Raw genomic sequence first — 49,042 nt, 5'->3', positions numbered from 1 at the left:
TATCTGGTGATGCTTTTGCTAATTTCTCAGCTGACAACCCGAGAGCATTTAAGGCATCAACGGCTTCACCAGACTTATTTAATACAGCATCACCAATCTTATCACCAAGATCCTTGAAAATGTCAGACATGTTTTCGCCTGACAAACCAGCTTTCTCAGCTGCAAATTGCCATGCCAACAATTCCTGCGTTGACATATTTAAAGATTTTGCCCATTTATCAGTATTGGCGACTTGCTCTGAAGTAGATTTCAATAGCTGATATCCTGCTACACCTATTGCTGTTGCAGCAGCCATAGCAGCTGTAGCCATGCCAGCGAGAGCTTTACTACTATCGGCAACATCTTTTTGTACCTGCTTCCTCCATTTTTCAGATGCCCGCTCTGCCTTATCCATGCCTGATACAAATCCGCCCGTTTTTGCGATCAGGTCAATTGTAAGTGTTCCAAGTGATTTGCTAGCCATACACTCTCCGGGCATAAAAAAACCCCGCAATTGCGAGGCTTGTTTATATTAAAGTAGTTATTTTTTATTAAGTGCATCCATGTAGGCCTGCGTTGTTTTTTGTGATGATTCTAAAATATCATCAGATAATGTTTGCTTACCCCACTTGGCAACTTTTTCATTAATAAATGTCACCACTAATCTATCTTGAGATAATTGTTCATTATCCACAGGAGTAAAACCGACCATAACAGGATTCCAATAAATCCATCTTTCCCTATCAGAATTCACATCAGTTCTTCTTGGCTGCCCCATAACACCTTGAACTTGAGACTTGCTCATACCTATAGATAGGTTCAATGAGGCTTTATTATAGTCAATTTTGTTTGCACAACCAGAAAGCATAAGAATAAAAAAAGCTGTAAAAATAAATTTCATTTCATCATTCCCATCTTGTTTTGGTTGCAGCAGTGTATCAAGTTAATCCCATTCTTTCATAGCTTCTTCTAAGCTAATGGGTAAAACTGATTCTTCCATGTGTGGAGAAAAGTCCGTGATATGGAATGGTGGTGTATCCTTACCTCTATTGACGTTTGCGATCGTACTTGCCACCAGCGCGGCACCCCACTCAGTCCGCATCATAGGGTTTAGACTGCCAAACTTGTTACGATACTTCATCCACAGGCGAAACTCAGAAAGGCTGAGACGCTCCTGAGCCTCTGCCACTGTCCTGCCGCCAATACCATTCAGGACTAATTCGCACCAGGCTTCGTCGTCTGCGCTGATGGCTCCGTCTTTCCCAGGTTATTGACCTCTTGAATGGCCACCAGCAAAGCCACTGTTAAAGCACCATCAAGCGCACCACGATCCGGATCCGCCTCACCAGTGATATCTGCAGGGGTAAATACTGGCTGGCCATTCTCATCACAAATAGAAGCTGCGATGCGACCAGCAACGCCATCAACTTTTCCACCTACCGCGAGAATATCTGATCGCGCAGTGTAGTAACCCAAAGGCCGTACAAACACCGTTGCCGTCAGTTCTTTCTCGCCCTGCTTCCAGGTGATTTCTTTCTCTACCGGGCGACCGGTAAAGGCGCCATGTTCTTTCAACGATTCCAGAGTTAATTTCATGTCGTTACCATCAATGAGAAGTTAACGCGGGGCACTCGGCCCCGGCGGATAGATTGATTAGCTGCCGGCTTGAGCCTTTGGAACCCAAACGGAAGGACCAGAACGCTGAATAGTCGCGGTCGTGCTCACCACTGTGTTTGCCTGGAAATCGAATGGGAAATCGGTAACGTAGCCTTGGAAAACAAACCAGGTACGATCGTCAGGCAACAGCAAGCCATCTACAGCGTTTGGAGCACCAGGCGCTGCTGCAGTTGGTTCTGATTCACCATCTGCCCAGCCAACGGCAAAGGTCAGCAGTGATTCGTCGTCAGATTCTGCCAGGTTATGCAGCATCAGGTGGCTAGCGTTTTTTGGATCAGCATTCAGCGTGACGGTAGCTGATGCCGGTGTGCGCAGACCTTTTTTATAGGTGCGGCTGTTGCGCTCGCTTAAACAGGTATCTTCGATCTGATCGGCAGGGTTGCCACCAGGGGTGAATGATGTGATGCATTCAACTTCGCTTACAACGCCGTTGGCGAGGACATAAAACTGCGTGCCTTGTGTCAATACAGACATGGTGATCTCCGGTCATAAAAAAACCGGCGCAAGGCCGGTATGTTGAAAAGTTGGGAATGTTAACGAAGCACTATCCAATCAACGTCGAATGAATAGCGATAGCGCTTTGTTTCTGGGTCGCGGCTCTGCCCGCCCCATCTGGTAATGTAGGCGTGTGGCTCTATGGCATCACGCAGCGCTGTGGCCACGGATGTAGCAGACGCGACCGTATCGGCATACACATCTACCTGCATCGTGTAGCTGTCAGCGTCCGGACGTTTGTCCAGGTAGTTCTCTGGTGAACCGCTGATGTTCTGCCAAACGACATAGGGATAGACCACATTGTCATCCTGCAGGCCAAATGGATATAACCGCACAGGGCTTGAACCGATGAGATCTGTTACCGCCTGACTTGCAGCACAGACCTTAAAAATTGGTGCGATCATCATCTTGCCCCTTTCTTGGCTGCTCTTGCTATTGCCCTATCGATAGCTTTTCCATATTCAACAACGAACGTATTGGATGCCTCAGCGGCGCTGTTCTCAGCCGCCGGTCGCATGAAAGGTTGAGCCCGCATATTTTCGGTACCAAATTCCAATAGTCGCCAGTGCGGCGTTGGGGCATTCTTGGCTTTATCGGGATGATTTTTCAACACTGCGCCATGCAGTACACCGATCCTAAAGGCTAGGTTTCCGTTGCGTTTAAACTCACGACCATTCCAACGCACAGCGATATTATCGGCAATGCTGCGGCCTGTTTCCGGATCATCAAGTCGCTGTGCATTTGCCTTTGCTCTGTTGGCGATAACGTTGGCAGCCTTCCTTAAGGCCGCACGCCCTCCTTTGCGTTTCATGTCATCGCTGATCGATTCCAACTTTCCCATCAACTCATCGACGCCAGTAAGGGTGTATTCAACGCCATCAGCCATTATCAACCCCTTCCGAACATGGCAACGTCAGATATTCAAGACCACTTTTCGGATCGGACAAAATACCTTCAATATTTAATATCTTACCGCGAAACAATATCCGATATTTTGGCTCTATATCTTGACGATAGCGGATAGTAATCCTTGTAGTTACGGCATTTTGCATTGCCTGAGCGGCCACAAACTCTCGGGCGGAAAGTGGCACTACCTCAGCCCAGATAGTGGTTAGATCCAACCACGTATCTTCCATCTCACCACTATCAGGGTTCTGTACTTTCTCCGGCTTTTGAAGTGTGATGCGATGTCGCAATTTCCCGGCCTGCATAATTACCCCCTGGTACTCAGATACTGAGGGCGCTGATCATCAATGGATGTCGTTTCGATCAGATCAGCATCACTGCTAAATGCATCGGCAAGAACAGCGACCAACGATTCATTGGACTCCGCCAGGCGGGTTAGTGCTGCTGTCTGTTCCTTCTTTGCCTTCGTCTCTTCCTGCAGTGCTGCTATCAGTGCGTTTACCTGTTGCTCGTTCATAGGCGATTTTCGTCCATTTCTTGATCCAGTCTCGACGTGCCTGACATCCTTTACATGCCATAAATCCCCCGGCTGTCAGCATACAGTTGGTTTACGAAGTGAATAAATTAGGCTGGTTACAGAAAAAGGTAATTGACCCTGCTGATATTGCGGCTCTTCTTCACCACCGCGAGCGCGATCAAGAATACCAACAAGAATCAGCGTGGCTTGCTTCACCCTCTGCAATTCAGGAGTGTCTTTAATAACTTTTCCGTCACTGTCGATGACCTTGTCACGACTTCCCTGAATGTAGTCGTACACAGACGCGCTGGCGGAGTAGATTTTTAGTTGCAGGTCTTCATCACCGGCATCTGTATCAACTCTTAGATGGTCCTTAGCTTCTTTAAGCGTTACAAATTCAAGCATCACTTCGCCCTCGCATCACGTCCACGCTTAACAGCCAGCTTCCAGCCTTTTGAACCGTCTTCTCCAGGCTTATCTCCTGTTTCCTGATGGCAGTACCAGACCGAACCACCCCACGTCACGCTGTCACCGGGATAATATTTATTCCCTTCCTTGAAAATATCCCGGTAGATCATTACCGGAACAGAGAATGATTTTTCAGTTTTTTCACCGCTAGATTTCGTCGCCACCACAGTGAAATGGCGCTCATCGTCTTGGCGAATGTCGATTGAATCGATGCCATCTACCAGACATTCCCAGCCGTTCATGCCGGCCGTTTTCTGATAAGATCGCCATAGACCTCCAGAATGAATGGCGTAGCTGCCGCGCGGATACGACTTCTCAGTGACAATCTCAGGCATTATTTCCAACTGCAGCGCATCTTTACCGTCTTCACCATCCCTGGCCTTTGGAATCTGCGCCACGGCTTCCTTCACCATCTGCACGATATCCGGCAGCGGCTCAGGTTTTGGCAATTCAATATCAGCAACGGCATCGCTAACCATCTTGCCTATATCGGGGATCGCTGGCGGTTCTGGTGCATCAGGAACGGGCATCTGCGCCACGGCTTCCTTCACCATCTTGTCAATATCAGGCAACTCTGGTGCCGTCGGCACATCAATCTGCTCAAGTACAGATTTGATGATTGACCGTTCATCGACAGGATCAGCCTGTAATTCCCTCAGTTTTTCCTCCAGTTCGGCTATCTTATTCGACTGCGCCTGAAAAGCGGTTTCGTACTTTTTGTGTACTGCCGCCAGTTGCTCTTTTACAGCTTCACTGACCGCTTTAAGCAGTGACATGTCACGTTCATTCATCGGTTAGCAGTCCTTTCAGCATTGCCTTAACCATGAACTGTTCATGATCAGACAGCGCCTTGCTGTTGTCATCAAGGGGTTGTATTGGCTCGGGCGGGGGGGCCGTCTGAGATGAATTTCCAAACGGGTTTTCGCTACCATCCCTTTTAGCCAGGGCGGCAAGAGCAAAGTTTTGCTGCTGAAGGTAAGGAGTATCTCCACCTTCAACTGGTAGCATATTTTCATTCCTTCGCGCCTGATTCGGCGCAAGCCATCCAGCACCAATCGCCTCGCTATAGGTTTTATAGCGCCCCTCGGTATCCATGCGGATCAGAGTATTTAAGTCCATCTCAATGCCGGTTTTCTCATCGAGTTCAAAGGACTCATCAAGCAGCAATTCGATGGCTTCAATATGCGTCTGGAGGCACTGGGAGTAATATCCTTGATCCAGCGCTTCGATGTTGTTATAGGACGGGGTGGCAGCTGAGTTAACCTTGTAAATTGGCACATGGAATGTGGCACAGATAATCTCAGCGGTAAGCTTCAGTTGCTCTACCATCTGCGCATCCACAGCTGTCATCGCGATGGTTGTAAAATTTGCACCATCCGCAAGCAGGGCTGTTTTACCTGCATTAGCGCCAGAATAACCTTCATCCCAGCTCTGTTTTATTTCCCGCGCTTTATCCTGATCAACTGCTCCTGGAACGGTAATGACCCCTCCTGGTTTTCCACCATTTTTAAAATGGTTAGCAGAATTAGTAAGGATGGCGTCACCCTGCATTGCTGTAAGTCCACAAGCATATATCGGGGAAAGCCCGCACAAAGGATGGAAAAAACAGTTAAACCGGTCATGAATAATTTCACGCGCTGGAACCATGACCTGCTGTTCAAGGCCGTGAACATTATCAGGACGGACCTGATAGAAAATTTCACCATCTTCAGTAATGTATGGTGTCACTTTATTGTAATCCAGCACCCTAAGCTGCTTAACAGCCCCGTGCTCATCTCGCAGTTTCAGAACGTAGGTGTTCCCATCAGAAAGCTTTGAGTTCATCCAACTTTCGAAAAACTGCATGCGCGTCTGGAAACTGTTTGGCTTTCTCAGCAATGGAGAAATCTTTGCATCACTATGATCGGCCCATATTCCATTGTTCAGCTTCTTCTTTAGCTGCAGAGGCATCTTAGCGATATCGGCAGAGATAAGTGATATGCATGAAAATACGGCGTGATAAGCAAGAACGGTAGTGGCATCAACTTCGATATTTCTCTGCCACGCACCGGTAAACGACTCAAAAATTCTGTTCCACCAGCCGCTTTTAGCAGCCTGCAGCGCCTTTTCTTCCTTACGTTTTTTGCGGAAACCGAACATTGGCTGCTTCTCCCGGCGTTATTTCATTTTCTGGTTCTTAGTCTTCTTCTCGACGATATCGATAAATTCGACATAGCCGGTTAAACGGAGAACCTCAGCGTGATCGTCACGCAGAAAGCGTTTTTCACCAGCATGAGCATCATGGGTGCTTTTAAGATAACGAACCTGTTTCATAGCGAAAAAAGCGGGGATTTCTCCCCGCAACTCCTTAGCTGCCAGCAGAGGTGCCGTAATTGACGCCAGTAATTACCGCAACGGCTGCCGTGCGACGGCGCTTCCAGTTGATCCAGCGTTCGGCGCGGATAGCCACGCTGTTGGTCTGGAACATGGAAACCATTTCGGTTGGCGTTGGCGTCACACTGTCGCCCACTGGCTCGCTCTCCATCTCAAGCGAAGCCTCACGCGACATATCAACCGCAACGCCGCCGTCGTCCGCCAGGTAAATATCAGGCGCATTCACCAGAACAAGGAGATTGCCGACATACTGAGAAACGATGGCCGGCAGGCCTTCAAAAGTACCGCCGAACATGGTCATCTCAGGATACTCTTTCTGACCCAGTGCATTTTTACGCTTAGACAATGCCAGCGCAGTCGTGCTGGACATTAGCCATACGCCACCGGTTGGCTGAAGGCCAGCATCAATAAACACCTGGAATGCGTTAGAGCTGTCAGTGTCAGGGTTTCCAGTGCTTGGAATTTGCTGGGCGCCGTTGGTGATAGATGCCGGTGAGACGTTCGCTACTTCTGCTTTTGCAGGGTTCACGAAGTCAACATCAAGACGAGCGATCACCGCCTCAGCAAGACTGTTACGCACCAGTGCATCAGCAGCAGGATTCGAGAAGCGGATAAGCTCATCAGTCAGCACCGCAATCGCCGCCACTTTAGAGAATCCAAAGGTGATTGATTCAAAATCGAATCGGGTCAGTGGCTTCGCCTTACCCTGACCAACCCAGCTTGCTGAGCCGCCGGAGGTTTGCGCCGGAATGCGGATATTAAATGGAACCTGACGCAATGCAGGAATATTGCCCTGACCGAAGCGGCCAATAATCGTCTGAGGACGCAGGAATTCAACGAAGTCGTTCGCGTACTCCTGGTACTCAACCAGGCTGCCAGCCCACTGAGGATCAGTGGTGGTACCTGCACCAACTGCAGCCTTCAGCACGTGATGCAGCTTGGCATCTCGCGGATACTGACGCTTGGCAATTTCCAGCGCCTCAGTACGGCTGCCGTTAGCGGCTGCCAGAGATTTGGCGAAGCGGGCGAACGCGATACCTTTCTCCAGCGGTTTTTCGACATGGATTACCGCAGGAGCGCGGTTATCAGTGGTTTTAACGACAGTGCCGCCGGCCGCCTTCTGCACAGGCTGCGCCGTTGCAGCTTTTGCCGACTCCATATCACGCAGGCGCGCAAGATGCGAGTCAACGGATTTAATTTCCGAGGTCAGATCGTCATATTTTTCTTCTTCTTCCGCATCCAGCGTGCGGCCTTCATCGAAAGATTTTGACATGACCGCCTGACGCTCTGCATCCAGAGTGGCGCGCTTGGTTTCAAACGTTTTGATTTGTTCAGAAATGTTCATGTTAATTCCTTTAGTCTGCGATTTTGTTGGTGCTGTAGCGCCAGCGGTTTTATTGTTTTTCGAATCCTTCTGCTCATTGCCTGACGCGGCACGCAGCCTTTCATCGATTGATTTAACGGTCTGGATAGTGCCCTCGGCGTTGGCCGGCACGGTCACGACTGAGAGCTCATACCATTCCCACTTGGTGAACCTGACGCCGCCCTCGTCGATGTAGGCGTATTCGATAGGCCTGAAGCCAATAGACAGCCCTTTTACAAGCCCGAGCCGGATGCTTTGCCATGCCTCTTCAAGCCTTGCGGCAAGTTGGCTTGGTGCATCGGCCTGAGCCAGCGTGGCTTTGATTTCAATGCCGTCTGCAGTGACCTTTGCGCTGGTCACCTGACCTATTGGGGACTGATGGTCGTGCTGCCATAGCAGCGGGATAGGCAACTGAAACTTGGCCCCCTCGGGCATCACAATGTCGCCATAACGATCAGGTGATGGAGTTGTTGCAATGCCGGTAATTTCCCGAGTGTCTTCATTGACAGCCTTCACCTTCAAAAGGCTTACGGCGTGCTGATTCTTCATTTCCCTTCCTCCAGAAACGAAAAAACCCGCCTTGGCGGGTCGTTAAGAGCGGAATTTCTAAATGAAAAACACGCTGTATTCTTTTTTAGGTGACGCCGGATTTAGCGCCATAAGGTGGATGGCGTTAAAAAGCGCCATCAGCGGGTCGATCTTACCGATCCCGCTGGCTCCTTTTGTTACCAGAGGCGCATTGGCGCTGATCACCACCTTGGCATTACCAACGCACCAGTTCATCATAGGTTGATGGGCATGCTTAAGGGCACCTTCTGTGAGCTTTCGCTCTGCCGTTTTACACGCGCCACCAAGTCTCCAGCCCTGACTGACACCCACTACCAATTCCTGAGGTATTCCGGCATCAATCAGGCTATCCAACAAGGCACCAACGCTGGCTTGGTCCATTCCGACCTTATCCAGTAAGCCCGCTTCGTGGATCTGTGAGACATACATCGCCACTTCGTCAGCGTCTTCACCGAACGATTTAACGACTGTCATATCACCCTGTTTTACAAAGTCCATGATTTTGCTTTCTTCACTTTTTCGCCGCTCAATCGCCTTTTCATGGCACCAGGCGTGCGACCAGCTAAGCCATTCTCGGGTTTTCTTGTCTCTGCCAACGATGGAGAGGCCTAAAAGGTCATCAAGTCCGCCGCCGTCGATACCCACGGTAATGACTTCGCTGCGGCTCAGTATCTGCTTGAACGTTACGGATGGATCGGACTGCGCTTCCCAGTATTCGGCGCCTGCCCAGCGATCACCGCGAAGATTCATGCCGATTTCGACATTCAGGTGTTTCGCCAGAAACTTTCTCAGGCTTCCCTCATCTTCCTGAGAACGCTTGCGATACTCATCATCCAGCCACTCTTTGCTGACTGATCGCCCCATGTTCGGGTTGGTGATGTAAAAATTATCAGGATTACGGAAACCTTCGTTTTCAACCATTTCAGGCGGGAATTCGTAGAGAATACCGAGAGTCTTGCCATCCTTGATCACGCCATCACGAACGTTGCGCCAATAGTCCAGCTTTTTCTTAAATACGCCTGCAGGTGGTTCATCGCTCTGCGTGGTCAGGTAAATTACCCAACCTTCATTACGCGATACCTGACCACCCAGAGCCTCAATGAACATCGCATCGGCTTTGGCGTTTTTGCCGAACAGCCAGAGTTCTTCAACCAGGATGCGCCCGGCCTTTTTACCGGACACAGTATCGCTGTCTGCGGCCACTACTTTCAGGCTGTTACGGTTGACGCGGTGCGTGATGGTGCGAATGTGATCCTGAACATGAAATAACGCAGACAGTTCTTCATCTTCCCTCACCATGCTTGCGGCGGGCTTGAAGCAGTTGTCTGCAACCTCTTTAGTTGGTGCGAGGATCAGGTGTTCCTCGTCAGATCGCCAGCAAATGATCAGCGCCGTTAGCATGATTCCGGCAGCAATTGTGGATTTCGTGTTCTTTTTACTTATCAGAAGACCGTATTCACGGATCTTCTGATTGCCGGTTGCCTGGTCATAGCCACCAAATATCGCCAGCACAAAATCAAACACCCAATCTTCAGAGCATTCACCGAACGTTGGCTTACCGGGCAAGTCGGTAACCCTGAGTTCTTTAAAAATGGACAACGCGTGCTCGCCAGAATCCCTGTAAATGGGTGGCGGGATGATAGATTGACGGTTAACGAGCCTGCTGGCCCAGTCAACGCAAGCGGTAGACCATTCCGGCATTTACTATCTCCCGTTACTGACAACCAGTTGAGGTGGAGCCATTCCGATGAACTTGCTGGCGATTGCTTTGGCTGCGGCCTGCTTGGCGTCTTTCTTTCCACCCTCACCTTTTTTGCTGTGGATATAAGGAAGCATGGCTTTTGCGGCATCCTTACGGGTATCAATGTCTTCATTTCGGCTATTCATGACCGACTTCAGGAACTCAAGAGGGTCATCATATTCATCTGCAGCACGGTCGATTTCTGCCTGCGGTTCGGACTCTGGTTTTACCGCTGGGGTATTAACTTTTTTCCCAAAGGTCGGCACATCATCAACTTCGATTTTTTCTTTCTTTTTACGAGCAATAAAAGCGATGACTTCCGGGTCTTTAGCAAGCTGCGACCCCTTGGAGCGCGCGGATTTCTCCGAATACCCAGCCTTTATTGCCGCATCTTTTTTTGACATACCGGACATCAGCGCCAGCGCGTATTTTCGCTTCTGGGCTGTTAACATGTTTACACCCTCCAAAAGGGGATATTTTCTGCGCGTGAGAGGGGGCGAGGTTTCGTATCTAAATCGTCAAAATCCTTCGACCCTCCCCCCACCCAATGGGAATAGATATCATTCGAAATGAAATAGTTGCAAGTGCAGTCACTTACAAAGGCGCATGACATCCATTCTCATTTGCCTTTCATGTCGGCCTTTGTCTTCTTGAGGTGACAGCCTTCATCACCACAGCAGAGGATTTGGCAGTTCTCATCGGTATCAGCACCACCCTGATGGAGTGCCACCTTGTGATCAAGTTCGAAACCGTGAGGATATTCGGTCAGGCGTCCACACATAGCGCAGCAGGGATTGGCTAACCACAGACGTTTACGCCGTGACTGAAGCTTCCAACCTGTGATTCGTGTATCAGCCACCTTAACTGGCTGAACTCGCTGTGTTCGGTCTACTGTAATTCGGGGTTTCAGAGTTGCTAGCCTTACCATTAACACTCCTTACTATTTATCCGCCACGCCCGGCGTCTCTCAGTTCGTTGACAACCATCTGGATGCCTCTCAACTGGATCACCATCTGCATGGTCTACCAGCGACCAGCATGGATAGATAACCGGAGCGCCTAATGCATCACCTACGGCGTAATCGGCCGGCTTTCTGCTATCCCAGTGGGTCAGTACACGTTCAATCTGCTGTCGCGGTACGCTGTAGCACACGCCATGTATCAGGCGCGGTAGCGTGATGAAGTCAGCACGTGTCTTGTCAGCCACTATCAGCCGTTCAGCTATCTGTGTCTGATACTGTGGAGGGCGGCCTGTACCAAGATAAAAACTCACTAGCGAATCAGGGTAGCGCTGCAGCCACCCTTCAACCTGGGGAAGGAAGTTTGGTACTGGCTCAGCGTCATCCTCAACCACAACAACGCGGCAAAGCTGAGCAGCAGCCCATTCAAGCGCGCGGCGGTGGTTCCAGTTGGCGCCATTGTCGCCTTCATCAATCAGCAAATGAGCCTGAAGCGATGTGGCAAGCGCAGCTGCCTGGTTCCCTCTGGAATGATGGCCGACTACAACAAACTTTATTTGTGCTTCCACCATGCATACTCCCTTCCAATACCATCAGTGCGGAATACGGTATGCACGCGCGGGCCGGTAATGACACGGTCGCCAAATGTTTTGGCAACAATACCAAACGCAATCATGTCCCCTACCGCAGCAGATGCCTTCTCCATCTTCCAGAATCGATAGCTCTCTATCCGATAGAACAAGCGAACGATGGCATGTGCAAACGACATAACGTCTTCACGCTCGCCGCCTAACAGCCCGGCATTCAACATCACATCATTACGATGCATCGCGAGAAAATCTTGATAGATTCGCTCCGGGTGTTTATCGCTAGCCCAAACATCTGCATAGGTCTTTGGTTCGGAGCCCACATAAACCTTTCCAGGCTCCATTTCTGCCCACGGCGCCCTCAGCATTTCTACGTCTGTGCCATCTGTACACCAGACAAAACGGTATTCAGGATGATCGCGTAGGTGTTGCCAGATGTGCAGCCAGCGGCGGAAGTAGACGTTCATCTTCACATCAGGAACGCGATACAGCTCAACGTCCTGCGGGGCATCCTGAAGCTCATCCACTAAGGCAATGCGCCTACACTGCTGAAGTGAAGCCGCCCACCTGGCCAGCATGTCCGAAGATGCCGCCATCTTGGTACCGCGTTGCGGGTCTATTTGAGTGGTTAGTAGCGTTGTGATTACCACGTCACGACGCTGCCGATATTCAACATACCCGGTAAATCCAGCATCACGCCTATCGTTATGCACCTTCACATTTCGTTCAACAAGAGCCAGCCTGTCTGGCTTAGGAACGGATCGCTCTACTGCCTCATGCTCATCGAGTGAGTGAATCAGCGATGCCGAACCAACCACATCGGCATAGGCCCAAGTTGTCAATCCAGCATTGTGAATGCGAAGCGCCAGATCACTATGCTCGTACATACCACGGCCATAAACCGGGTCAAATCCCCCAACCTTTTCAATCGCGCTGCGATGATAGTACAGCATCACGCCACGCTGCCCGGTGTAGGCAACGTGTTCATCATCAGCATGCAGCACCGCAAGATCTTGAAGTTTTCTTGGTCCAGCAAGGTCAAGGAATTGGTAAGCCAGGTGCGGTTCTGGTGAGGCTATGTATGGAAGATGCCAGCCATCTGCAATCGGCCACGCGTCATCGTCCCATAAGAACAGGTGTTCGCAACCGGCGCTAATTAACGCCTCAAGGCTGGCATTTTTCGTTGCCACAATACCGCGAGATTCTTCATGTCTGAAAAGCTGAATCCCATCAGGAACAGCTGCCGCCGGGTTTGAACCATCGTCTACAACAACCACCAGCGCACCAGGTGGCAAATGCTTAAGGTGTTGCGAGATAGCCCTTGCTAGCACTTCTGGGCGCTGATGCGTTGATATCGCGATACCAATACGTGAAAAAGCCTGCTTGTTGGCAGGCTCATAGTGAACGCCGTCAATAATCACCTGCATGGAAATACCTTACTGCTCAGCAGGATTGGTGTAAGTTGCCACCGTGCGGTTATCGCGGTTTACCAGATATGCAGTGTCACCGGGAAGAAGAGATATCTTGTTTTGACCGCCTGTACTTGCATTTGCATAGATGGCTTTCTCTGCCCGCTTCCACTCGATAGCATCAACAGGGAAGATCACTTCGTTCAGGTTCGCAGTTACAATTTTCAGTGTGTACATGGTGGTTTCTCTTAGTGGTAGTAGTGATAATAAAAAAGCCACCAGCCCACTGATGCAGGATGATGGCCTTTGTGGTTGCATTATCGGTGGCACTCAGTGAATGCCACCTGTAATGCCTATCTTGGTTTTGGTGGAGTTGGAGGCGGTGCAGGCCGCTTCACTTTATCCCCTGGCTTGTAAGGCGGTGGTGTTGGGGCTTTCCTTCCCATGATTATCTCCCTAACGATGTGCGCCATTGGTTCAGCGTGACCACCTGGCCGGCGCAGATTAATAGGGCTGTTTGCAGCGCCAGCGTGTAGCTCACCGCATCACCCCAAGTGTTTCCCTGCAGCTCTGACCGCTCGCATGGCGTGAATACTGTTTCAGGGGGAAGGATTATTACCTGCTCTGGCGCCGGCGGTGGAGTTTTGCTGCAGGAGCTCAACGACAGCATCAGGCATACGCTCAGCAGCGCAGGGATTATCTTTAATCGCTTCACGGAATTTCCTCTGCAAGATGTCGTACTGCTGGCGTAGCTGCTGCTCATGCAGCTGTTGTGCAGCCACCAGTGTGCGGTTCTGAGCATCCTGAGCCTGCAGCGTAGCTATCAACCCCGCCTGCTTGCTGTTTTTCAACTGCTCCGTTGAAAGCCTCTGGCTGGTCAACTGCAGCTCTTTTCGATAACCCCAGTTGCTGACGGCCAGCCAGGCGACCAATCCGAGAGCTACTGCCACCAGCATTGCTTTCCAATTTGGCAATGGGAACCAATTCATAGCAGCACCTTACGCGCCATGTCATACCGCGCCTGGCGATCAGATAATCCGTTGATGCCACCATTGATACGTTGGGTTACCCATTCGATATCGTTGGCATTGCGGCCACAATCGCGAGATTTCCAGAACCAGCCGGCAGAACGCATCGCGTTACCGTCGCTCTCCAGCAGTTGAGGATTGCCAACCAGTTCGAGTTTCAGCGCAATACCGCACGCTCGGTAGTTGTCCTGGCCGGTAACCTGAATCAGCCCACGCCCACGATATTTCCAGCCATCACCGCGTGATTTATTGCCCAGGCGATCGGCGTATACCAGGTTTGCAATCGCCGGCTGGTTTGCCACGTGTGCCGTTGTACGTCCAAGCATGCCAGCCTGATAGGGAGTGATGCGCTTCCCAAAGGTTGAAAGCAATCCCTGTGGCGTGTAGTTCAGGCTCTCTACCGTGCGGGTAAAGCCAGCTGATTCATGCCCAACCTGAGCAATAAACATTGCCTGTGCCGCTGGCTTCTCGATTGAGAACTCAGCAAAGGTGGCGAGCAGATGAGGATACCAGCGCGCAGCTAACCCGGCGCTGATACCAGCCGCCCGTTGAAATTCGTTTTGTGTCATTGTGGCCTCAAGGGGTGTAGCAGTTTCGCGATGTTCCCCTTAACCCGGTACAGCGCGATGCAGATAATGAGATTCGCCGCGATTACGCCCCAGTGTGTTTCCTGGTACTGCTGAGCAATGAAGCGAAACGGGATCCATGAATAGGCGCAGATAACCAACCATGCCAGCCAGGCTATCCATGCCCGGTGCCGGTAACCTGTTTTTCTGAAGCATGCCAGGCGGCAGACAATCGCCGAGCACAGCAACACATTCAGCACAACAAGTGGATCACTAGTCGTTACTGTGTGAATGAGGTTTAACCACATCACAGAGATATCGTTACTTGCCATTCGCGCCTCCCCGGAATCTGGAAAACAGCGATGTCGGATCCTCCATCTTCTCACTGACGAAGGTAAGCAGCTTGACCGCGACGGCAGAGATGATCAGCGCACCTAACGGCTCTAGCGGGGTATCGTTGTAATTAAGCCATGCTGAAAGCTTGGCGCCGGCAACACTCGCACCGAGCACGCCAGTGCCAAATGAGACAACGAACGAGAAAGCCTGTCTGATTCGCGGAATGTCTTTGGCTTGGGTGACGTAGAACATCGCACCGATGAACGCGCCAAAGATAACCCCGTAGTCAATGCCAACTGCAGGAGCCGCAATCGTGGCCGACACCAGCGCAGTGGTGCCAGTCGCAGTTAATGGATCGGACATCGTTACTCCTCATTGCTGTAATTGTCCTCTCCATACCGAGGGCATAAAAAAGCCGCAGTCTACGCCACGGCTAATAGGGTTCAGCCACCAGCCGTAAACGATTTGGCGATACGGGGTGTGCCAGGTGTGTGTCGGATGTTGGCTGGGGCTGAAAACAAGAAAACCCCGCCGGAGCGAGGTTTTAATTTTGGTGCCGGTCATTACATTTATGGCACGATATCAAATTAACGCTAAATATGGACTATTTAATTAACTTTTGCAATACCCTGTTGTGAAAATGTCGCTTTTTGTTGTGATCGTGATCTCGACAAAGATACGAGCCCCTCCCGATCAAGCCTCTGGAATATTCCACACATCAACGACCAATACTGACCATAGTTTTTTGACCAGTTTGGCGCGGATACCTGAAGTAGCTCAGCCACTTCTTGGCACTGGTAAGCTTTACCGCCCATTATCCTGGCTTTCACATCTTGGGCGGCCAACCAAATTAACGCCCTCAGCTTTTCGATCGTCTTACCAGCTATGCGCTTGCCCATCACTTTTATGCGAGCACAGAATTCACTCCAAGCCCAGCGGGTGATCTCTTCTTGATGGCTGAATGAAATATCGCCTATGTAACACCATGCAAGCCAGCTACGCTGATTGCTCGCGATTGGGTAAATGGCACGGCGCCACGAAGTGGCTGAAAACGTGGCAGGATCGATAAGCGCAATTGCCCCTGAACTCGGTCTGGTTTCAGTGCCAGGAACAGGTGCGCTGTGTATTGTAATTCGCCTTCCGTCCGCTTCCACGATAGTGCGTCTCTTACGCTTCAACCGCGTAGTGCATACTTGCGTTGATTCAGTAAATGCCTGCAATTGCCCTTTTGTCTTACCACTGGTATCAGCAGTTGCCATCATGAAACATTCCCGGATGTACTGCAGGTATTGTTCGGACATAATCATGCATTTTCTCCAGGCGTCTGGCCCGCATGCCAGCTCGCCTATTACTCCACACTTATGAAATGGCGCCGATCGATAACGAGTGGTCGATGAATCTGAACCACAGTTCGATCTGAGTGCCGTGCTCTTCTTCCCACCGTGACATGTCACGATGCAATTCATCATGGTGTTTACGGCAAAGTGGGATGGTAAAAAAATCGTGCGCCTTGGTTCCCATGCCGCCCTGCCCGTGGCCAATGATGTGATGGGGGTAGTCCGAGGGTGCTCCGCAGCATGCGCATGGCTGAGACTTAACCCAACGGGTAAACTTCTCGCTGGTCCAGCGCTCACGCTTTGGAATCTTGAATAACGCCTTTGGCGGGGCCGGATCGATGACTAACGTTTTGGCCGCTTTTTTGGCTTTCTCGGCAACAATCTGACGTGCAGCCGGCGTATGCTCGATGTCTGATTCTTTCTTAACCCCAGCAGGCACGCTATGCGGCGCCACACGCAGTGATGCAGCGGCCACCTCTTCAGGGATCAGATCGATGACCTCTTTTACCCATGCCCACCAGCAAAGCTCCGGCAACGTCAGCTGGTGGGATTCGTCAAACATGAAGTGCGCGCGGGCGCGGTAAACGACAAAATCAGCCACGTTCTGTTCTGCCAGCTTATTCAGCATCGGGCTCGTCTGCTCACGGTACTTGTTCTGGTGGTGCCAGCACATCCTGATACTGTGGTCGCCGTATTCCATCACGCTGACGTTCTTGTCGTGATATCCGTCAGTGGTGGCGCATTGGCATTCAAAACCACGAGCTAACCAATCGCGCATAGCAGCAGACCCACCAGCGGCGCTTAGCACTCGCTCATGCGTGAAGAACGATCGGAAACGTGGGTCAGTTGCCAATTGCTGCTCTACTGTCGGCAACGCGCCAGATGGCATCTTGCGAAACTCAGGTGGAACTCTGGTCACCATGACCCGATCACCAAACAATGACATCAGATCAGCACCTGGTTTCAATATCACCTGGCCGAGCTCGCTGATGATGATAGGTTTCAACAGGCAACGCATGGCATCACCTCGCTGATTCTCAGTTCCACTTTCCCGCCCTTCGTGACCGGTCCCCACTCAGCCTCTATGCGCTTAATCTGGCTGTCATCCAGCCATACGCCTGCCTGCGTCATCGCATCGAACAATGCCTTGAAGTAGTTATCCAGATCCCGGCGTGCTTTATTCGGCGGCCAGAACACCACATGAACCGAGATATTGGCGCTGATCGGCTTAGGCCGGCGGCGCAGCTGCTCGATTACCTGTGCGATAGCCTCTGCCTGGAAAGCTCTACCTCGTTCACTGACCAAAGTGCGCCCACGTGACGATCCCTTGTTAGGGGAACGCCAATAGCCGTTAACGCTTGGTGGGAATGGCAACGTTAATTTCATGCAGCCACCTCGCGCAATGCCTCAGCGCCAATACTGATTAGCTCATCGCGGCTTACAGTGGTGAATTGGCAACGTGGTTTAATGAATGGGCGCCAGATCAGCAGCATGCTTCCCTTGTTATTGCCGTTCACTTGCTTACCCGTTCCGGCGTTAATGAACGATATGCGGCCATCGGTGATCAACCTGACTTCATCGACTGACTTCAACGCCAATGAGAACCAGCTCACGGAGGTATCCGCGGGTATTAGCATGACGACCGGCTGATTCTGCACCCGGCATTGTTGCGTGGCCTTTTCAACCCAAGGCTTAATCGCGCTATATGGCGGATTGCACCAGATGGCGCCGTAGCTCTCCCAATCGACTGCCAACGCATTATCCTGCTCAGTCAGGTAACGAGCGCACAGCGCGTTGTTCTTGTCTGCTGCAGCATCCAGGTAAAACCCAAACTCAACATCAAGCGCGCTGAATATCTCGAGCGGTGTTTGCCACCGGTCTTTATGCTCTGGTGGCGTATGGCTGACGCCAAGATAATCTGACTTCATGCAAAATTCCCCTCTGCCTTACGAACCAGATAGCGCACTACGCAGTAATCAGTGCTGAACCGCTGGCGTTGCCATTCAATCAACCAGCCTTGACGCTGGGCATACTTTCGAAAATCACCGCGTTCTTGCCATGTACGGCGTGCTTCTCTGAGCATCCACCAGCGCCACACGCGATGAGCAATTACCAGCAGCGGCATAACCTCAATTCCAGATACGCACTTCATGCTGAAGGCTCCTTCTCAACGGCAACCAGGCGGTAGAAATAAACCCACTTACCCGATTTGCTTTTTACCATCCGGCGCTCTTTCACCAGTCCCTGGAATGGCTTGCTGAACTCACGCAGACGAGCGCTGATGGCTGCTTGCGTGTCGTAAACCCCGTACATTTCCACCACCAGCCGTTCAAGGTCACGCAGTGTGCGCCATGTTGCCCCTGCAGCGGCATGTCGCACGCGGCAAATCTGACTATCTGGGTTGTCTTTCAGGAAACCTTCGCGAACCAATCGACGAATGCCCTTGTTGATGCGTTCGCTTTCTAATGCGTCTACCGGGATCGTTAATTTCTTCATGAATTCTTCCCCTTGCGGCCGCGCATGCTGGCCCATGTGAACGGCACCCAAATTCCGCCATCGGTCTGGCGATCCATCACTCGTTCGCCAACCATGCCAACCATTTCCTCAAAAGTTTTGTTGGTCAGCATCCCCGTAGGCTTCAACTGCAACTGGCGCCGATCAACGATATTGGTCAGCAGATTAGTTTCGTAGTCGGAGCCTTTCTGCAGGCCCACTTCATCCAGCACCAGAAGATCAAGCCGGCAGAGGTCGCGCAGCAGATCGGCCTCCTTGACTGGGCTGTCTTTGCTGAACGTGGCGCGGTGGTTTTCGAATAGCTCTGAAACAGTCATGACCATCGCCGAGTAACCGCGTTCGATCAGGTTTCTTGCTATGGCGCTGGCCAGATGGTTCTTACCTGTGCCGCAGTTGCCGGAGAACACAAAACCCCCGTGACTCTTGCCGAACGCGGTCACAAAACCTTTCGCAGCATCCAGGGCGGCCTGTTGTTCAGGGCATTCCACGCGGTAATTACTGAATGAGCATTCTCGGTGCATAGGTTGAATGCCTGAGCGGCCGATGATTTTCTCCATGCGCGCTTGGCGATTCTGATCCGTGATCTGCTGGTTCGATTTCAAAGCCTCTTCCGCCTGAAATTTCTTCCAGCCTTCGACGGTCGTGAAGCGTGGTTCGACATGTGCAGGTTTTAGCGCCAACAGGCGCGCCATCACATCAGTTGACGATGCCATCATGTTCACCCCCTGTTGGTAAGCCATTGCTGAAGCCAGGCGGGATTGCGCCTGTAGCTGGTGTTACGCGGTGATTCGTGCTGGTTTGCCATTTACCGTTGATACAGGCTGGACGCCCTTTCTTGTCCCATGCAGTGCTTGATTGCTGATAGCCTGGAAACTTCGTGGGAGCAAACAGCGTTGTAGGGCGCAGATAATCCGACATGGCCAAGTCGTTTCCCCATTTCGCATTCATGTAATCAACGGTTTGCACCAGTTGCTTGACAGTGAACCCATCGCGAATGCGTGCCCGGATGTTTTCCAGTGAGGTTTTCGAGGTCTGATAGCGGGAACCAGTCACAAGGTTCAGGTGTTTTAAAACCTCCTTCGCTTGGTCAGTGATCAACACTTCAGGGTCGGTCTGCGCAGCAGGCTGACAAGTAGGTTTTTTACCTGATGGATCTTGTTTTGAATTTACTGACGGATCCCCTCCAGATTCTGGCGGGTGAGAACTGCCCTTTTTCGTGTTTTCTGAACGTTCGGATTCTGAACGTTCAGATCCTGACCTGTCAGTTTTTGAATGGTCAGATTCTGACCTGTCAGAATCTGGGCGGTGAGACTCGATGCTTAATGCTGCGGCCTTCAGCTTTGGCACATTCAGGGTGTAAATATTGCTGTCGTTTCGCTGCCCTCTACGGCGCTCCTTGCGTGTCAGCCATCCATCACTTTCTAATTCGCCGATCGCTGTCGTGACCGTACTGCGGCCAGCACCGATCTCACGGGCAATTTTCTCAATCCCCGGATAGCAGATCCCCTCATCATTCGAGAAGTCAGCCAGACGAAGCATTACAAGCAGCTTGGTACCCTTTACACCGTGTGCAGCGCATCCGTCCCAGACGTAACTTGAGACTTTCACGCTCATACAGCAGCTCCCGGCGCCGGCAGTGCCAAATATTTGCAGCGATCCACAACTTCCTGCAAAGCGCTGTGGGTGACAGGCATCCAGCCGCCCGGTATTCTCATCACATAACGCAACGGCATGAGCGGCTTTGAACAGCTTGAAGCCACACACCGAAATTGCCCACGCAGCCGACTATCTGCTAATCTGTTCATGCGTTAATTACTCCACACGTTTAATTGATGCAATCGACGCCCGGGACCGCATATCCTGGGCGTCACCCTCTCCAAACATCATCACTGTCACCGCGTAAATCTCAGCCACCAGCGATTGGATCCGGTAACCCTTCGCTTTCAGTTTTTTGCTCTCGTCGCTGTCCAATACCCCATCAGCTGTAAATTCGTTATGCGCCTTGGCAAACAGTCCCAGCGCCGACAACAGTTCGTTGAACTTCACCAGCAACTCTTCGTTATCCACCTGCTCAATCTCCGGTAGCTTCACGAAAACGCCACCAGCCCGTTTGCACATCGCTTCAGTGATATCGCTACGACCAGAAATCGACTCCATTTCAGCTGCCATACCTAGCGGCACGACTTGACCAGACACCTGGCGAACGCGGTTGCGCAATGCGTTTTCGGTACCGGCCACTGGGTCCAGCTGCTGAGCCATCGCGCTGTACTTACCAGGGAACAACGTGATCAGCTTGTGTATCGCTTCGCTGATGTCGTCCTGGGTCGGAAAGTCTTTGTTGTCCACACGGTTTCTCCGTTTCTGTGGTTTTGGTTAAGCCGCTGGCGCGGTAGACTTTTTGTAAAGAGAGAGATCAACTTTCAGTTCACCACCAGTAATAACCTGGATCTCGAATGCTCGACCTTTGGGAATAATCTCCCCCCAACCCGATACGGAGGCATGCGACAGCCCTAATGCCTTGGCTGTTTTGCCCACCCCATCGAAGTACGAAATAACATCATCTTTTTTCATGGCTCACTCTTTGGTAAGGGAATGGAACACTTGGATAGTAGGATATCTTACATTAAAGAGTCAAGGAATCCTACACTGCTAAATGGTAGGATTGCCTACATGGAAATGAATGACCGAATTCGATCAAGACGCAAAGAGTTAAAGCTAACTCAGGACACCTTAGCCAAGCGCATAGGGGTCAATCGTGTCACCGTCACTGGCTGGGAGTCAGGCGACTATAAACCTGGTGGTGAGAACCTCCAGGCTCTAGCCGCTGCCCTAAGCTGCAATCCAAACTGGCTTCTTGAAGGTGGCGATATTGACGAAAACATCACATATGTAGGCAAGGTTCGACCAGGGCTTGTCCCTGTTGTTGGTGATGCCGTTTTAGGAGTTGATGGCATGATCGACATGGTCGAGTACCGTGGTGGATGGCTGAAGATTTATAGCGATGACCCGAATGCATACGGGCTTCGTGTTCGCGGCGATAGCATGTGGCCACGCATTCAGTCTGGTGAGTTCGTCCTCATCGAACCAGGCACCTCAGTGCATTCTGGTGATGAAGTTTTCGTTCGCACAGCTGACGGTCACAACATGATTAAGGTGCTCAACTACACTCGCGAAGGCGGCTACCAGTTTACCAGCATCAATCAAGACCATAGACCAATCACACTGCCGCAAAATGCAGTGCTGAAAGTAGAGTATGTGGCCGGCATCCTCAAGGCTTCGCGCCATGTTGAGGATGAGGAAGTCAATCACAAAATGGTTTAGCCATCGTTACTTGGCTAACCATCATTGCGGCATTGCCGAAGATGTGCATACAGCTTGAACAAGCCCCTTGTTTGTTCACAATCCAAAATTAGTAAAACTCATATACGGACTGGAGATTGTCTATGGTTCAGCACACGGCGATAATATCCTCTGAAGAGGATGCGCTGCGCTTTGTTGAGATGTATGTTTCTGGACAGGAGCTTCCTGATGGGATTTCATTCAGCGGCTGGCCGAACCTGACATTTAGGCTTACTGGTGAAAAATTTCACGGTAGTCTTACTCCTTCAGTAATGAAGGGATTTATTGAGATGCAATCACAGATCAATAAATCATACGCTCTGCTAAAATACGGGGTTCCTGACCCACGGAAACTTTCCAAGGAAGAGAAAGAATCCATAGAAATACAGGTGGTTGTAGAAGAAGGCTCATCCATAATTGAAGTAAATATGGATGGTTTGCTTGGTGAAGTTGCTCACGCGGTGGTCGGAAAAATGGGTCCTCAAGAGATCATCATCACGATTTTGGGAACAGCCCTGATATGGGGAGGGGTGTCCCTGTTCAAAAAATACCTTGAGGATCGTAAAGAAGTTAGAATGGCAGAATTAAAAAAAGAGAGCGATAGGGAACACCTATCAACAATCCAATTCATGTCAGAGCAAGAGACAAAACGCACAGAGCTGCTAACACAGTTGATTAACGAGAAACCAAAGCTTGACAACATGGAACGTCTTGCGCACGACGCAAAAACAGATCTGGTAAAATCATTTTCTAAAGCTGAGACAGCGGAGGTTGCTGGAGTTGTTTTAGATCAGGAACTTACTAAAACACTTACAACCAATGCCAGAAGAAAATCAGTAGAAATGCGAATGGACGGTATTTATCGTATTGAAAAAGTAGACTCTACTGATCCAGAGGCATTCAAAGTTCAAGTCCGAAATGTAGAAACTGATCTGAGGATTTCATGTATTGTTCAAGATGTTTTCTTGGATGCTATTGAATTTAAAAGAGCATTACAACAAGCTGAATGGGAAAGAAAACCTGTACATCTTTCCATCAACGCTAAGCAGCTTGATGGTGAAATAAAAAGTGCGATAATTCTGTATGTTAAATCAGTAGATTAACACCCCATTAGCCCGGCCACCGCGCCGGGTTTTTTGTGCCCACTCCCTCCCTACCCCCCTACTGCGTTCCCCTTGATTCCACCAGCCCAACATTCACCCAATCCGAAATGTCAGATTCCCTACAATTTGATATTGACTTAAAATGTCAGATATCCTACATTTGATTCATCAGCAGCGAACAGGCAGGACGCCCACGAAGTAGCCGCCCGAGGCACACGAAGATCGGGATGATTCGCTGAACCAGGATTACAGCAGAGGGTTACACTATGGCACACGTAAACACAGCACAGCAGATCGAGAAATTCAAAAAGATAGCGCCGGCTATCGTTGAAAACTTAAAAGCACGTGTAACCAGCGCAATGGAATCCGATGAAATCATGCAAGCCATTCACGAAGAAATCCTGAACTTCTTCGTTAAACAACAACAGATGGCTGTTGAATATATGGCTTTCACCGAAGTCCAGCGCGCACAATTTTCCGCCCTGATGTATACCCTGCTTGAACCGTTGGCAGGCGCATTTAAAGGGAAAGAAAACCCTAAATACTCCGCCTATGTAGCCGCCACGGGAAAAGCTGGAGCACTTAATTTCATGGTGAACGCATAACTCACAACCGCGCCCTACGGGGCGCACTGAGGCAATCATGAGCAAAAGAGGTTGGCGGTCTTTGGTTTATTGCGTTGGTGGTTGTGCTGTGTTCTGGCTGCTCTGTTTTGTGGTTGTCGCCGGGTAACCGGCGCACATCGGAATGCTCACTCAGCCGATTCCCTAAATTCTGGGAGCGGTGAAGGATCTTGACCCATGAGTGAGCAGCCCAATGTGAAGCGTCTTTTCTCCCCTGCTGCTATCAGCTTCGGCTATGACGGCTTCAGAGGGAACATGAGAACCGGGAGCCTGACCCATGACGAGAACAGGCGCTCAGATGGAGGATTTCATCATGTGACAGGTCACAGTAGTCTTAGAGCAGTAGCCAGAAATTTGAATCGGTCATTCGGAGTTATGCGGCGGCATCCGAAATGACGAATCCGCCGAGTGGGTACGTTCAGCGGTTCGCTTGCTATCCCCACCGAGCTGGCTGGAAGGTCAGCACCACTCTCAAAGAGCGCGGGCGTGCAAAACTGCATCTACCCCGGCGAACGTTAGTACCGAATCCCGGAGAGGGTTCGCCAATAGCGGGAGAGGATCGCTCTTTTTGATAGTGGTTCAAGGCTGGAAACTTCGGGGCGTTGTTTACCAGCCACCACACCAAATGCGCCGGGCCGGCGGCACTGCAGCGAAAGCGAGCGCAGATATCCGGCAAAAATGCGATTGCTGTGTGTAGTCTTTGGCGGCCACGCCGAACTTCAACCACAAGGGTGAAGATAATGTTCATAGGCTGGCCGCTACTTTTTCACATATCTGGTGGCGTACTGTGTCGGCCCCTAATTTATATCTACACAGTATAAATACCCGGCGCGGTGCGCCACCTGATGTGTGAGTAATTAACCGGGAGCCAGCGCTATGCGGGCGTCTGGCCTCCCTTCTTAAAAACCGATTTTCTATCTGCGGAAAATTGCCAGTTTCTGGCAGGGATTCGCTTTGCCGAAAATCAGTGTGGGGTAATTAAATGGCCAAGAACTCTACCGAAGCCTACGGGGCCAGCGGAAAAACCAACGTACTCAATTTTGAGCCCGAACGGCTGCACCTTGTAACCGACACAGCACACCCGCTCTACGATGAGCGCATTCACTTGCCGCTTGATGAGGCAATGGTATTAAACATCATGGATCAGGGTGTACTGGAGCCAATCATCGTTTGGAAAGACCCTGAAACCGGCCTCTCATGCGTGGTTGCTGGCAGACAGCGGGTGCGGCATACCCTGGAGGCCAATAAACGCCTGGTGAAAGAGGGAAAGAAACCGAAACTCGTTCCAGCCGTCGTCAAACGCGGCTCCGCTGTTCGCATGGCACAGGCAATGATCAGCGAAAACGAAATTCGCCGAGCCGATACCCCATTGGGGCGCGCCAAGAAGATGGCCGATGCGTTGGAACGCGGCCACGATGAAGAAGATTTGTCACTGATGTTTGGCGTCGGTGTGCAGACGATCCGCGCCACACTCGCCCTGCTCGATGCCACTCAGGCCGTTAAAGATGCGGTTGAAGCAGGCGCCGTTACCGTTACCCAGGCGCGCCAGCTGGCGAACCTCTCACCTGATGAGCAGCGCGAAAAAGTGAAGGAGGTGGAAGCTGCTACCGCCGGCACCAAAGGCCACGAAAAGGCACGCCGGCAGCGCCAGGTGATTGGCGATGCCAAACCCCGTATGAAGTCCCGAAAAGAAATCACGAAAGCCCTGGAAAGTGCGAGCGGTGATTACGCTCAGGCACTCCGCTGGGTGTTGGGAGACGAAGCATGACAACCATCAAGCGCTTTACCCCTGACTACAAAATGCACGCAGTTCGCTTTGAGGCTTTCGCACGTGAAGCTGAGCATGGCGAGTTAGTTCAGTTTGATGACCACCAGCAAGTAGTGAGCACCCTGGAGGCTGAGCGCGATGCGCTGGAAATCCGCCTGAGAAATGCTCTTACCAGTGAGCAAGAAGCCATCCAGCGCGCTCACGCAGCCAATCAAACCGCTGATGCGCTGGCTTTGGAAAATGTGGCGCTGAAGTCGGCGCACCCGCAGCCATTCGGTCGCGAGATGATGAAGGCACTGGATGCCTATGAGAAGCATCAAGACGAGGTTCCTGAGACTGGGATGCTTGATGCATTTTTCATTCTTCGAGACAGCATCAGGGTAGAAACCCCAGCCACTGACGCAGCACTTGCAGCTATCGAAGCGCAGGGAGTTGAGAAGTTCATCAAGCTGAAGATGGAACAGCTTGCCAACATGCATCCAGACACCCACGCATTTGGCGCTACAGCCGAGTCTCTGCGCGCTCAGATTAACGAACTGCAAGCATTCGCCGCCAAAATTCGGGAGGCCAAATGAAAGAGCGCGACATCGAAAAGCTTAACGACCACCAGCTGGTAGACCTGAAAAACGATATCGAAAGAGAGCAGAAGCGTCGGGCAGATGGCCAAAAGGTGACCACGTATTACGTCGTTACCTGCATCACTGAAGCTGAGCACTTTTCCGATATGGATTGCGCCATGCGCTGCTTGCAGATCAGAACGAAAGAGCTTCAGGAATGGATGGCTGAAGACCAGGAAAACCGTGATTACGTAAACCGATGCACTGACATTGTTAGCGTGAAATTGCAGGTTAAAGAAATGAACCTCGACCATTTCAACATGCGCGTGGCAGAGAACTACTTCGATGACATCTGCTACCCGGAGGCCAAATGAAAGAGCGCCCAGTGATTTTCAACGGCGAGATGGTTCGAGCCATTCTCGACGGCCGCAAGACCCAGACGCGGCGGGTTGTGAAGGTTCAACCTGAATCACCAGGGTTTGGCCTGCGCTATATCACCGAATCACTTAACAACCGTGATACCGGGAAATACTTCTGGTCGCAATCGGACGCCTGCGGCATCAACAAACCCCGGTCAAAACCATTTGCATGCCCATTCGGCCAGGTAGGCGATCGGCTCTGGGTCAGAGAGGCATATCAAGGCCCATTGTTCAACTTCGACCAGATGGAGACTTATCTCGAAGACACCTCCAAATTTGAACGCCCGGAATTCTGCGAGTACCGCGCTGATGGTGGTAAGACGCCGGAATATTACGACGCAGATGACAACCTGCGCTATGGATGGAAACCATCGATCCACATGCCGCGCTGGGCCAGCAGAATAACGCTGGAAATCACCGCCGTGCGCGTTGAGCGCCTGAACGATATCAGCCACGAAGATGCAAAAGCTGAAGGTTGTTGCTACGGCCGTGGTGGCGGAGTTCCTGACTTCGCTGTTACTCCAGCAGACCACTTCCCGACGCTATGGGCATCCATCTACGGCGAAGAAAGCTGGAACGCCAACCCCTGGGTGTGGGTTATCGAGTTTCGTCGTGTGGGAGGTGCGTGATGCCAGCAAATGAACTGAAGCAGCAAGCTGAAGCGCTCGGCATCGCCCTGAGCTTTGATGCGAACTTCTGGAACATGGGCCCGTGCGTCATCGCCACGTTCCCCACTCACAACGGCGGCGGGTGTGATTCAGCATTGGCCTGGATGAAAAATTTCAGCAGCAGAGATGATGCAGAATCCTATGCGATGAAGGTTGCCATCCGCAATGCAAGCCCAGGTGACAGCGCTAGGGAGGTGGAGCGTGGGTAATCGAAAAGCAACATGGGATATCCAACTACATACCCACTGCCCAGGGTGTGAGCTGAGTTTTGACCTGATGGAAGACAGTGATTTTAAAGCCGACTTACATTGCGACCCGCTTGAAACCGACTCACATCGTAGCACCAATGTTTGGGTTAGCTGCCCGCACTGCGGCGAAGAATTTACCGTCGATTTCGAATACTGAGGAGTCCCAGCATGGCTAAGCGTAAGAGCAACAGGCAGGCCAGAGCCTTGCTTTGTGTATCGGCTCCAGGCCCAGAAGACTGTTTCCGCATTAGTAACCGGCGCTGGCAGGTTTACGGCTCCAACTATCCGCACGCATGGCAACACGCCAAGACATCCCGCAGCCAGCGCCGTGCTGCAAAAGTCATTCAGGCATTGTGGGCTGAAGCCCAGGAGAAAGCATTATGAGCATATTCATCGGTGTGATTCGCACACTAATTTTTGTAGCAGCAGTGCTTCTGGTTTCTGCCATGAAAGTCACTGTGACAGGGCCTTTCGGTTACTTCATCGCTGGCATGTTACTCAGCTTCTACTGCTGGTTAATTCTGAAGGCACTGGACTACATGAAGGAATACCGGCATGGACAATAAGCTGAGCGAACTGAAAGCGGCCGCAATGGCAGCAACTCCCGGTCGAATTGGTGACCGCATCGATGGCTCTGGGAGCATCAAATATGAATGCACTGGCTACGATGGCTCGTTAGTTCTGCGCACCGATCACAAAGATATGGAGTATGGATTCGTCGGTGATAATGCTGATGCCGATGAGCTATTTTTCAGGCTGTGCGTTCCGGATGTGGTTCTCGAACTGCTGGCAGATAACGAGCACCTTGCCCGTGAACTTGTCGCTAGGAATGGCGAGAATGAATGGTTACGAAAGAGAGCGGCAGAGCTGGAAGCAGAAATCACGAACATCGTAGATAGCTATGCTGAAACGGTTGCAGAATTACGCGCCAAGCTGGCTACGCCGGTGCGGTTGCCGAACAAGAACGATGCCGAGTTTTGGTTTGGCAGCACTTTCCAGGTGGCGAAGTTCGACCGTGCAGTTGAACGGGCTGTCATTACCGCTGGATTCAAGTTTGTGGGGGATGAGTAGGATGATTGAAGCATTCAAGGCAATCCGACGCCACAAGGCGGAAAAAGCAAAATATGAGGCCTGGGTTGAGAAATTCTCAGAGCAGATTCGCAAATGCACTGGCAACGACGATTGCGCTGTCGCCGCGGAGCTGGAGTCCTGGCCGTTCGAGGCTAACGACACGCTCTATAACTGGCGGTTAGAAGACCCAGTTGATGCGGCGTTAGAAGCTCTGAGCTATTACGGGGACTGAACCATGGCACAGACACTAACGACTGAACGCCAGCAGTTTGAAGAGTGGCTTAAATTCCACAGTGACGAAGAAGAGTGCACAAATCTTCTACAGCGAAATAGTGCCGGGACAAATTACCTTCATCCTCACGCTGATTTGGCTTGGATTGCATGGCAAGCATCGCGCGAACTCCTGGCTAACCGGGAGGCGCAGCCGGTAGCCTGGGAAATGCGCTACTGGAACAGCGGCCACAACATGTGGCACGACTGGGAGCGCATCACAGCAGAGCAACACGCAGAGATGAGCGCAGAGCACGCGGCGGACAACGATTACGAGTTCCGCGCGTTGTACGATGCGCCGCCAGCGCCAGCAGTTCCAGAGGAAATGACTGGCGGCATCGCGATGAGCAAGCACAAAGTCAAGAAGAGCAACTATGCCCAATGGGTGAAGGGCTGGAACGCCTGCCTCGCCGCAATGCTGGCAGCAGCGCCGGAGGGTGGGAATGGCTAAGACAGCGGCAGAACGTAAAGCGGCCCAGCGAGCGCGCCAGCGTAAAGGCGGGATCGTTATTCGTGAGTTGCAACTGGAGCCAGAAGAAGAACAGATGGCGCAGGAACTTTTAACAGGACTGCGCCCTGGCCGCGAACCTTACGACTTCAACGAAGTTGTGGGGCTGCTTATCCGGCGATGCCATGCTGAATATCAGCAGAAACTGAGCCACCAGCAGCAGCGATCTTGTAAAAAATGCGGCGATAAACTGCCGGTAAAAGAATGTCCATGCGTAGGCGATGCAGCTTGCTGGCTTACCCTGGGATGGCACGAAACGAAATTAACAGTGTGACATGTCACACTTGAATTAATACCCGTATGCGGCGGGTGAAACGTGTGGAGATAAAATATGAATACGATGTTTTTGTTGATGGCGGAATACGAAAGGTCCAGTATTCCACTATCGGAAATTGCTGAGCGTTATCTCGGACTGCGTCCGTCAACTGCTGAACAGAAGGCCGCAGAGGGTAAGCTGCCTATAGCGACATTTCGCGTAGGGAACACCCAAAAATCACCGCGAATGGTACACGTTGCTGACTTGGCCGAACTGATTGATCAACGAAGAAAAGAAGCCAAAGAAGAGTTGGAACGCTGCAAGTAATGCTGTGTGGGGCTTGCCCCACCAGCACCCCAATAGCACCCCCGATAAAAATAACTTGTTGATTCTTATAGATCATATGCAAGATGTACCATCGGATTAATTTTATGGCTAACGATAACGAGAACCCTATGAGCTACCGCGTCATCGCCCTCGATCTTGACGGCACCCTGCTGGACAACCAAAAACGCATCTTACCGCAATCGCTGGAAGCGCTGGCGCAGGCGCGCGCCGCCGGCATCCAGGTGGTGGTGGTCACCGGCCGCCACCACGTCGCTATCCATCCGTTCTACCAGGCGCTGCAGATAGATACCCCGGCCATCTGCTGCAACGGCACCTATCTGTATGATTTTCAGCAGAAGAAGGTGTTGGCGGCCGATCCGCTGGCGAAAGATCAGGCCAGGCAGGTGCTGCAAATGCTCAAACAGACCGACATTCACGGGCTGATGTACGTCGACGACGCCATGCTGTATCAGGAGCCGAGCGGCCACGTGATCCGCTCGCTGGCCTGGGCCGAAACCCTGCCGGCGGCGCAGCGCCCGACGCTGCTGCAGGTCGGCAGCCTGGCGCAGGCGGCCGACGACGCGCAGGCGATCTGGAAATTCGCCACCTCGCACGCCGATACCCTGGCGCTGCGCGAGTTTGCCGACACGGTGGAGAAAGAGCTGGGGCTCGCGTGCGAATGGTCCTGGCACGATCAGGTGGATATCGCCAAAGGCGGCAACAGCAAAGGCAAGCGCCTGCGCCAATGGGTGGAGTCGCAGGGGCTGAGCATGGATCAGGTGGTGGCGTTCGGCGACAACTACAACGACATCAGCATGCTGGAAGCGGTCGGGTTGGGCGTGGCGATGGGCAACGCCGATGATGCGATCAAGGAACGCGCCGATCTGGTGATCGCCGATAACCTGCAGCCGGGCATCGCCGAGGTGATCCGCACCCGCGTACTCTAGTTTTTTCGCCCTCCCGCCGGGAGGGCCTGTCTTAGCGGCTCTCGCGGCTGATAGACACGCTCTTCACCTGCGCGTACAGCCACTGCCCAGGGCGGATCGCCAGTTCATCGCGCGCCCAGGGCGTGATCAGCGCCCACAGCACGTGTTCCCCGACCGCCAGCTTCACTTCCACCTGCCCGTCCACCTCCAGACACTCGCTTACCTTGGCCGGCAACACGTTGCGAATGCTGCTGTTGACCGGTGGCTGCAGCACCAGCGAGACGTCGGCGGCGTTGATGCGAATGCGCAGCTGGGTGCCCAGTTCGGCGTCGATGCCGCTGACCCACAGCCTTTGATCGCCGAGCGCCAGCGCGGTCATGGCATAACGTTGATGATGCTCAATCACGCTGACGCGCAGCACGCTGCTCTGATCTTCACGCTGCAGCCACGGCCGCAGCGCACTGCTGGCCCAAACGGCTTCCAGCCCGCCGAACGCGCGCACCTCGCCGCGATCCAGCACCATCACCTGCTCGGCCAGGCGCAGGATCTCGTCCAGGCTATGACTGACATAGAGGATGGGGATGTTGACGTCCTGCGCCAACCGCTCCAGATACGGCAGTAGCTCGCGTTTGCGCGGCAGATCGAGCGAGGCCAGCGGCTCGTCCATCAGCAGCAGTTCCGGCGCGGTCAGCAGCGCGCGGCCGATCGCCACCCGCTGTTTTTCACCGCCGGAGAGCGTCAGCGGCAGCCGATTGAGCAGCGGCCCGATGCCCAGCAGTTCGACGATGGTGTTGAACTGCGCGCGCATGCCGGCCGCCATGCCGTATTGCAGGTTGCCGCGTACCCGATAGTGCGGGAACAGCCGCGCATCCTGAAACACGTAGCCGATACGGCGCTTTTCCGGCGGCAGGCAAAGGCCCGCGGCGGTATCCACCAGCGTGCGGCCATTGAGTGCGATGCGCCCCTGCTGCAGACGGGTCAGGCCGCCGATGGCGTTGATCAGGGAGGTTTTGCCCGCGCCGGACAGGCCGAAAATCGCGGTGATGCCCTGCGCCGGCAAATCGGCGCGGACGTTGAGATTAAGGTCGCCCAGTTGCTGCGAGAAATCCAGCTCCAGCATTTACACCCCCATCCGTTTGCGGCCCCAGCGGGCCAGCCATTCGGACACCATCAGCGAAGCCAGCGACAGCACGATGGCGATCGCGCACAGCCGCGCGGCGGCGGCTTCCGCTCCCGGCGTTTCGATCAGCGTATACATCGCCAGCGGAATGGTGCGGGTTTCACCGGGAATGTTGGAGACAAAGGTGATGGTGGCGCCGAACTCCCCCAGCGAGCGGGCGAAGGCCAGCACCACGCCGACAATGACGCCGGGCAGCGACAGCGGCAGCGTGATGGTGAAAAACACCCGCCACGGGTTGGCGCCCAGCGTGCGCGCCGCCTGCTCCAGCCGGGTATCCACCGCCTCCAGCGCCAGCCGGATGGCGCGCACCATCAGCGGAAACGCCACCACCGCCGATGCCAGCGCGGCGCCGCGCCAGCTAAAGCTGAAGCTGAAGCCGAACCAGTCGTACAGCCACTCGCCGATGACGCCGCGCCGCCCCATGGCGATCAGCAGCAAATAGCCGACCACCACCGGCGGCAGCACCAGCGGCAGGTGAATGACGCCGTCCAGCAGCGCCTTGCCGGGAAAGCGGCAACGCACCAACACCCAGGCCATCAGAATGCCGAACGGCAGGCTGCAGACCACCGCCAAACCGGAGACTTTCAGGCTCAGCTCAACCGCCTGCCACTCGTACTCACTCAGAATCATTTACGCGGGGTGAATCCATAATGTTCGAAAATAGCGGCCGCTTCCGGGCCCTTCAGATAGGTATAGAAAGCGCTGACCGTCGGATTTTGACGATCTTTCACCATCGCCATCGGATATTCAACCGGTTTGTGGCTGTCTTCCGGGAACACGCCCACCACTTTCACCTTGTCGCTGGCGACCGCGTCGGAGCCGTAGACGATGCCGAGCGGTGCTTCACCGCGCTCCACCAGCGCCATCGCGCTGCGCACGTTGTTGGCGCGCGCCAGTTTCGGTTCCAGCGCGCTCCAGGCGCCCAGATGTTCCAGCGCCTCTTTGGCGTAGATACCGGCCGGCACGTGATCCGGATCGCCCACCGCCAGGCGGCCGCCGCTGAGCAGCTTGGCCCAGTCGGTCTGCTTGTCGATGGCGATCTTGTCTTGCTTATCGCTCTTGGCGGCGATCAGCACCAGTTCGTTGCCCAGCAGCGTATAGCGGGTGTCTTTCACCATCTGCTGCTTGTCGATGGCGTAATCCATCCACTGTTGATCGGCGGAGATGAACAGATCGGCCGGGGCGCCCTGCTCAATTTGGCGCGCCAGCGTCGAGGACGACGCGAAGGAGGAAACCACCTGCACGTCCTTGCCTTTTTGATACTGGGTGGCGATGTCCTGCAGCGCGTTGGTCAACGACGCGGCGGCGAACACGGTGATCTTTTCCGCCGCCGAAGCCTGTGCCACCAGGCCCGATGCCAACACGATCCCGCCAACCCATTTGGTCCATTGCTGTTTCATTGTTTTTCTCCGCAAGTTAACGTGCATTATCACTCTTCGTTATATAAAAAATAATATAACGTTGCGCGAAAGCTTGTCATGCGGTTTATCGGCAAAGCGTGAGATAACTTGAGGAATGCCCGCCGGGCGATGCCGGCGGGTATCGAGATGGGGAACGGTCAGTGCTGGGTGCGGTTTTCTTTCGAACGGCCTACTTTGGAGAAGACGTTGAACACTTCGCCAAAACCGTAGATCAGGCCGAGGATCAGCGCCATGACCACCGGCACCATGACCACGGCAAACAACAGACTTTTCAATAATTCCAACATGATAGCCTCGCTTAACTGCCCATTGAGCGGCAAATGCCTTTAACCGCATATCGGGTTATTCTAACCCAAAAAAATCGCTAAAACCGGAGTTATTTTAGCCAGCGGGGCGAAATTGTGATCGGCCAAACGTGCCCTTTCCACCGGGCTCATGCCGGGGCGGGGTAATAGATCAGCGGCGGCGCATAGCCGGCGGGCGCCGCCAGCCGGGCTTCCACCCCGTACACCGCGCGAATGTGCTCCGGCGTCAGCGCCTGCCGCGGCGTGCCCGCCGCACAGATCCCGCCCTGCTGCAACAGCGCCACCCGATCGCAATAACAGGCCGCTAGATTCAGATCGTGCAGCGTCACCACCACGCTGAGTTTCAGCCGCCGCAGCAAGGCCATAAACTGCTGCTGATGGGCGATATCCAGATGGTTGGCGGGCTCATCCAGCAGCAGCCACGGCGTTTGCTGCGCCAGCGCGCGCGCCAGATGCACCCGCTGTTGTTCACCGCCGGACAGCCGCTGCCAATCGCGATCGGCCAGGTGGCTGATGCCCACTTGCTCCATCGCCTGCCCGGCGAGGCGGCGATCTTCGGGGCCGAAACCGCGCCAGCGGCCGACATGGGCCAGGCGCCCCAACAATACCGCCTCCTTCACCGGCAGCGCGAAGGCGCCGGGGGCGGATTGCTCGAGAAAGGCGATGCGCCTGGCGCGCTCCCGCCCGGAAAACGCGGTAATTTGGCGCCCTGCCAGCCAAACGCGGCCCCCGGCGGCGGGCTGCAACCCGGCCAGCAGCTTGAGCAACGTGGATTTACCGCTGCCGTTGACGCCGAGCACGCCGGTGATCTCACCGGGCAAGGCGCAGAAATCCAGATTTTCCAGCACCATGCGTTCGCCCGCTCGCCAGCTCACCGCCTCGGCGCACAGGCCGGATCGCGCTTTTTCAATCGTCATGCATTGACCTTCCGATACAGCAACAGCAGGAATACCGGCACCCCCAGCAGCGCCGTCAGCACGCCGACCGGCAGCTCGCGCGGGGCAAACAGCGTTCTGGCCAGCGTGTCCGCCGCCACGGCGAACAGCGCACCGCACAGCGCGCTGGCCGGCAACAGCCGCCGATGCCGCGAGCCGACCAGCCGCCGGGCGACGTGCGGCACCGTCAGCCCGATAAATCCCACCGCACCGCTGAACGCGACGATCGCCGCCGTCAGCGCGGTGGTCACCACATACAGCAGCAGCTTCAGCGGAGCCACCGCCACCCCCAGCGAAGCGGCGGTCACGCCGCCGAACGCCAGCGCGTCCAGCTCACCCGCCCGTAGCCAACACAGCAGCAGCGCCGCCGCCAGCGCCAGCCCGCACAGCCCGACCTGCGGCCAGCGCGCGTCGCTGAACGAGCCCAGCAGCCAGAACATCACGCCGCGCGTGGCGTTGGCATCCGCCTGCCAGAGGGTGATCAGCGAAGTCAACGCAGAAAGCAGCTGCGTCACCGCCACCCCGGCCAGGATAAACAGCGTGGACTCCCCCTGCAGCGAACGCCCGGCCAGCAGCATCACCAACGCAAACGCCCCCAGCGCGCCGATAAACGCGCCGCCGGACACCGACAGCAAGCCGCCGCCCAGCCCCAATACCAGCACCGTTACCGCCCCCACGCCGGCGCCGGAGGAGATGCCCAGCACCCAGGGATCGGCCAGCGGGTTACGGGTCAGCGACTGCAACACGGTGCCCGCCAGCGCCAATCCGGCGCCGGCCAGCGCAGCCAACAGCGCGCGCGGCATCCGCAGCGACCAGATGATGCGCTGATACACATCGGCGTCGGTCGCCGCACCGCCGCTGACGCCAAGCACGATGCGCCAGGCGTCGTGCCACGCGATCGGCGCGGGCCCCGACAGGGTGGCGCCCAGCAGGGCCAGCGGCAGCGCCGCCGCCAGCAACAGCAGCCAGCCGGCCTCACGGCCGGGCAGTAACCGCCGGATCATGCTATTTCCAGCCTGCGATCACATAGTCGTCCAACAGCTGCCACACCGTCCCCGCCTCGCTGAAACCGGCTTGTCTAAGCGCCGCGAGCTGGAAATCCACCGGCGTCGGCGGCGGCACCGGGCGGCCGGCGAACAGCGCTTCACGCTCGGCTTGATAAGCGGCCAGCGCCGGCGATTGCAGCGCGCCCGCAAACCAGCGATCCCAATCCTCAACGCCGTTGTCCCAGGCGCGCTGTTGGGTCTGCTCGTCATGCCGCTCCGCCAACGCTTTCAGCCGCGGCTGGCGCTGGTCATAGCGCTGATGATCGGCGTTCAGGAACACGCCGCCGTCGGCCAGCAGCCCGGCGACGTTGCGGTACAGCGCCAGCTGCTGCTCGGGCATCAGCCAGTGCAGCGCCGTGCTGGACACCGCCGCCTGCGGCGCGGGGCCGGACAGCGCGGAAAAACAGGCCGGATCCGCCAGATCGGCCTGCAGAATGCGGATCCGATCGCCGTAGGCCGCCAGCGCGCCGCGCGCCACCGCCAGCAGCAGCGGATCGAGATCGATGGCGGTCACCCTGGCCTGCGGAAAGCGCTGCAAAATGCGCAGGCTCAGTGAGCCCGGGCCACAGGCCAGATCCACCACGTGAAAATTCTGACCGGCGGCCAGCGCGAGCACGTCCAGCTGGGCGTTAAAACGCGCTTCCCGCTCGGCGATGTAGGCCGCCTGCTGGCGATCCCAGGAGTCCAGCAGCGAAGAGAATGAAACGGCAGTCATATCAAGGTTCCTTGTTGGAAAAAGTCGGCGCCTGCGGCGGCAAGGCCGCCAGGCCCCGAATCAAACGGCCCAACGCCGCCACGGTGCGGGCGGAAGGGTCCATGTCGTAACCGGGGAGGATCACGTAGCGCCGCTGACGCACGGCGCGCAGCGTCGCGGTCAGCGGGTGATGCTCCAGAAAGGCGATCTTGTCCGCCGCGCTGTCGCCGAGGCCGCCACGCGGCAGATCGCCAAGCACGATCGCATCCGGATCGCGGGCGGCGATGATTTCCCAGGACACCGTCGGCCACAGCTCGGGCCGATCGCCGAACAGGTTCTCGCTGCCGACGCTGCGGCTCAGCAAACCTGGCGCGCCGCAGCAGCCCGCCACATAGGGCGTTTGCGCGCCGGCATACCACCACAGCAGACGCAAATGCGGCAGCTGAGCACGCTGTGGTTCGAGCGCCCTCAGCTGCCCGCGCAGCCGTTCGACCAGCGCTTCACCGGCGCGGCTGACGTTGAAAATGCGCGCCAGCTCCCGCAGCTCGGTGAAAATGTCTTCAAACGTCAGCGCGGCGGCGATCGCGCTTTGCTGGCCGCTGCAGGCGCCGGGTGAGAGATAAGTGCCGATGCCCCATTCTGCCAGCCGCGCCCGATCGGGCGTTTCCGGGCTGTGCAGCCAGTAATAGCTGGCCGAATAGACAAAATCCGGCCGCATCAGCAGCAACGCTTCCGCCGTGGGCGGCGCCGGGCTGGTGGGCGCCTGCAGCGCATCGGCCGTCGGCGCGGGATCGCGCGCGCGGTCATACCCAACCACGCCGATCGCGCGGCCAGCCAGCCCCAGCGCCAGCAGGTTTTCCAACGCCGGGTTGGCGTAAACCAGCACCCGCTGCGGCGGCTGCGGGTAATCGTGCGTTACCCCGCAATTTTGCAGGCTGACGGCATCGGCGCGCAGCGGCGCGCCGCCGCCCAATCCCAGGGCGCACAACAGCAGAGCAAGCCAGCGTTTCACGCCGTCAGAACCTGACCGACACGAAGGTTTCATAACTGCGCGGCGGCGCGATCAGCGCCTGATCCGGGTAAGTGCGCTGGTAGGCGTACAGCTGGTTGGTGGCGTTGCGAATGCGAAAACCGACATCGACGATCGGCGTCAGCTGATAGTCCGCCGCCAGATCGAGCGTGGTATACGCGCGCATCTTGCGCCGGTTGGCGTCGTCGTTGTAACTGCTGCCGACGTAGCGCAGTGAAGAAGCCAGCCCCAGACGCTCCGTCGCCTGATAATGCACGCTGAGGTTGGCAGTCCAGTCCGGGATATAGGCCGGGCGATTGCCGTTGTAGCTGCGCAGCGGGCTGCCGCCGCGATAGTCGTCGTAGCGGGCGTGGGTGTAGGCGGCGTTGCCGGCCAGCTCCCAGCGTTCGTCGGGACGCAGCACCACGCCAAGCTCGATGCCGCGCGACGTCTGCCTGCCTACCGCGTTCAACGCATCCGGCCGCTGCGCGTCAGGCACAAACAGGTTGTCCTTGCGCAGTTCGTACAGCGCCAGCGTCGCCTCGCCTTTGTTACCCCAGAACTGCCCTTTGGCGCCGGCCTCCCACTGGCGCGCTCGCGTCAGCGGCAGATCGGTCTGCGTTGGGCTGAGGAAGAACAGATCGTTGCCCGGCTCCTGGCCGGTGGTGTAGTTGGCGTAGAGCGTGAGGTTATCGGTCAATGCATAGCTGGGGCCCAGGCTCCAGGTGCTGAAAACGTAGGTATGCGCGCGGCTCTCTTCCTGCGGCCCCTGGAAGCGCCAGTCCATGTTCATATGGTTGTAGCGCAACTGGCCCAGCAGCGCTAAACGCTCGGTCAGGCTGAAGCGATCCTCGAGAAAGGCGGCGTACTGGTTCTGGGTGACGTGGCGCACCGGCGCGCGTTGGCGGTCGGTTCCCTGGGCGAACGGCTCTCGGGGCGGCGCGCCAAGCGGAACGTCTTCCGAGCCGGGGAAGCCGTTGGAGTAATACTGAAAATGCCGCTTGCTCAGATCGAGGCCGACCAGCAACCGGTTATCGAAACCGGCGATGGCGCGATCGAACACCAGTGAACTGCGGTTGCCGATCAGATCGTCGTCGTGCGCCAGGGCGCCGAAGGAGTCGCGGTTGACGTCGCCGGATCGGGCCGCCGCCGCGACGCGAAAGCGTTCGACGTTGCGCCACTCGCGAAAGCCGCTGTAGTAATAGAATTGGTTATGCCACTCCACTTCGGGCGTCATAAACCAGTCCAGACTGGCCTGAAATGCGGTGGCGTTGCTCTGGATGCGGCTGTCGGTCAGGTTGTTGTAATTGATGTCGCGCAGCTCGCCGGCAATGCGCCCGTCCAGCAGCGGCGTGCCGTAGTAAGGGTTGTTGGTGCGGTTGAGCATGCGGTCCAGGCTCAGCGTCAACAGCGCATCGTCCGTCAGTTTAAACAGCAGCGAGCCGGAAACCCGCTTCTGCCGATCGCGTTCGTACTGCACGTTGCTGCCGCTGTCGTTGCCGCTGACGTCCAACCGGTACGCCACCGCATCGTCCACCAGCGTGCCGCCGGCCCCCAGATGCAGACGCTGGCTGCGGTAGCTGCCGAAGCCATAATCGAGCTCAAGCGGCTGGCGGCTGAAGGTCGGCCGCCGCGAGATCAGGTTGACGCTGCCGCCCGCGGCGCTCAGGCCGTTCAAGGCCGATCCCGGCCCGCGCAGTATCTCGATGCTGTCGTAATGCGCCGGATCGCCCAGCTGCAGCGTGCTGCCGGGCATCTCCACGCCGTTATACAGCCAGGCGATCGGCCGGAAACCGCGCGCGGAAAAGTTGTTGGACAGCGTCGGCGAAGCGACGCCGGACAGGCCAGTGGCGTGCTCGACGGCGGCGGCCAGCGAGCGATCGCCCCGCTGTTGGATCGCTCTTGCGCTGATGATATCGACGCTGCGCGGCGTCTCCCGAGCGGTCAGCCCAAGCTGCGAAGCGCTGCGGCTCACGGCGTTCAACGCATCGTAGCGCCCGGCGGGGGCCGCCGCCTCCACGGTGAGCTGTTCTTCGCATCCCGTGGCATTGCGGGCTTTATCGCAGTCGGCGGCGAAAGCCAACGGCGCCGTCAGTGCGCCGCCGACCCAGGCGGCGGCAAGGCATAACGATTTTCTGGGCGTGACAAGACGCCGGCGTGTCGTACTCATGTGAAGCATCCCTGTGGTGAAATAAAAACCGGCCGCAGCCAGCGTATAGCCTTATCGTTTTTCTGTTATGTTATATTATAACAACAAGGCAATGCCAGTCTTTATTGCCCCGCCCTCCAGCGCACTGCGCTTGGCGCTTTGCCGCCAAATCGGCGACAATAAGATTTTTGCCGCCGACAGGATGCGCTATGCAGGCCGAAATTCTTCTGACTCTCAAACTCCAGCAAAAGCTGTTCGCCGATCCGCGCCGCATCGCGCTGCTGAAACAGGTGCAGCACACCGGCTCCATCAGCCAGGGCGCCAAACTGGCGGGCATCAGCTACAAAAGCGCCTGGGACGCCATCAATGAGATGAACCAGTTGGCGGAACAAACGGTGGTGGAACGCGCCACCGGCGGTAAAGGCGGCGGCGGCGCACAGCTGACGCACTATGGCCAGCGGTTGATCCAGCTGTATGACCTGCTGGGCCAGGTGCAGCAAAAAGCTTTCGACGTGTTGCAGCAGGACGATCTGCCGCTCGACAGCCTGCTGGCGGCCATCTCGCGCTTCTCGCTGCAAACCAGCGCGCGCAATCAGTTTTTCGGCATCGTCATCGAACGCGATCATCAGCAGGTGCAGCAGCACCTGGCGATTTTGTTGAATGACGGCATCACTCGCCTGACGGCGGCCGTCACCCAGCAAAGTGCCGACCGGCTGCAGCTGACGCCGGGCAAAGAGGTGCTGGCGCTGATCAAGGCGCCCTGGGTGCGGTTAAGCGTCGATACTGCGGAGCATGCCGGCGCGGATAACGCGCTGGCGGGCGTGGTGGCCGGCATTCAGCCGGGCGCCGAACACAGCGAGGTGCTGGTGACGCTGGCGGGTAGCGAAACCCTGTGCGCCACCCTGACGACGGCGGAGCTGCAGCGCCTGCAGCTGAGCGTCGGCACCGCCGTACACGCCCTGTTCAACGCCGATCGCGTGATTGTCGCCACGTTGTGTTAAGCGCAACGTAACGTTGCGTTTTTGTTGATTGACATCCCCCTGCAATGCGCCTATTCCTAAGGCAAATAATTGCAAAAAAAGGAACAGGTGATGTCGTCGTTGCACATTTCGCAAGGTTCATTCCGCTTAAGCGATACCCGCACCCTGACGCTGGACGCGCTGGAAATCCAGGCCGGCGACAGCTGGGCCTTCGTCGGCGCCAACGGCAGCGGCAAATCCGCCCTGGCGCGCGCGCTGGCCGACGAACTGGTTCTGCTGAGCGGTGAGCGCCGCAGCGACTTTCAGCACGCGGTGCGCATCTCCTTCGAACAGCTGCAAAAAATGGTCAGCGACGAGTGGCAACGCAACAACACCGATCTACTCAGCGCGGACGAGGACGACACCGGCCGCACCGCGGCGGAAATCATTCAGGAAGAGGTGCAAGACGCCGCGCGCTGTGAGCGGCTGGCCGCGCAGTTCGGCATCACCGCCCTGCTGACGCGCCGCTTCAAATACCTCTCCACCGGCGAAACGCGCAAAACCCTGCTGTGCCGGGCGCTGATGCCCGAGCCTGACCTGCTGATCCTCGACGAACCCTTCGACGGGCTGGACGTGCACTCGCGCGCGCAGCTCGCCACGCTGCTGAGCGAGCTTTCCGCCCAGGGCCAGACCGTGGTGCTGGTGCTCAACCGGTTCGACGATATCCCGGATTTTGTCCGGCAGGTGGGCGTACTGGCGGACTGTACCCTGACCAACCGCGGGCCGCGCCGCCAGGTGATGGCGGACGCGCTGGTGGCGCAGCTGGCGCACAGCGAAAACCTCAGCGGGCTGGCGCTGCCGGAGGAGGAGGATCCAACGCAAAAGGTGGCGCTGCCGGCGGATCGGCCGCTGATCGTCCTGCGCGACGGCGTAGTCAGCTATAACGACCGGCCGATCCTCAATCATCTCGACTGGCAGGTTAACCCCGGTGAACATTGGCAGATCGTCGGCCCGAACGGCGCCGGCAAATCCACGCTGCTCAGCTTGATCACCGGCGATCACCCGCAGGGCTACAGTAACGATCTGACGCTGTTCGGCCGCCGCCGCGGCAGCGGGGAAACCATTTGGGAGATCAAGCGCCATATCGGCTACGTCAGCAGCAGCCTGCATCTGGATTATCGCGTCAACACCAGCGTGCGCAACGTGGTGCTGTCGGGGTTCTTCGATTCGATCGGCATTTATCAGGCGGTTTCGGATCGTCAGCGGCAGCTGACCGAGCAATGGCTGGCGCTGCTCGGGCTCGACGGCGCGCGCGGCGACGCCCCGTTCCACAGCCTTTCCTGGGGCCAACAGCGGCTGGCACTGATCGCCCGCGCGCTGGTGAAACACCCGGCGCTGCTGATCCTCGACGAGCCGCTGCAAGGGTTGGATCCGCTCAATCGCCAGCTGGTGCGCCGCTTCATCGACGTGCTGATCGGCCAGGGCGCCACCCAGCTGCTGTTCGTCTCGCACCATGCCGAAGATGCGCCGCAGTGCATCACACACCGCCTCAGCTTCGTGCCCGACGGCGAGGGCGGCTACGGCTACCAACAGCAACGGCTGGAGGCGGCTTCCGCCTGAAGCGCGGCGTAAACATATCCGGCAACACTTCACCGTAGCACATCACATTTGGCCTTTTATCATAGAAAGAAAGAAGGCCATTTTCTGGAGACGCCATGTCCGCTGCGTTGATTATCATCGACCTGATCGAGGATCTGATCGGGCCCAAAGGGCGCGCCAACCACTGCCGCGAACAGGTGACGGCAAGCCACCTGCTCGCCAACATCAATGCCGCCGCGGCCTACGCCCGGGTGCGAAAAATCCCGGTGATTTGGGTGCGGACGGGATTTGCCGACGATTATCATGACATCCCGCTCCACTCGCCGCTGTTCAACCATTTGAAACAGATAGGCGCGCTGCGGCTAAACGGCCCGGGCTGCCGCTGGGCGCCCGATCTGCATCAGGAGGAGACCGATCTGCAGTTTGATAAAACGGCGGTGAGCGCCTTCTCCGGTAACAATTTGTTAGCCTGGCTGCGGCAACATCGGTGCCATCATCTGCTGCTGGCGGGCGTCAGCACGTCGCTCGCCATCGAGAGCACCGCGCGTCAGGCGCACGACGCCGGCTTCCAGGTGACCGTGCTGCACGATCTGTGCGCAGCCCCCACGCAGGAGCTCCACCAGCAGAGCCTGGACACCCTGCAAAACCTGGCGGAAATCGCCCGTTCGCAGGCCTGGATGCAAGGCTGACCTCAATACCGCCGATCGTGTGGGCCGGCACCCTGCACGGATGCGTCACTGCCCCGACCTTTAGCGTCATCTTGGTGTGCTACTATCCGCTCTAGCGCTCAATTTCGCCATCATCGCACGCCGCATAGGCGCTGAGCGCCGTGTACATATTTTAAAGGGACATATCATGTGGGGCGTACTGGCTGCTTCGTTATTTTTCTTACCGTTTAACCGGCTGATAGCCTGGGTTATCCTGGCCGCCTCGGCGGGAATGGGGCTTTATCATGGGGTGTTGACGCCGCTCAGCCTGGGTTGCCTGTTGGCCATCGTGGCGCTGGCGGGGCTGCGTCACCATTTTCGCGAGCGGCGTAGTCTGGCGATCGCGTTCGAAGGGTTGGTGGTCGCCGGCTGCATCGCGCTGTTCTTGCACCTGGTGCCGGGCATCCACAATCAGCTGATGATCGACGGTGAAAAAGCCGGCCCGCTCAGCGCGCCGTTCACCATGTATTACAACTTCGACAAGGCGATGGTGCCCTTCCTGCTGTTCGCCTGCTTGCCCACGCTGTTTTCCGCTGAACGCGGCGGCAACGTCGGCAAAGCGGGCTGGATTGCGCTGCTGCTGGCCGTGCCGGCGCTGTTGCTGCTGGCCGTGGCGCTGGGTGGCTTAAAAATCGAGCTGCATGCGCCCGCCTGGATCCTGCCTTTCGTGATGGCGAACCTGTTCTTCGTCTGTATGGCCGAAGAAGCGCTGTTTCGCGGCTACCTGCAGCAGCGCCTCAGCCAGTGGCTGGGCGCCTGGCCGGCGCTGATCGTCGCTTCTCTGGTGTTCGGCGCCGCGCATTTGGCCGGCGGCATGCTGATGGTGATCTTCGCGACGCTGGCCGGGGTGATCTACGGCCTGGCGTGGATGTGGAGCGGCCGCCTGTGGGTGCCGATTCTGTTCCATTTCGGGCTTAATCTGACCCATCTGCTGTTCTTTACCTACCCGCTGTATCAGCATCCTTAACGGCTGACGCCGGCAGAGAGCCCTTCTCTGCCGGCAGGTCGGGTGAAAACGCTATCACCGGTAGCGCACCGCAATGCCCTCAATCACGTTGCCACCGGCTTTTCTCCGCCCATCAGGCGCTTTTCATTACAGTGTAAGCGATTCCATTTTTCGCGTTAGATCACCTTTTTAGCGCCGCGGGCGTGCTATCTTTTTGCGCAATGACCTCTCCCTGTTCAGCAAAGGGCGTATTAAGACGGTAATTGGAAGCGATTACACCCTCGTCGACGCCAAGAAAGGAACCGTATGACAGAATTTAACCCTATCGATCATCCGCACCGCCGCTACAACCCGCTGAGCGGCCAATGGGTGCTGGTCTCACCGCACCGCGCCAAGCGCCCCTGGCAGGGCCAGCAGGAGACCGTCCCGACGGAAACGCTGCCGGCGCACGATCCCGACTGTTTCCTGTGCCCGGGAAACGCGCGCATCACCGGCGATCGCAATCCGGATTATCGCGGCACCTACGTCTTCACCAATGATTTCGCCGCGCTGCTGAGCGATACGCCGCCGGCGCCCGACAGCCAGGATCCGCTGATGCGCAGCCAGAGCGCGCGCGGCGTCAGCCGGGTGATCTGCTTCTCTCCCGATCACAGCAAGACCCTGCCCGAACTGACGCTGCCGGCGCTGGAGCAGGTGATCGCCGCCTGGCAGGCGCAAACCGATGAGCTGGGCAAGCACTATCCCTGGGTACAGCTGTTCGAAAACAAAGGCGCGGCGATGGGCTGCTCCAACCCGCACCCGCACGGGCAGGTCTGGGCCAACAGTTTTTTGCCGAACGAGGCCGAACGCGAAGATCGCCTGCAGCACGCGTATTTTCGGGAACACGCCTCCCCGCTGCTGCTGGACTATGCGCAGCGCGAGCTGGCCGCCGGCGAACGCATCGTGGTAAACACCGAACACTGGCTGGCGGTGGTGCCCTACTGGGCCGCCTGGCCGTTTGAAACGCTGCTGCTGCCGAAAGCGGCGGTGCAGCGCATTACCGATCTCAGCGCGGCGCAAAGCCAGGATCTGGCGCTGGCGCTGAAGAAGCTGACCAGCCGCTACGACAACCTGTTCCAGTGCTCCTTCCCCTATTCGATGGGATGGCACGGCGCGCCGTTCAACGGTGCCGACAACCGACACTGGCAGCTGCACGCCCATTTCTATCCGCCGCTGCTGCGTTCAGCCAGCGTGCGCAAATTTATGGTCGGTTACGAGATGCTGGCGGAAGCCCAGCGCGATCTGACCGCCGAACAGGCCGCAGAGCGTCTGCGCGCCGTCAGCGATATTCATTACCGTGAAGCCGGAGCCCAAGCATGAGCCTGAAACCGCTTACCCATTCTCTGTTTACCGAACACTTTGGCTACGCGCCGGCGTTGACCATCCAGGCGCCGGGGCGGGTGAACCTGATCGGCGAACATACCGATTACAACGACGGCTTCGTGCTGCCCTGCGCTATCGATTACCAAACCGTCATCGCCTGCGCCAAGCGCGACGACCGCCAGATCCGCGTGCTGGCCGCCGATTATCAGCATCAGCAGGATCAATTCTCGCTCGACGATCCGATCGTCAGCCACCCCGATCAGCGCTGGTCGGACTATGTGCGCGGCGTGGTGAAGCACCTTCAGCGCCGCAACGCCGACTTCGGCGGCGCGGATCTGGTGATCGCCGGCAATGTGCCGCAGGGCGCGGGGCTCAGCTCCTCCGCCGCGCTGGAAGTGGCGGTGGGCCAGGCGCTGCAGGCGCTCTATCAGCTGCCGCTGGACGGCGTAGCGCTGGCGCTGAACGGCCAGGAAGCGGAGAACCAGTTCGTCGGCTGCAACTGCGGCATCATGGACCAGTTGATCTCCGCGCTCGGCCGGCGCGACAGCGCGCTGCTGATCGACTGCCGATCGCTGGAGACCCGTGCGGTGCCGATGCCGGACAACGTCGCGGTGGTGATCGTCAACTCCAATGTGCAACGCGGGCTGGTGGATAGCGAATACAACACCCGCCGCAAACAGTGCGAGGAAGCGGCGCGGTTCTTCGGCGTCAAGGCGCTGCGCGACGTCAGCCCCGAACAGTTTGAGACGCGTCAACACCAGCTCGATCCGTTAGTGGCCAAACGCGCGCGCCATGTGATCAGCGAGAACGCCCGCACGCTGGCGGCGGCCGACGCGCTGGCGGCCGGCGATCTGCAACGCATGGGCCGGCTGATGGCGGAGTCCCACGCCTCGATGCGCGACGACTTTGAAATCACCGTGCCGCCGATCGATAAGCTGGTCGAAATCGTCAAAGCGGCGATCGGCCCGCGCGGCGGCGTGCGCATGACCGGCGGCGGCTTTGGCGGCTGTGTCGTCGCGCTGATGCCGCAGGATCTCGTGGAGACGGTGCGTGCCGCCGTGGCGCACGAGTATCCGCGGCAAACCGGCGGATTGCAGGAAACGTTCTATGTCTGCCAGGCTTCGCAAGGCGCCGGCCTATGCTGACCGCAACCTCGGCAGTCGCCCCCGATGGGCAACCTTATCAGCTGACGCAGCTGCAAAACGCCGGCGGCATGACGGTGACGCTGATGGATTTCGGCGCCACCTGGCTGTCCGCCGTCTTGCCGCTCAAATCCGGCGAAAGGCGCGAGTTGCTGCTTGGCTGCCGTAGCCCGGCGGACTACCCGCTTCAAGACGCCTATCTGGGCGCCACCGTCGGCCGTTACGCCAACCGCATCGCCAACGCCAGTCTGCTCATCGACGGGAAACCCCATGCGCTGGCCGCCAATCAGGGCGCCCACCAGCTGCACGGCGGCCCCGACGGTTTTCATGCCCGCCGCTGGCGCCGGGTACAGCATAATGCGCAACAGGTCTGCTATGCGCTGCACTCGGCGGAGGGCGATCAGGGCTTTCCCGGCAATCTCGACGTGCAGGTTTGTTACCGCCTGACTCATGACAATCGTCTGGAAATCAGCTATCTGGCGCAGGTCGATCGCCCCTGCCCGGTCAACCTGACCAACCACGCCTATTTCAACCTGGACGGCGCCAGCACCGACGCCCGCGCCCAGCGGCTGCAGCTGTTCGCCGATCGCTATCTGCCCGTCGACGCCGAGGGCATTCCCTGCGCCGACCTGACGCCGGTGGCCGGCAGCGGCATGGATTTTCGCCAGCCGAAAACGCTGCTGCAGGATTTCCTGCGCGACAGCGACCAGCAGCGGGTAAAAGGCTACGATCACGCATTCCTGCTGCATCGTACCTGTGGAGCGCTGGAGAGCCCGGCGGCCCATTTGTGGTCCGCCGACGGGCAAGTGCAAATGAGCGTGTTCACCGACGCGCCGGCGCTGCAACTCTACAGCGGCAATTACCTGGCCGGCACGCCGGCGCGCGATGGCGGCAGCTACGCCGACCATGCCGGCGTGGCGCTGGAGAGCGAGTTTTTGCCGGACAGCCCGCACCATCCCGAGTGGCCGCAGCCGGACTGCTGGCTGCAGCCGGGGAGCCGCTATCGCAGCGCCACGCATTATCAGTTTTATCCTATCTGACCCGCCACGCCCCTCGCCGTGCGGCCGGGGGCAATTTGTTATAAATGCTTACCTTTTAGCGCTATCCCCCCACCGGCGCCCGCCTTCCCTTATTCCAAAGCGCGCACTACACTCAGGCTACCGTGATAAGCACAACGCCTTGTGCAACGTCACCTTTTTCGGCCGATGGCGGCCAATCAATAGCTGAAGGAACACCTATGCGTCTGATTACTGCACTTCCATTGCTGGCGGGCTTAATGCTGAGCACCAATCTGATGGCGGCCGACGCGACGACGGCGACGAAAACGCCTTCGCCGGCGCAGGCGGCTCAACAGAAACGCATGACCGACTGCAACCAGCAGGCATCCACCAAATCGCTGAAAGGCGCCGATCGTTCCACCTTCATGAGCACCTGTCTGAAATCCGAAGGCTCCGCCGCGACGGGCAAAACCCTGACGCCGCAGCAGCAGAAAATGAAGAACTGCAACGCCGACGCCAAGACCAAGGATCTGAAGGGCGACGCGCGTAAAACCTTCATGAGCAACTGCCTGAAAAAATCGGCCTGATTTTCCCCACGCCACGGCGCGCCCGAAGCGATTTTGGCGCGCCGTTTCCCCCCTCGCAGCGCCAGCCTGAACGATTCAGCTTTTTCCTTTCGCCAGCCCTTACTTTGCGGCAAGAAATTGGCTATGGTTAGACACTATCGATTGCCGAGCCCCGGCCCGCGGCAATATAATGATTTTCGTTATCATTGAAATGTCAGATTATTAAGGAGTTAAGCTATGGCTGTAACTAAGCTGGTTCTGGTGCGTCACGGCGAAAGCCAGTGGAACCAAGAAAACCGCTTCACCGGTTGGTACGATGTTGATCTGTCCGACAAGGGCCGCACCGAAGCGAAAGCAGCAGGCAAGCTGTTGAAAGAGGAAGGTTTCACTTTCGACTTCGCTTACACCTCCGTACTGAAGCGCGCGATCCACACCCTGTGGAACATCCTCGACGAGCTGGATCAGGCCTGGTTGCCGACCGAAAAATCCTGGAAGCTGAACGAACGTCACTACGGCGCGCTGCAGGGTCTGAACAAAGCGGAAACCGCTGAAAAATACGGCGACGAGCAGGTGAAACAATGGCGTCGCGGCTTCGCGGTGACCCCACCTGAGCTGACCAAAGAAGACGAACGTTACCCTGGCCACGATCCGCGCTACGCTTCGCTGACCGAGCAAGAGCTGCCGCTGACCGAAAGCCTGGCGCTGACCATCGATCGCGTTATTCCTTACTGGGACGAAGAGATCCTGCCACGCATCAAGAGCGGCGAGCGCGTGATCGTTGCGGCGCACGGCAACTCGCTGCGCGCGCTGGTGAAATACCTGGATAACCTGAGCGAAGACGAAATCCTCGAGCTGAACATCCCAACCGGCGTGCCGTTGGTGTATGAGTTCGACGAGAATTTCAAGCCAATCAAACGTTACTACCTGGGTAACGCCGACGAGATCGCTGCAAAAGCGGCCGCCGTGGCAAACCAGGGTAAAGCGAAGTAATTTCGCCCGTTAGTAAAAGACCACCTCCTGAGGAGGTGGCTTTACACGACGCCCCCTAAAAGGGGGCCATTTTCGAGTTAATCCTGCAACAGCTCCATCTGCTGTTCGATCTCTTGGTCCTTCTTATCCT

67 protein-coding genes and 1 pseudogene are annotated in these 49,042 nt (G+C 56.1%); 25 read left to right on the top strand and 43 right to left on the bottom strand.

Annotated elements, in window-relative coordinates:
* From ACJ8IN_RS23265 to ACJ8IN_RS23100, 34 genes and pseudogenes are all read right to left on the bottom strand, one after another.
* Positions 1 to 463 (bottom strand): annotated as a pseudogene (locus ACJ8IN_RS23265) (phage tail tape measure protein); the annotation flags it as partial.
* Positions 464 to 520: 57 nt separating this feature from the next.
* Entirely contained in the window at positions 521 to 880 is a 360-nt protein-coding gene (bamE, locus tag ACJ8IN_RS23260) for an outer membrane protein assembly factor BamE domain-containing protein (protein WP_071883868.1), read from the bottom strand.
* Between the two features lie 42 nt (positions 881 to 922).
* Positions 923 to 1,168, bottom strand: a complete 246-nt coding sequence (locus ACJ8IN_RS23255; protein WP_424840221.1) for a phage tail assembly protein T — start codon at positions 1,166 to 1,168, stop codon at positions 923 to 925.
* Positions 1,169 to 1,194: 26 nt separating this feature from the next.
* Positions 1,195 to 1,575: a phage tail assembly chaperone family protein, TAC gene (locus tag ACJ8IN_RS23250; protein WP_060429318.1), complete on the bottom strand. Its 381-nt coding sequence runs from the start codon at positions 1,573 to 1,575 to the stop codon at positions 1,195 to 1,197.
* 57 nt (positions 1,576 to 1,632) lie between these two features.
* Positions 1,633 to 2,130, bottom strand: coding sequence for a phage tail tube protein (locus ACJ8IN_RS23245; protein WP_060706308.1), 498 nt, complete (start codon positions 2,128 to 2,130; stop codon positions 1,633 to 1,635).
* Positions 2,131 to 2,189: 59 nt separating this feature from the next.
* Complete coding sequence (locus ACJ8IN_RS23240; RefSeq protein WP_442519547.1) at positions 2,190 to 2,555, bottom strand: DUF3168 domain-containing protein; 366 nt, start codon at positions 2,553 to 2,555, stop codon at positions 2,190 to 2,192.
* Positions 2,555 to 3,037 (bottom strand): HK97-gp10 family putative phage morphogenesis protein, encoded by a 483-nt coding sequence (locus ACJ8IN_RS23235; RefSeq protein WP_442519546.1) that lies wholly within the window; start codon positions 3,035 to 3,037, stop codon positions 2,555 to 2,557. The genes ACJ8IN_RS23240 and ACJ8IN_RS23235 overlap by 1 nt, the downstream gene beginning before the upstream one ends.
* Positions 3,030 to 3,362: a phage head closure protein gene (locus tag ACJ8IN_RS23230; protein WP_442519545.1), complete on the bottom strand. Its 333-nt coding sequence runs from the start codon at positions 3,360 to 3,362 to the stop codon at positions 3,030 to 3,032. Before ACJ8IN_RS23230 ends, ACJ8IN_RS23235 begins: the two co-directional genes overlap by 8 nt.
* A gap of 2 nt (positions 3,363 to 3,364) precedes the next feature.
* Positions 3,365 to 3,574: a hypothetical protein gene (locus tag ACJ8IN_RS23225; protein WP_439076101.1), complete on the bottom strand. Its 210-nt coding sequence runs from the start codon at positions 3,572 to 3,574 to the stop codon at positions 3,365 to 3,367.
* Between the two features lie 75 nt (positions 3,575 to 3,649).
* Positions 3,650 to 3,979: a head-tail connector protein gene (locus ACJ8IN_RS23220; RefSeq protein WP_439076100.1), complete on the bottom strand. Its 330-nt coding sequence runs from the start codon at positions 3,977 to 3,979 to the stop codon at positions 3,650 to 3,652.
* The gene (locus ACJ8IN_RS23215) at positions 3,979 to 4,833 is read right to left on the bottom strand and encodes a hypothetical protein (RefSeq protein WP_442519544.1); all 855 of its coding nucleotides are present in this window, start codon (positions 4,831 to 4,833) and stop codon (positions 3,979 to 3,981) included. Before ACJ8IN_RS23215 ends, ACJ8IN_RS23220 begins: the two co-directional genes overlap by 1 nt.
* Positions 4,826 to 6,181, bottom strand: a complete 1,356-nt coding sequence (locus ACJ8IN_RS23210; RefSeq protein WP_442519543.1) for a phage portal protein — start codon at positions 6,179 to 6,181, stop codon at positions 4,826 to 4,828. The genes ACJ8IN_RS23215 and ACJ8IN_RS23210 overlap by 8 nt, the downstream gene beginning before the upstream one ends.
* Before the next feature lie 208 nt (positions 6,182 to 6,389).
* Positions 6,390 to 8,327, bottom strand: a complete 1,938-nt coding sequence (locus tag ACJ8IN_RS23205) for a phage major capsid protein (RefSeq protein WP_442519542.1) — start codon at positions 8,325 to 8,327, stop codon at positions 6,390 to 6,392.
* Positions 8,328 to 8,384: 57 nt separating this feature from the next.
* Entirely contained in the window at positions 8,385 to 10,046 is a 1,662-nt protein-coding gene (locus ACJ8IN_RS23200; protein ID WP_439076096.1) for a terminase large subunit, read from the bottom strand.
* 3 nt (positions 10,047 to 10,049) lie between these two features.
* Positions 10,050 to 10,538: a terminase small subunit gene (locus ACJ8IN_RS23195; protein WP_442519541.1), complete on the bottom strand. Its 489-nt coding sequence runs from the start codon at positions 10,536 to 10,538 to the stop codon at positions 10,050 to 10,052.
* Positions 10,539 to 10,705: 167 nt separating this feature from the next.
* Positions 10,706 to 10,867 (bottom strand): HNH endonuclease, encoded by a 162-nt coding sequence (locus tag ACJ8IN_RS23190; protein WP_277977583.1) that lies wholly within the window; start codon positions 10,865 to 10,867, stop codon positions 10,706 to 10,708.
* Between the two features lie 146 nt (positions 10,868 to 11,013).
* Positions 11,014 to 11,616, bottom strand: coding sequence for a hypothetical protein (locus ACJ8IN_RS23185; protein WP_442519540.1), 603 nt, complete (start codon positions 11,614 to 11,616; stop codon positions 11,014 to 11,016).
* A complete protein-coding gene (locus ACJ8IN_RS23180; RefSeq protein WP_439076093.1) occupies positions 11,598 to 13,058 on the bottom strand; it encodes a glycosyltransferase family 2 protein in 1,461 nt (486 codons plus the stop codon). The genes ACJ8IN_RS23185 and ACJ8IN_RS23180 overlap by 19 nt, the downstream gene beginning before the upstream one ends.
* 9 nt (positions 13,059 to 13,067) lie before the next feature.
* Positions 13,068 to 13,277, bottom strand: coding sequence for a hypothetical protein (locus ACJ8IN_RS23175; RefSeq protein ID WP_439076092.1), 210 nt, complete (start codon positions 13,275 to 13,277; stop codon positions 13,068 to 13,070).
* A gap of 211 nt (positions 13,278 to 13,488) precedes the next feature.
* The gene (gene lysC, locus ACJ8IN_RS23170) at positions 13,489 to 13,710 is read right to left on the bottom strand and encodes an Rz1-like lysis system protein LysC (protein ID WP_442519539.1); all 222 of its coding nucleotides are present in this window, start codon (positions 13,708 to 13,710) and stop codon (positions 13,489 to 13,491) included.
* Positions 13,640 to 14,029 (bottom strand): hypothetical protein, encoded by a 390-nt coding sequence (locus ACJ8IN_RS23165; protein ID WP_442519538.1) that lies wholly within the window; start codon positions 14,027 to 14,029, stop codon positions 13,640 to 13,642. Before ACJ8IN_RS23165 ends, lysC begins: the two co-directional genes overlap by 71 nt.
* On the bottom strand, positions 14,026 to 14,637 hold the full coding sequence (locus tag ACJ8IN_RS23160; protein WP_442519537.1) for a glycoside hydrolase family 19 protein: 612 nt from the start codon (positions 14,635 to 14,637) through the stop codon (positions 14,026 to 14,028). Before ACJ8IN_RS23160 ends, ACJ8IN_RS23165 begins: the two co-directional genes overlap by 4 nt.
* On the bottom strand, positions 14,634 to 14,966 hold the full coding sequence (locus ACJ8IN_RS23155; RefSeq protein ID WP_230116436.1) for a phage holin family protein: 333 nt from the start codon (positions 14,964 to 14,966) through the stop codon (positions 14,634 to 14,636). The genes ACJ8IN_RS23160 and ACJ8IN_RS23155 overlap by 4 nt, the downstream gene beginning before the upstream one ends.
* Positions 14,956 to 15,333, bottom strand: coding sequence for a putative holin (locus tag ACJ8IN_RS23150; protein WP_049202652.1), 378 nt, complete (start codon positions 15,331 to 15,333; stop codon positions 14,956 to 14,958). Before ACJ8IN_RS23150 ends, ACJ8IN_RS23155 begins: the two co-directional genes overlap by 11 nt.
* Positions 15,334 to 15,578: 245 nt before the next feature.
* Positions 15,579 to 16,277, bottom strand: a complete 699-nt coding sequence (locus ACJ8IN_RS23145; protein ID WP_230116435.1) for a bacteriophage antitermination protein Q — start codon at positions 16,275 to 16,277, stop codon at positions 15,579 to 15,581.
* A 52-nt stretch (positions 16,278 to 16,329) separates the two neighbouring features.
* Positions 16,330 to 17,325 carry a DUF968 domain-containing protein gene (locus ACJ8IN_RS23140; protein ID WP_442519536.1) on the bottom strand — a complete coding sequence of 332 codons (996 nt, stop codon included), beginning with the start codon at positions 17,323 to 17,325 and terminating at the stop codon, positions 16,330 to 16,332.
* On the bottom strand, positions 17,310 to 17,693 hold the full coding sequence (locus tag ACJ8IN_RS23135) for a RusA family crossover junction endodeoxyribonuclease (protein ID WP_442519535.1): 384 nt from the start codon (positions 17,691 to 17,693) through the stop codon (positions 17,310 to 17,312). Before ACJ8IN_RS23135 ends, ACJ8IN_RS23140 begins: the two co-directional genes overlap by 16 nt.
* The gene (locus ACJ8IN_RS23130) at positions 17,690 to 18,235 is read right to left on the bottom strand and encodes a phage N-6-adenine-methyltransferase (protein WP_342135534.1); all 546 of its coding nucleotides are present in this window, start codon (positions 18,233 to 18,235) and stop codon (positions 17,690 to 17,692) included. Before ACJ8IN_RS23130 ends, ACJ8IN_RS23135 begins: the two co-directional genes overlap by 4 nt.
* Positions 18,232 to 18,459 (bottom strand): hypothetical protein, encoded by a 228-nt coding sequence (locus tag ACJ8IN_RS23125; RefSeq protein ID WP_101455770.1) that lies wholly within the window; start codon positions 18,457 to 18,459, stop codon positions 18,232 to 18,234. The genes ACJ8IN_RS23130 and ACJ8IN_RS23125 overlap by 4 nt, the downstream gene beginning before the upstream one ends.
* Complete coding sequence (locus ACJ8IN_RS23120; protein ID WP_101455769.1) at positions 18,456 to 18,803, bottom strand: hypothetical protein; 348 nt, start codon at positions 18,801 to 18,803, stop codon at positions 18,456 to 18,458. The genes ACJ8IN_RS23125 and ACJ8IN_RS23120 overlap by 4 nt, the downstream gene beginning before the upstream one ends.
* Entirely contained in the window at positions 18,800 to 19,537 is a 738-nt protein-coding gene (locus tag ACJ8IN_RS23115) for an ATP-binding protein (protein WP_172448759.1), read from the bottom strand. The genes ACJ8IN_RS23120 and ACJ8IN_RS23115 overlap by 4 nt, the downstream gene beginning before the upstream one ends.
* Positions 19,518 to 20,435: a conserved phage C-terminal domain-containing protein gene (locus ACJ8IN_RS23110; protein ID WP_101455856.1), complete on the bottom strand. Its 918-nt coding sequence runs from the start codon at positions 20,433 to 20,435 to the stop codon at positions 19,518 to 19,520. The genes ACJ8IN_RS23115 and ACJ8IN_RS23110 overlap by 20 nt, the downstream gene beginning before the upstream one ends.
* Before the next feature lie 198 nt (positions 20,436 to 20,633).
* The gene (locus ACJ8IN_RS23105; RefSeq protein WP_101455767.1) at positions 20,634 to 21,167 is read right to left on the bottom strand and encodes a YmfL family putative regulatory protein; all 534 of its coding nucleotides are present in this window, start codon (positions 21,165 to 21,167) and stop codon (positions 20,634 to 20,636) included.
* Positions 21,168 to 21,194: 27 nt separating this feature from the next.
* Positions 21,195 to 21,392 carry a Cro/CI family transcriptional regulator gene (locus ACJ8IN_RS23100; RefSeq protein ID WP_033646515.1) on the bottom strand — a complete coding sequence of 66 codons (198 nt, stop codon included), beginning with the start codon at positions 21,390 to 21,392 and terminating at the stop codon, positions 21,195 to 21,197.
* A 99-nt stretch (positions 21,393 to 21,491) separates the two neighbouring features.
* Between ACJ8IN_RS23100 and ACJ8IN_RS23095 the strand changes: the two genes are divergently transcribed.
* The 16 genes from ACJ8IN_RS23095 to ACJ8IN_RS23020 all read left to right on the top strand — a co-directional run bounded on the left by ACJ8IN_RS23095 (position 21,492) and on the right by ACJ8IN_RS23020 (position 30,925).
* Positions 21,492 to 22,142 (top strand): S24 family peptidase, encoded by a 651-nt coding sequence (locus ACJ8IN_RS23095; protein ID WP_101455766.1) that lies wholly within the window; start codon positions 21,492 to 21,494, stop codon positions 22,140 to 22,142.
* A 122-nt stretch (positions 22,143 to 22,264) separates the two neighbouring features.
* Entirely contained in the window at positions 22,265 to 23,263 is a 999-nt protein-coding gene (locus ACJ8IN_RS23090; RefSeq protein ID WP_101455765.1) for a hypothetical protein, read from the top strand.
* 266 nt (positions 23,264 to 23,529) lie between these two features.
* Entirely contained in the window at positions 23,530 to 23,868 is a 339-nt protein-coding gene (locus tag ACJ8IN_RS23085) for a hypothetical protein (RefSeq protein ID WP_144337677.1), read from the top strand.
* A 1,000-nt stretch (positions 23,869 to 24,868) separates the two neighbouring features.
* Positions 24,869 to 25,654 (top strand): ParB/RepB/Spo0J family partition protein, encoded by a 786-nt coding sequence (locus ACJ8IN_RS23080; protein ID WP_101455763.1) that lies wholly within the window; start codon positions 24,869 to 24,871, stop codon positions 25,652 to 25,654.
* Positions 25,651 to 26,229, top strand: coding sequence for a hypothetical protein (locus ACJ8IN_RS23075; protein ID WP_442519534.1), 579 nt, complete (start codon positions 25,651 to 25,653; stop codon positions 26,227 to 26,229). The genes ACJ8IN_RS23080 and ACJ8IN_RS23075 overlap by 4 nt, the downstream gene beginning before the upstream one ends.
* Positions 26,226 to 26,585 (top strand): DUF5448 family protein, encoded by a 360-nt coding sequence (locus ACJ8IN_RS23070; RefSeq protein ID WP_442519533.1) that lies wholly within the window; start codon positions 26,226 to 26,228, stop codon positions 26,583 to 26,585. Before ACJ8IN_RS23075 ends, ACJ8IN_RS23070 begins: the two co-directional genes overlap by 4 nt.
* Complete coding sequence (locus ACJ8IN_RS23065; protein ID WP_442519532.1) at positions 26,582 to 27,259, top strand: hypothetical protein; 678 nt, start codon at positions 26,582 to 26,584, stop codon at positions 27,257 to 27,259. The genes ACJ8IN_RS23070 and ACJ8IN_RS23065 overlap by 4 nt, the downstream gene beginning before the upstream one ends.
* Entirely contained in the window at positions 27,259 to 27,507 is a 249-nt protein-coding gene (locus tag ACJ8IN_RS23060) for a hypothetical protein (RefSeq protein ID WP_442519531.1), read from the top strand. Before ACJ8IN_RS23065 ends, ACJ8IN_RS23060 begins: the two co-directional genes overlap by 1 nt.
* A gap of 207 nt (positions 27,508 to 27,714) precedes the next feature.
* Complete coding sequence (locus ACJ8IN_RS23055) at positions 27,715 to 27,930, top strand: hypothetical protein (protein ID WP_442519530.1); 216 nt, start codon at positions 27,715 to 27,717, stop codon at positions 27,928 to 27,930.
* Positions 27,927 to 28,112, top strand: coding sequence for a hypothetical protein (locus tag ACJ8IN_RS23050; protein ID WP_260515173.1), 186 nt, complete (start codon positions 27,927 to 27,929; stop codon positions 28,110 to 28,112). The genes ACJ8IN_RS23055 and ACJ8IN_RS23050 overlap by 4 nt, the downstream gene beginning before the upstream one ends.
* Positions 28,102 to 28,617, top strand: a complete 516-nt coding sequence (locus ACJ8IN_RS23045) for a hypothetical protein (RefSeq protein WP_442519529.1) — start codon at positions 28,102 to 28,104, stop codon at positions 28,615 to 28,617. The genes ACJ8IN_RS23050 and ACJ8IN_RS23045 overlap by 11 nt, the downstream gene beginning before the upstream one ends.
* A 1-nt stretch (position 28,618) precedes the next feature.
* On the top strand, positions 28,619 to 28,849 hold the full coding sequence (locus ACJ8IN_RS23040; RefSeq protein WP_442519528.1) for a hypothetical protein: 231 nt from the start codon (positions 28,619 to 28,621) through the stop codon (positions 28,847 to 28,849).
* A gap of 3 nt (positions 28,850 to 28,852) precedes the next feature.
* Positions 28,853 to 29,338 carry a hypothetical protein gene (locus ACJ8IN_RS23035; RefSeq protein WP_442519527.1) on the top strand — a complete coding sequence of 162 codons (486 nt, stop codon included), beginning with the start codon at positions 28,853 to 28,855 and terminating at the stop codon, positions 29,336 to 29,338.
* Entirely contained in the window at positions 29,331 to 29,669 is a 339-nt protein-coding gene (locus ACJ8IN_RS23030; RefSeq protein WP_049202624.1) for a hypothetical protein, read from the top strand. Before ACJ8IN_RS23035 ends, ACJ8IN_RS23030 begins: the two co-directional genes overlap by 8 nt.
* Positions 29,670 to 29,726: 57 nt before the next feature.
* Positions 29,727 to 29,978 carry a pyocin activator PrtN family protein gene (locus ACJ8IN_RS23025; protein ID WP_060420263.1) on the top strand — a complete coding sequence of 84 codons (252 nt, stop codon included), beginning with the start codon at positions 29,727 to 29,729 and terminating at the stop codon, positions 29,976 to 29,978.
* A gap of 128 nt (positions 29,979 to 30,106) precedes the next feature.
* Complete coding sequence (locus ACJ8IN_RS23020) at positions 30,107 to 30,925, top strand: pyridoxal phosphatase (RefSeq protein ID WP_033647130.1); 819 nt, start codon at positions 30,107 to 30,109, stop codon at positions 30,923 to 30,925.
* Positions 30,926 to 30,956: 31 nt separating this feature from the next.
* Here ACJ8IN_RS23020 and modC read toward each other — a convergent pair whose 3' ends face one another.
* The 9 genes from modC to ACJ8IN_RS22975 form a co-directional block, all read right to left on the bottom strand.
* Positions 30,957 to 32,024 carry a molybdenum ABC transporter ATP-binding protein ModC gene (gene modC / locus ACJ8IN_RS23015; protein WP_060421216.1) on the bottom strand — a complete coding sequence of 356 codons (1,068 nt, stop codon included), beginning with the start codon at positions 32,022 to 32,024 and terminating at the stop codon, positions 30,957 to 30,959.
* Positions 32,025 to 32,714 carry a molybdate ABC transporter permease subunit gene (gene modB, locus ACJ8IN_RS23010; protein WP_019454005.1) on the bottom strand — a complete coding sequence of 230 codons (690 nt, stop codon included), beginning with the start codon at positions 32,712 to 32,714 and terminating at the stop codon, positions 32,025 to 32,027.
* Positions 32,711 to 33,484: a molybdate ABC transporter substrate-binding protein gene (gene modA, locus ACJ8IN_RS23005; RefSeq protein ID WP_049195918.1), complete on the bottom strand. Its 774-nt coding sequence runs from the start codon at positions 33,482 to 33,484 to the stop codon at positions 32,711 to 32,713. The genes modB and modA overlap by 4 nt, the downstream gene beginning before the upstream one ends.
* Before the next feature lie 158 nt (positions 33,485 to 33,642).
* Positions 33,643 to 33,792 (bottom strand): AcrZ family multidrug efflux pump-associated protein, encoded by a 150-nt coding sequence (locus tag ACJ8IN_RS23000; protein ID WP_004939813.1) that lies wholly within the window; start codon positions 33,790 to 33,792, stop codon positions 33,643 to 33,645.
* Positions 33,793 to 33,938: 146 nt separating this feature from the next.
* Positions 33,939 to 34,727 (bottom strand): ABC transporter ATP-binding protein, encoded by a 789-nt coding sequence (locus ACJ8IN_RS22995; protein ID WP_060421213.1) that lies wholly within the window; start codon positions 34,725 to 34,727, stop codon positions 33,939 to 33,941.
* The gene (locus tag ACJ8IN_RS22990; protein WP_033647136.1) at positions 34,724 to 35,749 is read right to left on the bottom strand and encodes a FecCD family ABC transporter permease; all 1,026 of its coding nucleotides are present in this window, start codon (positions 35,747 to 35,749) and stop codon (positions 34,724 to 34,726) included. Before ACJ8IN_RS22990 ends, ACJ8IN_RS22995 begins: the two co-directional genes overlap by 4 nt.
* Position 35,750: 1 nt before the next feature.
* Positions 35,751 to 36,506 carry a class I SAM-dependent methyltransferase gene (locus ACJ8IN_RS22985; RefSeq protein WP_060421210.1) on the bottom strand — a complete coding sequence of 252 codons (756 nt, stop codon included), beginning with the start codon at positions 36,504 to 36,506 and terminating at the stop codon, positions 35,751 to 35,753.
* A 1-nt stretch (position 36,507) separates the two neighbouring features.
* A complete protein-coding gene (locus ACJ8IN_RS22980) occupies positions 36,508 to 37,497 on the bottom strand; it encodes an ABC transporter substrate-binding protein (RefSeq protein ID WP_230200430.1) in 990 nt (329 codons plus the stop codon).
* A 4-nt stretch (positions 37,498 to 37,501) separates the two neighbouring features.
* On the bottom strand, positions 37,502 to 39,664 hold the full coding sequence (locus ACJ8IN_RS22975; RefSeq protein WP_060421204.1) for a TonB-dependent siderophore receptor: 2,163 nt from the start codon (positions 39,662 to 39,664) through the stop codon (positions 37,502 to 37,504).
* 188 nt (positions 39,665 to 39,852) lie between these two features.
* On the opposite strand from ACJ8IN_RS22975, the gene modE reads away from it, so the two are divergent.
* The 9 genes from modE (at position 39,853) to gpmA (ending at position 48,912) form a co-directional block, all read left to right on the top strand.
* Positions 39,853 to 40,644, top strand: coding sequence for a molybdenum-dependent transcriptional regulator (gene modE, locus ACJ8IN_RS22970; RefSeq protein ID WP_060421199.1), 792 nt, complete (start codon positions 39,853 to 39,855; stop codon positions 40,642 to 40,644).
* Between the two features lie 90 nt (positions 40,645 to 40,734).
* On the top strand, positions 40,735 to 42,222 hold the full coding sequence (gene modF / locus ACJ8IN_RS22965) for a molybdate ABC transporter ATP-binding protein ModF (protein WP_060421718.1): 1,488 nt from the start codon (positions 40,735 to 40,737) through the stop codon (positions 42,220 to 42,222).
* Positions 42,223 to 42,317: 95 nt separating this feature from the next.
* The gene (locus ACJ8IN_RS22960; RefSeq protein WP_060421196.1) at positions 42,318 to 42,890 is read left to right on the top strand and encodes a cysteine hydrolase family protein; all 573 of its coding nucleotides are present in this window, start codon (positions 42,318 to 42,320) and stop codon (positions 42,888 to 42,890) included.
* Between the two features lie 166 nt (positions 42,891 to 43,056).
* Entirely contained in the window at positions 43,057 to 43,875 is an 819-nt protein-coding gene (locus ACJ8IN_RS22955; protein WP_047568848.1) for a CPBP family intramembrane glutamic endopeptidase, read from the top strand.
* Positions 43,876 to 44,160: 285 nt separating this feature from the next.
* Positions 44,161 to 45,213 (top strand): galactose-1-phosphate uridylyltransferase, encoded by a 1,053-nt coding sequence (gene galT / locus ACJ8IN_RS22950; RefSeq protein ID WP_060421193.1) that lies wholly within the window; start codon positions 44,161 to 44,163, stop codon positions 45,211 to 45,213.
* The gene (gene galK, locus ACJ8IN_RS22945) at positions 45,210 to 46,361 is read left to right on the top strand and encodes a galactokinase (protein ID WP_047568850.1); all 1,152 of its coding nucleotides are present in this window, start codon (positions 45,210 to 45,212) and stop codon (positions 46,359 to 46,361) included. Before galT ends, galK begins: the two co-directional genes overlap by 4 nt.
* The gene (gene galM, locus ACJ8IN_RS22940; protein WP_047568853.1) at positions 46,355 to 47,398 is read left to right on the top strand and encodes a galactose-1-epimerase; all 1,044 of its coding nucleotides are present in this window, start codon (positions 46,355 to 46,357) and stop codon (positions 47,396 to 47,398) included. The genes galK and galM overlap by 7 nt, the downstream gene beginning before the upstream one ends.
* A 197-nt stretch (positions 47,399 to 47,595) precedes the next feature.
* Positions 47,596 to 47,943, top strand: a complete 348-nt coding sequence (locus ACJ8IN_RS22935; protein WP_033637480.1) for a PsiF family protein — start codon at positions 47,596 to 47,598, stop codon at positions 47,941 to 47,943.
* Positions 47,944 to 48,159: 216 nt separating this feature from the next.
* Positions 48,160 to 48,912, top strand: a complete 753-nt coding sequence (gpmA, locus tag ACJ8IN_RS22930; protein WP_033647147.1) for a 2,3-diphosphoglycerate-dependent phosphoglycerate mutase — start codon at positions 48,160 to 48,162, stop codon at positions 48,910 to 48,912.
* Positions 48,913 to 49,042: the final 130 nt, after the last annotated feature.

The sequence above is a fragment of the Serratia sp. CY31944 genome (genome assembly GCF_052169175.1).
In the GTDB taxonomy this organism is placed as follows: domain Bacteria; phylum Pseudomonadota; class Gammaproteobacteria; order Enterobacterales; family Enterobacteriaceae; genus Serratia; species Serratia sarumanii.
This window is presented reverse-complemented; position numbering and strand designations above follow the sequence as displayed.

Coding starts and splice junctions, on each gene's coding strand:
- bamE (WP_071883868.1), bottom strand. CDS start 880: ATGAAATTTATTTTTACAGCTTTTTTTATTCTTATGCTTTCTGGTTGT.
- ACJ8IN_RS23250 (WP_060429318.1), bottom strand. CDS start 1,575: ATGAAATTAACTCTGGAATCGTTGAAAGAACATGGCGCCTTTACCGGT.
- ACJ8IN_RS23245 (WP_060706308.1), bottom strand. CDS start 2,130: ATGTCTGTATTGACACAAGGCACGCAGTTTTATGTCCTCGCCAACGGC.
- ACJ8IN_RS23240 (WP_442519547.1), bottom strand. CDS start 2,555: ATGATCGCACCAATTTTTAAGGTCTGTGCTGCAAGTCAGGCGGTAACA.
- ACJ8IN_RS23235 (WP_442519546.1), bottom strand. CDS start 3,037: ATGGCTGATGGCGTTGAATACACCCTTACTGGCGTCGATGAGTTGATG.
- ACJ8IN_RS23230 (WP_442519545.1), bottom strand. CDS start 3,362: ATGCAGGCCGGGAAATTGCGACATCGCATCACACTTCAAAAGCCGGAG.
- ACJ8IN_RS23225 (WP_439076101.1), bottom strand. CDS start 3,574: ATGAACGAGCAACAGGTAAACGCACTGATAGCAGCACTGCAGGAAGAG.
- ACJ8IN_RS23220 (WP_439076100.1), bottom strand. CDS start 3,979: ATGCTTGAATTTGTAACGCTTAAAGAAGCTAAGGACCATCTAAGAGTT.
- ACJ8IN_RS23215 (WP_442519544.1), bottom strand. CDS start 4,833: ATGAATGAACGTGACATGTCACTGCTTAAAGCGGTCAGTGAAGCTGTA.
- ACJ8IN_RS23210 (WP_442519543.1), bottom strand. CDS start 6,181: ATGTTCGGTTTCCGCAAAAAACGTAAGGAAGAAAAGGCGCTGCAGGCT.
- ACJ8IN_RS23205 (WP_442519542.1), bottom strand. CDS start 8,327: ATGAAGAATCAGCACGCCGTAAGCCTTTTGAAGGTGAAGGCTGTCAAT.
- ACJ8IN_RS23200 (WP_439076096.1), bottom strand. CDS start 10,046: ATGCCGGAATGGTCTACCGCTTGCGTTGACTGGGCCAGCAGGCTCGTT.
- ACJ8IN_RS23195 (WP_442519541.1), bottom strand. CDS start 10,538: ATGTTAACAGCCCAGAAGCGAAAATACGCGCTGGCGCTGATGTCCGGT.
- ACJ8IN_RS23190 (WP_277977583.1), bottom strand. CDS start 10,867: ATGTGTGGACGCCTGACCGAATATCCTCACGGTTTCGAACTTGATCAC.
- ACJ8IN_RS23185 (WP_442519540.1), bottom strand. CDS start 11,616: ATGGTGGAAGCACAAATAAAGTTTGTTGTAGTCGGCCATCATTCCAGA.
- ACJ8IN_RS23180 (WP_439076093.1), bottom strand. CDS start 13,058: ATGCAGGTGATTATTGACGGCGTTCACTATGAGCCTGCCAACAAGCAG.
- ACJ8IN_RS23175 (WP_439076092.1), bottom strand. CDS start 13,277: ATGTACACACTGAAAATTGTAACTGCGAACCTGAACGAAGTGATCTTC.
- lysC (WP_442519539.1), bottom strand. CDS start 13,710: ATGCTGTCGTTGAGCTCCTGCAGCAAAACTCCACCGCCGGCGCCAGAG.
- ACJ8IN_RS23165 (WP_442519538.1), bottom strand. CDS start 14,029: ATGAATTGGTTCCCATTGCCAAATTGGAAAGCAATGCTGGTGGCAGTA.
- ACJ8IN_RS23160 (WP_442519537.1), bottom strand. CDS start 14,637: ATGACACAAAACGAATTTCAACGGGCGGCTGGTATCAGCGCCGGGTTA.
- ACJ8IN_RS23155 (WP_230116436.1), bottom strand. CDS start 14,966: ATGGCAAGTAACGATATCTCTGTGATGTGGTTAAACCTCATTCACACA.
- ACJ8IN_RS23150 (WP_049202652.1), bottom strand. CDS start 15,333: ATGTCCGATCCATTAACTGCGACTGGCACCACTGCGCTGGTGTCGGCC.
- ACJ8IN_RS23145 (WP_230116435.1), bottom strand. CDS start 16,277: ATGATTATGTCCGAACAATACCTGCAGTACATCCGGGAATGTTTCATG.
- ACJ8IN_RS23140 (WP_442519536.1), bottom strand. CDS start 17,325: ATGCGTTGCCTGTTGAAACCTATCATCATCAGCGAGCTCGGCCAGGTG.
- ACJ8IN_RS23135 (WP_442519535.1), bottom strand. CDS start 17,693: ATGAAATTAACGTTGCCATTCCCACCAAGCGTTAACGGCTATTGGCGT.
- ACJ8IN_RS23130 (WP_342135534.1), bottom strand. CDS start 18,235: ATGAAGTCAGATTATCTTGGCGTCAGCCATACGCCACCAGAGCATAAA.
- ACJ8IN_RS23125 (WP_101455770.1), bottom strand. CDS start 18,459: ATGAAGTGCGTATCTGGAATTGAGGTTATGCCGCTGCTGGTAATTGCT.
- ACJ8IN_RS23120 (WP_101455769.1), bottom strand. CDS start 18,803: ATGAAGAAATTAACGATCCCGGTAGACGCATTAGAAAGCGAACGCATC.
- ACJ8IN_RS23115 (WP_172448759.1), bottom strand. CDS start 19,537: ATGATGGCATCGTCAACTGATGTGATGGCGCGCCTGTTGGCGCTAAAA.
- ACJ8IN_RS23110 (WP_101455856.1), bottom strand. CDS start 20,435: ATGAGCGTGAAAGTCTCAAGTTACGTCTGGGACGGATGCGCTGCACAC.
- ACJ8IN_RS23100 (WP_033646515.1), bottom strand. CDS start 21,392: ATGAAAAAAGATGATGTTATTTCGTACTTCGATGGGGTGGGCAAAACA.
- ACJ8IN_RS23095 (WP_101455766.1), top strand. CDS start 21,492: ATGGAAATGAATGACCGAATTCGATCAAGACGCAAAGAGTTAAAGCTA.
- ACJ8IN_RS23090 (WP_101455765.1), top strand. CDS start 22,265: ATGGTTCAGCACACGGCGATAATATCCTCTGAAGAGGATGCGCTGCGC.
- ACJ8IN_RS23085 (WP_144337677.1), top strand. CDS start 23,530: ATGGCACACGTAAACACAGCACAGCAGATCGAGAAATTCAAAAAGATA.
- ACJ8IN_RS23080 (WP_101455763.1), top strand. CDS start 24,869: ATGGCCAAGAACTCTACCGAAGCCTACGGGGCCAGCGGAAAAACCAAC.
- ACJ8IN_RS23075 (WP_442519534.1), top strand. CDS start 25,651: ATGACAACCATCAAGCGCTTTACCCCTGACTACAAAATGCACGCAGTT.
- ACJ8IN_RS23070 (WP_442519533.1), top strand. CDS start 26,226: ATGAAAGAGCGCGACATCGAAAAGCTTAACGACCACCAGCTGGTAGAC.
- ACJ8IN_RS23065 (WP_442519532.1), top strand. CDS start 26,582: ATGAAAGAGCGCCCAGTGATTTTCAACGGCGAGATGGTTCGAGCCATT.
- ACJ8IN_RS23060 (WP_442519531.1), top strand. CDS start 27,259: ATGCCAGCAAATGAACTGAAGCAGCAAGCTGAAGCGCTCGGCATCGCC.
- ACJ8IN_RS23055 (WP_442519530.1), top strand. CDS start 27,715: ATGGCTAAGCGTAAGAGCAACAGGCAGGCCAGAGCCTTGCTTTGTGTA.
- ACJ8IN_RS23050 (WP_260515173.1), top strand. CDS start 27,927: ATGAGCATATTCATCGGTGTGATTCGCACACTAATTTTTGTAGCAGCA.
- ACJ8IN_RS23045 (WP_442519529.1), top strand. CDS start 28,102: ATGGACAATAAGCTGAGCGAACTGAAAGCGGCCGCAATGGCAGCAACT.
- ACJ8IN_RS23040 (WP_442519528.1), top strand. CDS start 28,619: ATGATTGAAGCATTCAAGGCAATCCGACGCCACAAGGCGGAAAAAGCA.
- ACJ8IN_RS23035 (WP_442519527.1), top strand. CDS start 28,853: ATGGCACAGACACTAACGACTGAACGCCAGCAGTTTGAAGAGTGGCTT.
- ACJ8IN_RS23030 (WP_049202624.1), top strand. CDS start 29,331: ATGGCTAAGACAGCGGCAGAACGTAAAGCGGCCCAGCGAGCGCGCCAG.
- ACJ8IN_RS23025 (WP_060420263.1), top strand. CDS start 29,727: ATGAATACGATGTTTTTGTTGATGGCGGAATACGAAAGGTCCAGTATT.
- ACJ8IN_RS23020 (WP_033647130.1), top strand. CDS start 30,107: ATGAGCTACCGCGTCATCGCCCTCGATCTTGACGGCACCCTGCTGGAC.
- modC (WP_060421216.1), bottom strand. CDS start 32,024: ATGCTGGAGCTGGATTTCTCGCAGCAACTGGGCGACCTTAATCTCAAC.
- modB (WP_019454005.1), bottom strand. CDS start 32,714: ATGATTCTGAGTGAGTACGAGTGGCAGGCGGTTGAGCTGAGCCTGAAA.
- modA (WP_049195918.1), bottom strand. CDS start 33,484: ATGAAACAGCAATGGACCAAATGGGTTGGCGGGATCGTGTTGGCATCG.
- ACJ8IN_RS23000 (WP_004939813.1), bottom strand. CDS start 33,792: ATGTTGGAATTATTGAAAAGTCTGTTGTTTGCCGTGGTCATGGTGCCG.
- ACJ8IN_RS22995 (WP_060421213.1), bottom strand. CDS start 34,727: ATGACGATTGAAAAAGCGCGATCCGGCCTGTGCGCCGAGGCGGTGAGC.
- ACJ8IN_RS22990 (WP_033647136.1), bottom strand. CDS start 35,749: ATGATCCGGCGGTTACTGCCCGGCCGTGAGGCCGGCTGGCTGCTGTTG.
- ACJ8IN_RS22985 (WP_060421210.1), bottom strand. CDS start 36,506: ATGACTGCCGTTTCATTCTCTTCGCTGCTGGACTCCTGGGATCGCCAG.
- ACJ8IN_RS22975 (WP_060421204.1), bottom strand. CDS start 39,664: ATGAGTACGACACGCCGGCGTCTTGTCACGCCCAGAAAATCGTTATGC.
- modE (WP_060421199.1), top strand. CDS start 39,853: ATGCAGGCCGAAATTCTTCTGACTCTCAAACTCCAGCAAAAGCTGTTC.
- modF (WP_060421718.1), top strand. CDS start 40,735: ATGTCGTCGTTGCACATTTCGCAAGGTTCATTCCGCTTAAGCGATACC.
- ACJ8IN_RS22960 (WP_060421196.1), top strand. CDS start 42,318: ATGTCCGCTGCGTTGATTATCATCGACCTGATCGAGGATCTGATCGGG.
- ACJ8IN_RS22955 (WP_047568848.1), top strand. CDS start 43,057: ATGTGGGGCGTACTGGCTGCTTCGTTATTTTTCTTACCGTTTAACCGG.
- galT (WP_060421193.1), top strand. CDS start 44,161: ATGACAGAATTTAACCCTATCGATCATCCGCACCGCCGCTACAACCCG.
- galK (WP_047568850.1), top strand. CDS start 45,210: ATGAGCCTGAAACCGCTTACCCATTCTCTGTTTACCGAACACTTTGGC.
- galM (WP_047568853.1), top strand. CDS start 46,355: ATGCTGACCGCAACCTCGGCAGTCGCCCCCGATGGGCAACCTTATCAG.
- ACJ8IN_RS22935 (WP_033637480.1), top strand. CDS start 47,596: ATGCGTCTGATTACTGCACTTCCATTGCTGGCGGGCTTAATGCTGAGC.
- gpmA (WP_033647147.1), top strand. CDS start 48,160: ATGGCTGTAACTAAGCTGGTTCTGGTGCGTCACGGCGAAAGCCAGTGG.